The 54,017-nt window shown below is 70.3% G+C and carries 65 protein-coding genes, 1 tRNA gene and 1 riboswitch (2 of these 67 running past the window's edge); of the genes, 35 read left to right on the forward strand and 31 right to left on the reverse strand.

Annotated features, from left to right (window positions below; all coding sequences use genetic code 11):
- The 6 genes from KK483_RS15490 to KK483_RS15515 all read right to left on the reverse strand — a co-directional run.
- Positions 1 to 1,128, reverse strand: the 5' portion of a protein-coding gene (locus KK483_RS15490) for an ABC transporter permease (RefSeq protein WP_262005820.1). Its footprint begins 339 nt before the window's first position; only the first 1,128 of its 1,467 coding nucleotides appear in the window; its start codon is at positions 1,126 to 1,128; its stop codon lies beyond the left edge, outside the window.
- Positions 1,129 to 1,238: 110 nt separating this feature from the next.
- Positions 1,239 to 2,024, reverse strand: a complete 786-nt coding sequence (locus KK483_RS15495; protein ID WP_262005821.1) for a putative protein N(5)-glutamine methyltransferase — start codon at positions 2,022 to 2,024, stop codon at positions 1,239 to 1,241.
- A 195-nt stretch (positions 2,025 to 2,219) separates the two neighbouring features.
- The gene (locus tag KK483_RS15500; protein ID WP_262005822.1) at positions 2,220 to 2,636 is read right to left on the reverse strand and encodes a PIN domain-containing protein; all 417 of its coding nucleotides are present in this window, start codon (positions 2,634 to 2,636) and stop codon (positions 2,220 to 2,222) included.
- Positions 2,633 to 2,857 (reverse strand): type II toxin-antitoxin system VapB family antitoxin, encoded by a 225-nt coding sequence (locus KK483_RS15505; RefSeq protein ID WP_262005823.1) that lies wholly within the window; start codon positions 2,855 to 2,857, stop codon positions 2,633 to 2,635. Before KK483_RS15505 ends, KK483_RS15500 begins: the two co-directional genes overlap by 4 nt.
- An 86-nt stretch (positions 2,858 to 2,943) precedes the next feature.
- The gene (locus KK483_RS15510; protein WP_262009824.1) at positions 2,944 to 3,147 is read right to left on the reverse strand and encodes a hypothetical protein; all 204 of its coding nucleotides are present in this window, start codon (positions 3,145 to 3,147) and stop codon (positions 2,944 to 2,946) included.
- Positions 3,144 to 3,365, reverse strand: coding sequence for a hypothetical protein (locus KK483_RS15515; protein WP_262005824.1), 222 nt, complete (start codon positions 3,363 to 3,365; stop codon positions 3,144 to 3,146). Before KK483_RS15515 ends, KK483_RS15510 begins: the two co-directional genes overlap by 4 nt.
- A 113-nt stretch (positions 3,366 to 3,478) precedes the next feature.
- Here KK483_RS15515 and KK483_RS15520 point away from each other — a divergent pair, with 113 nt between their 5' ends.
- Together KK483_RS15520 and KK483_RS15525 are read left to right on the forward strand one after the other, a co-directional pair.
- Entirely contained in the window at positions 3,479 to 4,321 is an 843-nt protein-coding gene (locus KK483_RS15520) for a helix-turn-helix transcriptional regulator (RefSeq protein ID WP_262005825.1), read from the forward strand.
- Positions 4,302 to 4,550, forward strand: a complete 249-nt coding sequence (locus tag KK483_RS15525; RefSeq protein WP_262005826.1) for a DUF397 domain-containing protein — start codon at positions 4,302 to 4,304, stop codon at positions 4,548 to 4,550. The genes KK483_RS15520 and KK483_RS15525 overlap by 20 nt, the downstream gene beginning before the upstream one ends.
- A gap of 5 nt (positions 4,551 to 4,555) precedes the next feature.
- Here the strand turns inward: KK483_RS15525 and KK483_RS15530 are convergent, their stop codons facing one another.
- On the reverse strand, positions 4,556 to 5,107 hold the full coding sequence (locus tag KK483_RS15530; protein ID WP_262005827.1) for a hypothetical protein: 552 nt from the start codon (positions 5,105 to 5,107) through the stop codon (positions 4,556 to 4,558).
- A gap of 314 nt (positions 5,108 to 5,421) precedes the next feature.
- Between KK483_RS15530 and KK483_RS15535 the strand changes: the two genes are divergently transcribed.
- Together KK483_RS15535 and KK483_RS15540 are read left to right on the forward strand one after the other, a co-directional pair.
- A complete protein-coding gene (locus KK483_RS15535) occupies positions 5,422 to 6,285 on the forward strand; it encodes a hypothetical protein (RefSeq protein ID WP_262005828.1) in 864 nt (287 codons plus the stop codon).
- Complete coding sequence (locus KK483_RS15540; protein ID WP_262005829.1) at positions 6,282 to 6,848, forward strand: Uma2 family endonuclease; 567 nt, start codon at positions 6,282 to 6,284, stop codon at positions 6,846 to 6,848. Before KK483_RS15535 ends, KK483_RS15540 begins: the two co-directional genes overlap by 4 nt.
- Here KK483_RS15540 and KK483_RS15545 read toward each other — a convergent pair.
- Positions 6,836 to 7,801, reverse strand: a complete 966-nt coding sequence (locus KK483_RS15545) for an amidohydrolase family protein (RefSeq protein WP_262005830.1) — start codon at positions 7,799 to 7,801, stop codon at positions 6,836 to 6,838. The genes KK483_RS15540 and KK483_RS15545 overlap by 13 nt on opposite strands.
- A 124-nt stretch (positions 7,802 to 7,925) precedes the next feature.
- Between KK483_RS15545 and KK483_RS15550 the strand changes: the two genes are divergently transcribed.
- Both KK483_RS15550 and KK483_RS15555 read left to right on the forward strand, forming a co-directional pair.
- On the forward strand, positions 7,926 to 8,303 hold the full coding sequence (locus KK483_RS15550; protein WP_262005831.1) for a type II toxin-antitoxin system RelE/ParE family toxin: 378 nt from the start codon (positions 7,926 to 7,928) through the stop codon (positions 8,301 to 8,303).
- Entirely contained in the window at positions 8,300 to 8,635 is a 336-nt protein-coding gene (locus tag KK483_RS15555; protein WP_262005832.1) for a helix-turn-helix domain-containing protein, read from the forward strand. Before KK483_RS15550 ends, KK483_RS15555 begins: the two co-directional genes overlap by 4 nt.
- 166 nt (positions 8,636 to 8,801) lie before the next feature.
- On the opposite strand, the gene groL is transcribed toward KK483_RS15555, so the two are convergent.
- The 4 genes from groL to thrC form a co-directional block, all read right to left on the reverse strand.
- Complete coding sequence (gene groL / locus KK483_RS15560) at positions 8,802 to 10,424, reverse strand: chaperonin GroEL (protein ID WP_262005833.1); 1,623 nt, start codon at positions 10,422 to 10,424, stop codon at positions 8,802 to 8,804.
- 418 nt (positions 10,425 to 10,842) lie between these two features.
- Positions 10,843 to 11,046 carry a cold-shock protein gene (locus tag KK483_RS15565; RefSeq protein ID WP_009339379.1) on the reverse strand — a complete coding sequence of 68 codons (204 nt, stop codon included), beginning with the start codon at positions 11,044 to 11,046 and terminating at the stop codon, positions 10,843 to 10,845.
- 436 nt (positions 11,047 to 11,482) lie between these two features.
- The gene (locus KK483_RS15570; RefSeq protein WP_262005834.1) at positions 11,483 to 11,758 is read right to left on the reverse strand and encodes a MoaD/ThiS family protein; all 276 of its coding nucleotides are present in this window, start codon (positions 11,756 to 11,758) and stop codon (positions 11,483 to 11,485) included.
- Entirely contained in the window at positions 11,755 to 13,065 is a 1,311-nt protein-coding gene (thrC, locus tag KK483_RS15575; protein WP_262005835.1) for a threonine synthase, read from the reverse strand. The genes KK483_RS15570 and thrC overlap by 4 nt, the downstream gene beginning before the upstream one ends.
- Positions 13,059 to 13,234, reverse strand: a riboswitch (SAM riboswitch). It overlaps the preceding gene by 7 nt.
- Before the next feature lie 127 nt (positions 13,235 to 13,361).
- On the opposite strand from thrC, the gene KK483_RS15580 reads away from it, so the two are divergent.
- Positions 13,362 to 14,387, forward strand: a complete 1,026-nt coding sequence (locus KK483_RS15580) for a glucosyl-3-phosphoglycerate synthase (protein ID WP_262005836.1) — start codon at positions 13,362 to 13,364, stop codon at positions 14,385 to 14,387.
- A 43-nt stretch (positions 14,388 to 14,430) separates the two neighbouring features.
- Here the strand turns inward: KK483_RS15580 and KK483_RS15585 are convergent, their stop codons facing one another.
- Entirely contained in the window at positions 14,431 to 14,739 is a 309-nt protein-coding gene (locus tag KK483_RS15585; protein WP_262005837.1) for a hypothetical protein, read from the reverse strand.
- Here KK483_RS15585 and KK483_RS15590 point away from each other — a divergent pair.
- Positions 14,732 to 16,234, forward strand: a complete 1,503-nt coding sequence (locus KK483_RS15590) for a DUF11 domain-containing protein (RefSeq protein ID WP_262005838.1) — start codon at positions 14,732 to 14,734, stop codon at positions 16,232 to 16,234. The two genes, KK483_RS15585 and KK483_RS15590, sit on opposite strands and share 8 nt — an antisense overlap.
- Positions 16,235 to 16,316: 82 nt before the next feature.
- A complete protein-coding gene (locus tag KK483_RS15595; RefSeq protein WP_262005839.1) occupies positions 16,317 to 17,834 on the forward strand; it encodes a trehalose-6-phosphate synthase in 1,518 nt (505 codons plus the stop codon).
- Position 17,835: 1 nt separating this feature from the next.
- On the opposite strand, the gene otsB is transcribed toward KK483_RS15595, so the two are convergent.
- From otsB to KK483_RS15620, 5 genes are all read right to left on the reverse strand, one after another.
- On the reverse strand, positions 17,836 to 18,678 hold the full coding sequence (otsB, locus tag KK483_RS15600; protein WP_262005840.1) for a trehalose-phosphatase: 843 nt from the start codon (positions 18,676 to 18,678) through the stop codon (positions 17,836 to 17,838).
- Positions 18,679 to 18,687: 9 nt separating this feature from the next.
- Positions 18,688 to 18,924: a DUF3263 domain-containing protein gene (locus tag KK483_RS15605; protein WP_262005841.1), complete on the reverse strand. Its 237-nt coding sequence runs from the start codon at positions 18,922 to 18,924 to the stop codon at positions 18,688 to 18,690.
- 63 nt (positions 18,925 to 18,987) lie between these two features.
- A complete protein-coding gene (locus KK483_RS15610) occupies positions 18,988 to 19,914 on the reverse strand; it encodes a 1-phosphofructokinase family hexose kinase (protein WP_262009521.1) in 927 nt (308 codons plus the stop codon).
- Positions 19,915 to 20,046: 132 nt separating this feature from the next.
- Positions 20,047 to 21,192: an N-acetylglucosamine-6-phosphate deacetylase gene (gene nagA / locus KK483_RS15615; protein WP_262005842.1), complete on the reverse strand. Its 1,146-nt coding sequence runs from the start codon at positions 21,190 to 21,192 to the stop codon at positions 20,047 to 20,049.
- Positions 21,192 to 22,136 (reverse strand): ROK family protein, encoded by a 945-nt coding sequence (locus KK483_RS15620; protein ID WP_262005843.1) that lies wholly within the window; start codon positions 22,134 to 22,136, stop codon positions 21,192 to 21,194. Before KK483_RS15620 ends, nagA begins: the two co-directional genes overlap by 1 nt.
- A gap of 155 nt (positions 22,137 to 22,291) precedes the next feature.
- Here KK483_RS15620 and KK483_RS15625 point away from each other — a divergent pair, with 155 nt between their 5' ends.
- Positions 22,292 to 23,539 carry an ABC transporter substrate-binding protein gene (locus KK483_RS15625; protein WP_399016075.1) on the forward strand — a complete coding sequence of 416 codons (1,248 nt, stop codon included), beginning with the start codon at positions 22,292 to 22,294 and terminating at the stop codon, positions 23,537 to 23,539.
- A gap of 84 nt (positions 23,540 to 23,623) precedes the next feature.
- Here KK483_RS15625 and KK483_RS15630 read toward each other — a convergent pair whose 3' ends face one another.
- Both KK483_RS15630 and cdgB read right to left on the reverse strand, forming a co-directional pair.
- Complete coding sequence (locus KK483_RS15630) at positions 23,624 to 24,583, reverse strand: CBM35 domain-containing protein (RefSeq protein ID WP_262005845.1); 960 nt, start codon at positions 24,581 to 24,583, stop codon at positions 23,624 to 23,626.
- A 111-nt stretch (positions 24,584 to 24,694) separates the two neighbouring features.
- Positions 24,695 to 26,395, reverse strand: a complete 1,701-nt coding sequence (gene cdgB / locus KK483_RS15635) for a diguanylate cyclase CdgB (protein WP_262005846.1) — start codon at positions 26,393 to 26,395, stop codon at positions 24,695 to 24,697.
- 383 nt (positions 26,396 to 26,778) lie between these two features.
- On the opposite strand from cdgB, the gene KK483_RS15640 reads away from it, so the two are divergent.
- Complete coding sequence (locus KK483_RS15640; protein ID WP_399014154.1) at positions 26,779 to 27,288, forward strand: flavin reductase family protein; 510 nt, start codon at positions 26,779 to 26,781, stop codon at positions 27,286 to 27,288.
- Between the two features lie 196 nt (positions 27,289 to 27,484).
- Here the strand turns inward: KK483_RS15640 and arfB are convergent, their stop codons facing one another.
- On the reverse strand, positions 27,485 to 27,919 hold the full coding sequence (arfB, locus tag KK483_RS15645; protein WP_262009523.1) for an alternative ribosome rescue aminoacyl-tRNA hydrolase ArfB: 435 nt from the start codon (positions 27,917 to 27,919) through the stop codon (positions 27,485 to 27,487).
- Positions 27,920 to 28,031: 112 nt separating this feature from the next.
- On the opposite strand from arfB, the gene KK483_RS15650 reads away from it, so the two are divergent.
- A complete protein-coding gene (locus KK483_RS15650) occupies positions 28,032 to 28,607 on the forward strand; it encodes a TerD family protein (protein ID WP_262005848.1) in 576 nt (191 codons plus the stop codon).
- Positions 28,608 to 28,753: 146 nt separating this feature from the next.
- Here KK483_RS15650 and KK483_RS15655 read toward each other — a convergent pair whose 3' ends face one another.
- From KK483_RS15655 to KK483_RS15665, 3 genes are read right to left on the reverse strand one after another with little or no spacing between them, the layout of a single operon-like run.
- Positions 28,754 to 30,163 carry a M1 family metallopeptidase gene (locus KK483_RS15655; RefSeq protein WP_262005849.1) on the reverse strand — a complete coding sequence of 470 codons (1,410 nt, stop codon included), beginning with the start codon at positions 30,161 to 30,163 and terminating at the stop codon, positions 28,754 to 28,756.
- Positions 30,164 to 30,195: 32 nt separating this feature from the next.
- Positions 30,196 to 30,393, reverse strand: a complete 198-nt coding sequence (locus KK483_RS15660; protein ID WP_262005850.1) for a hypothetical protein — start codon at positions 30,391 to 30,393, stop codon at positions 30,196 to 30,198.
- Complete coding sequence (locus KK483_RS15665) at positions 30,390 to 30,794, reverse strand: nuclear transport factor 2 family protein (protein WP_262005851.1); 405 nt, start codon at positions 30,792 to 30,794, stop codon at positions 30,390 to 30,392. The genes KK483_RS15660 and KK483_RS15665 overlap by 4 nt, the downstream gene beginning before the upstream one ends.
- Before the next feature lie 123 nt (positions 30,795 to 30,917).
- Between KK483_RS15665 and KK483_RS15670 the strand changes: the two genes are divergently transcribed.
- Complete coding sequence (locus tag KK483_RS15670; protein ID WP_262005852.1) at positions 30,918 to 31,529, forward strand: PadR family transcriptional regulator; 612 nt, start codon at positions 30,918 to 30,920, stop codon at positions 31,527 to 31,529.
- Positions 31,530 to 31,577: 48 nt separating this feature from the next.
- Positions 31,578 to 32,078: a hypothetical protein gene (locus tag KK483_RS15675; protein WP_262005853.1), complete on the forward strand. Its 501-nt coding sequence runs from the start codon at positions 31,578 to 31,580 to the stop codon at positions 32,076 to 32,078.
- Between the two features lie 89 nt (positions 32,079 to 32,167).
- On the opposite strand, the gene KK483_RS15680 is transcribed toward KK483_RS15675, so the two are convergent.
- A complete protein-coding gene (locus KK483_RS15680; protein WP_262005854.1) occupies positions 32,168 to 32,827 on the reverse strand; it encodes a pentapeptide repeat-containing protein in 660 nt (219 codons plus the stop codon).
- Between the two features lie 192 nt (positions 32,828 to 33,019).
- On the opposite strand from KK483_RS15680, the gene KK483_RS15685 reads away from it, so the two are divergent.
- Positions 33,020 to 34,045, forward strand: a complete 1,026-nt coding sequence (locus tag KK483_RS15685; protein WP_262005855.1) for a zinc-binding dehydrogenase — start codon at positions 33,020 to 33,022, stop codon at positions 34,043 to 34,045.
- Between the two features lie 30 nt (positions 34,046 to 34,075).
- Here the strand turns inward: KK483_RS15685 and KK483_RS15690 are convergent, their stop codons facing one another.
- Genes KK483_RS15690 through KK483_RS15700 form a run of 3 tightly spaced genes read right to left on the reverse strand, consistent with a single transcriptional unit; the run spans position 34,076 to position 35,783 of the window.
- Positions 34,076 to 34,297, reverse strand: coding sequence for a hypothetical protein (locus KK483_RS15690; RefSeq protein WP_262005856.1), 222 nt, complete (start codon positions 34,295 to 34,297; stop codon positions 34,076 to 34,078).
- 48 nt (positions 34,298 to 34,345) lie between these two features.
- Positions 34,346 to 34,858: a GNAT family N-acetyltransferase gene (locus KK483_RS15695; RefSeq protein ID WP_262005858.1), complete on the reverse strand. Its 513-nt coding sequence runs from the start codon at positions 34,856 to 34,858 to the stop codon at positions 34,346 to 34,348.
- Between the two features lie 25 nt (positions 34,859 to 34,883).
- Positions 34,884 to 35,783 carry an aminoglycoside phosphotransferase family protein gene (locus KK483_RS15700; protein WP_399014158.1) on the reverse strand — a complete coding sequence of 300 codons (900 nt, stop codon included), beginning with the start codon at positions 35,781 to 35,783 and terminating at the stop codon, positions 34,884 to 34,886.
- A 149-nt stretch (positions 35,784 to 35,932) separates the two neighbouring features.
- Between KK483_RS15700 and KK483_RS15705 the strand changes: the two genes are divergently transcribed.
- From KK483_RS15705 to KK483_RS15715, 3 genes are all read left to right on the forward strand, one after another.
- Positions 35,933 to 37,336, forward strand: a complete 1,404-nt coding sequence (locus KK483_RS15705; protein ID WP_262005859.1) for an FAD-binding oxidoreductase — start codon at positions 35,933 to 35,935, stop codon at positions 37,334 to 37,336.
- 203 nt (positions 37,337 to 37,539) lie between these two features.
- On the forward strand, positions 37,540 to 37,824 hold the full coding sequence (locus KK483_RS15710) for a hypothetical protein (RefSeq protein WP_262005860.1): 285 nt from the start codon (positions 37,540 to 37,542) through the stop codon (positions 37,822 to 37,824).
- A gap of 132 nt (positions 37,825 to 37,956) precedes the next feature.
- Entirely contained in the window at positions 37,957 to 38,751 is a 795-nt protein-coding gene (locus KK483_RS15715; RefSeq protein WP_262005861.1) for a hypothetical protein, read from the forward strand.
- Between the two features lie 570 nt (positions 38,752 to 39,321).
- Here KK483_RS15715 and KK483_RS15720 read toward each other — a convergent pair.
- A tRNA-Ser gene (locus tag KK483_RS15720) sits at positions 39,322 to 39,388 on the reverse strand.
- A 732-nt stretch (positions 39,389 to 40,120) separates the two neighbouring features.
- On the opposite strand from KK483_RS15720, the gene KK483_RS15725 reads away from it, so the two are divergent.
- Together KK483_RS15725 and KK483_RS15730 are read left to right on the forward strand one after the other, a co-directional pair.
- Complete coding sequence (locus KK483_RS15725; protein WP_262005862.1) at positions 40,121 to 40,603, forward strand: DUF4365 domain-containing protein; 483 nt, start codon at positions 40,121 to 40,123, stop codon at positions 40,601 to 40,603.
- Positions 40,600 to 41,811 carry a hypothetical protein gene (locus tag KK483_RS15730; protein WP_262005863.1) on the forward strand — a complete coding sequence of 404 codons (1,212 nt, stop codon included), beginning with the start codon at positions 40,600 to 40,602 and terminating at the stop codon, positions 41,809 to 41,811. The genes KK483_RS15725 and KK483_RS15730 overlap by 4 nt, the downstream gene beginning before the upstream one ends.
- A gap of 11 nt (positions 41,812 to 41,822) precedes the next feature.
- Here the strand turns inward: KK483_RS15730 and KK483_RS15735 are convergent, their stop codons facing one another.
- A complete protein-coding gene (locus KK483_RS15735) occupies positions 41,823 to 43,070 on the reverse strand; it encodes an XRE family transcriptional regulator (RefSeq protein ID WP_262005864.1) in 1,248 nt (415 codons plus the stop codon).
- 158 nt (positions 43,071 to 43,228) lie between these two features.
- The gene (locus KK483_RS15740) at positions 43,229 to 43,564 is read right to left on the reverse strand and encodes a winged helix-turn-helix domain-containing protein (RefSeq protein ID WP_262005865.1); all 336 of its coding nucleotides are present in this window, start codon (positions 43,562 to 43,564) and stop codon (positions 43,229 to 43,231) included.
- Between the two features lie 459 nt (positions 43,565 to 44,023).
- Here KK483_RS15740 and KK483_RS15745 point away from each other — a divergent pair, with 459 nt between their 5' ends.
- The 15 genes from KK483_RS15745 to xerC form a co-directional block, all read left to right on the forward strand.
- A complete protein-coding gene (locus KK483_RS15745) occupies positions 44,024 to 44,323 on the forward strand; it encodes a hypothetical protein (protein WP_262005866.1) in 300 nt (99 codons plus the stop codon).
- A gap of 23 nt (positions 44,324 to 44,346) precedes the next feature.
- Positions 44,347 to 44,646, forward strand: a complete 300-nt coding sequence (locus KK483_RS15750) for a DUF6303 family protein (protein ID WP_262009526.1) — start codon at positions 44,347 to 44,349, stop codon at positions 44,644 to 44,646.
- On the forward strand, positions 44,643 to 45,608 hold the full coding sequence (locus tag KK483_RS15755) for a DUF2637 domain-containing protein (protein WP_262005867.1): 966 nt from the start codon (positions 44,643 to 44,645) through the stop codon (positions 45,606 to 45,608). Before KK483_RS15750 ends, KK483_RS15755 begins: the two co-directional genes overlap by 4 nt.
- On the forward strand, positions 45,605 to 46,258 hold the full coding sequence (locus KK483_RS15760; protein WP_262005868.1) for a GGDEF domain-containing protein: 654 nt from the start codon (positions 45,605 to 45,607) through the stop codon (positions 46,256 to 46,258). Before KK483_RS15755 ends, KK483_RS15760 begins: the two co-directional genes overlap by 4 nt.
- Complete coding sequence (locus KK483_RS15765; protein WP_262005869.1) at positions 46,258 to 46,644, forward strand: RRQRL motif-containing zinc-binding protein; 387 nt, start codon at positions 46,258 to 46,260, stop codon at positions 46,642 to 46,644. The genes KK483_RS15760 and KK483_RS15765 overlap by 1 nt, the downstream gene beginning before the upstream one ends.
- A gap of 79 nt (positions 46,645 to 46,723) precedes the next feature.
- Entirely contained in the window at positions 46,724 to 47,095 is a 372-nt protein-coding gene (locus KK483_RS15770; protein WP_262005870.1) for a hypothetical protein, read from the forward strand.
- Between the two features lie 87 nt (positions 47,096 to 47,182).
- Complete coding sequence (locus tag KK483_RS15775) at positions 47,183 to 49,429, forward strand: cell division protein FtsK (protein ID WP_262005871.1); 2,247 nt, start codon at positions 47,183 to 47,185, stop codon at positions 49,427 to 49,429.
- Between the two features lie 141 nt (positions 49,430 to 49,570).
- A complete protein-coding gene (locus KK483_RS15780) occupies positions 49,571 to 49,822 on the forward strand; it encodes a hypothetical protein (RefSeq protein WP_262005872.1) in 252 nt (83 codons plus the stop codon).
- A 158-nt stretch (positions 49,823 to 49,980) separates the two neighbouring features.
- Positions 49,981 to 50,169 (forward strand): hypothetical protein, encoded by a 189-nt coding sequence (locus KK483_RS15785; protein ID WP_262005873.1) that lies wholly within the window; start codon positions 49,981 to 49,983, stop codon positions 50,167 to 50,169.
- Between the two features lie 17 nt (positions 50,170 to 50,186).
- Positions 50,187 to 50,387 (forward strand): hypothetical protein, encoded by a 201-nt coding sequence (locus KK483_RS15790; protein WP_262005874.1) that lies wholly within the window; start codon positions 50,187 to 50,189, stop codon positions 50,385 to 50,387.
- Positions 50,384 to 50,641, forward strand: coding sequence for a hypothetical protein (locus KK483_RS15795; protein WP_262005875.1), 258 nt, complete (start codon positions 50,384 to 50,386; stop codon positions 50,639 to 50,641). Before KK483_RS15790 ends, KK483_RS15795 begins: the two co-directional genes overlap by 4 nt.
- A gap of 89 nt (positions 50,642 to 50,730) precedes the next feature.
- Positions 50,731 to 51,591 (forward strand): bifunctional DNA primase/polymerase, encoded by an 861-nt coding sequence (locus KK483_RS15800; protein WP_262005876.1) that lies wholly within the window; start codon positions 50,731 to 50,733, stop codon positions 51,589 to 51,591.
- A 2-nt stretch (positions 51,592 to 51,593) separates the two neighbouring features.
- Positions 51,594 to 53,075: a virulence-associated E family protein gene (locus tag KK483_RS15805; RefSeq protein WP_262005877.1), complete on the forward strand. Its 1,482-nt coding sequence runs from the start codon at positions 51,594 to 51,596 to the stop codon at positions 53,073 to 53,075.
- Between the two features lie 478 nt (positions 53,076 to 53,553).
- Complete coding sequence (locus KK483_RS15810; protein ID WP_262005878.1) at positions 53,554 to 53,754, forward strand: helix-turn-helix domain-containing protein; 201 nt, start codon at positions 53,554 to 53,556, stop codon at positions 53,752 to 53,754.
- Positions 53,754 to 54,017, forward strand: the 5' end (the start) of a protein-coding gene (gene xerC, locus KK483_RS15815) for a tyrosine recombinase XerC (RefSeq protein ID WP_262005879.1). 876 nt of this gene lie beyond the right edge of the window; the window shows 264 of its 1,140 coding nt (coding positions 1–264); its start codon is at positions 53,754 to 53,756; its stop codon lies beyond the right edge, outside the window. Before KK483_RS15810 ends, xerC begins: the two co-directional genes overlap by 1 nt.

Consider the following 54,017-nt stretch of genomic DNA (forward strand, 5'->3'; position numbering starts at 1 on the left):
GTTCACCAGTGCCTCACCGGCCACCTGCCCGGTGACCCGGCGGCTCTTCCACCCCAGCGCCTTCAGCGTGCCGAACTCCCGCACCCGCCGGCTCACCGCCGCCGACGTCAGCAGCCCTGCCACCAGGAATGCCGCCGCGAGCACCACGATCGACAGCCACTTGCCGACGCCGGAGGCGAGGTCCGACGCGGTCGACAGCGAGCCGGAGACCGTCTGCGCCAGATCGGAGGAGGTCGTCACCGTCGTGCCGGGGATGTTCTTCTGGATGGTGTCCTTCACCCCGTCGATGCGCTGCGAGTCGGCCGCCTGCACATAGACCGTGGTGACCTTGTCCTTCGCGTCGGCCAGCGTCTGCGCCTGCGCGAGCGGCAGATAGACGTTGGCGGCCGCGTCGCCGCTGTCCGCCGTCGCGATGCCGATGATGCTGTACTTCGTCCCGGAGATCGTCAGCGTCCCGCCGACCGAGAGCTTCTGCTCCTTCGCGTACGCGCTGTCGACGACGGCGACCTTCGCGTCGGTCTCCGACTCCTTGAACGTACGCCCGGACGTGATCTTCGACGAGGTCAGCGGCCCGAGCGTCTGACGCGCGACGTCGGTCCCGTACACGGAGTACGAGTTGACGTCGAAGTCGGCCCCACCACCGCGCACCTCCCCGGTCGGCGGACCGCCCCGCATGGTCTTCCCCCCGGAGTCCTGCTTGAACTCCCCGCGCCTGAACTCCCCGTCGACCTTCACGACCCGTACGTTCAGCCCTCCGACGGCGTCCGCGACCCCGTCCTGCTCGGCGACCTGCGCAACGGTCGACGCCGCGAGCGCCTCGAACCCCTCGACCATGACGAGGTCCTGGCTCTGCTCACCGTCGCCCTCTTCCTTCGCGTCGAACTGGAAGCGCGGCCGCCGCACCGTCTCCCCCTCCCCCTCCCCCGGCGGCGGCGCGGCCTTGGTGACCGTCATATCGGTCCCGAGCCCGTACAGCGACTCCAGCACTTTCCCCTGCGCCTGGTTCATCCCGGCGGAGACCGAGCTGACGACGATGACGAGGGCGATCCCGAGAGCAAGCCCCGAGGCGACGACGAGCGCCGCCTTCCTGCGGCGGCGCAGTTCGCGCCTGAGGTAGGTGAAGAACATGGCGCGAAAGCTAGGTACGCGGTGTGAGGGTGGGTTAAGTCCCGGATGAGAGGCGCATGAGTGTTGGCCGGACGGCCCGTCGACCGCACGGTCCGCTTCACCGCGGGCCCTTAGGACGCGCCTGGCCTCAGCCCGATGACGACGGTGGCGTACAGCTCGTCGCAGACGGCGACGTGTGGCACGAGACCGCTGCGGCCGACGGCCTCGACCGCGTCTGCCGCCTGCCGCTCGCTCGTCTCGAAGAGCAGCACCCCACCGGGCGCCAGCCACTCCCCCGCCTCCCCGGTCACCCGCCGCAGGACGTCCAGCCCGTCCGCGCCGCCGTCGAGCGCGACGAGCGGCTCGTGCACGCGGGCCTCGGCGGGCAGGAGGCCGACCTCCTCGGTGGGTACGTACGGCACGTTGGCGGCGAGGATGTCGACACGCCCGCGCAGGCCGTCGGGCAGCGCCGCGAACAGGTCCCCTTCGTACACGCGCCCGCGCCCGGACACATTCCGCCGCGCGCACCGCACGGCCACCGTGTCGACGTCGGCGGCGTGCAGCTCCACCCCCGGAAGCCCGGCGGCCAGCGCGGCCCCCACCGCCCCCGACCCGCAGCACAGGTCGACGACGACACCCGCGTCCGGCCGGGCGCCGACGGCCTGCCGTACCAGGAACTCCGTACGACGCCGCGGCACGAACACACCCCCGTCCACGGCGATCCGCAGCCCGCAGAACTCGGCCCAGCCGAGCACGTGTTCAAGGGGATGCCCGTCGACACGTCTGCCCACCATGGCGGCGAGTTCGGCGTCCGTACGGGCGGTGGCGAGGATCAGCCCGGCCTCGTCCTCGGCGAAGACGCACCCGGCGGTGCGAAGACGGGTGACGACGGCTGAAGGGTCAGAAAAGGAGAACAACGGGAGCCTCTCGGAAATCCGAACGGGGCTCCTCTCACGCGCTCTCTACGACGACGCGGAGGCGAGCACCCGGCCTGCAACAGCGGTAATGGGTCTCACCTCCTGTGTCCCTGGTCCGTGTACGGCTGAGGCCGCCACCTTACCCCGCGCCGGGGCCGCCGAGGCCCTGGTTCAGCGGCACTCTGTTGTCCGCTCTCAGCGCGGCCCATCGTGCACGTTGTGCTGCTGGAGTTCGACGGCGAAGCGGGCGGCGGTCACGAAATCCTTGTCGTCGTGAAGAACGATGAGGCCGTGATGAGCAGCGGTCGCACAGACCAGGAGATCGACAGCCGACAACGCCTGATGGGCTCCGCGCTCCGCAGCCCGGCGCTGGAGTCCGCCGACCCACTGCGCCGCTCCTTTGGGGAGGGATGCGTCCTCGTAGAGATCGTCGAACATCGAGCTGCGCTCCTCGTACTCCGTGAGGTCACGTGCCGACTTCAGGAACTCCGCCCGCTGCGGGTAGCAGGAACGAATGTCCCCGTCCATGGCTGTTTCCCGCCAGGCAGAACGGAGCCTCTCGTCACGCAGCAAGCGCCATAAGGCAGACGAGTCGAGCAGATAGACGCTCACCGAGGACCCTCACCCTTCTCAGCCTTATGTGCAGCCTCGGCTCCTTCGAGGTCCCAGCCCTGCGCGAGCTCGAAGTATCTGTCATACGCGGCAGCACGCAGCAGGCGCTTGTTGTACTCCTCCAGCGCCTTCGCAACGGCAGCCGTCTTGGTCCGGTGGCCGCCCAGCCGCTTGGCCGTCTCCAAGGCCTCGTCATCGATGTCGATGTGCGTCAGGGACATCTCGACCTCGCATTCTGTACATGAATAGGACCTTGCCGCCCCTCTGAGTGTACATACGAGGGATACCTTCGTCAGGACATGTCCATTCACGGCAGCCGTCCTTCCCGGTTCCGCTCCCTGACCCGCGCCCGCAGCACCTCGCCCGGTGGTGCCGGCCGCAGCGCGTCCGGCGGGCAGTCCCACTCCCGCCCGCCGCCCGGCGGCCGCAGCTGTACGTACGGACCTTCGCGCCCCATGACCCGCCCGATGCGCCCGTCGCGCGCGTCGACCACGAAGTCGCCCGCCTTCACCGCTTGCGCCCCTCGTGCAGGACGACGGCCAGCCGCAGCGCCGTGTCCAGGTTGCAGCGGCCGAGCTCGACGAGCGGACACGTCTCCGAGTCGCCCGCCAGCGACACGAGGTCGACCCGCAGGGACGGCAGGGTCACGCCCGCCCCGTCGAGCTCGCCCCGCAGGTGTGCCACGACTTCCTCCGCGGCCCGCAGCCGCTCCGCCGATCGCATCGCCATGACCTGGCACCTCCACGCTGAGTGTTCGCTTTCCGCACACAGCGTGGCGATGCGTCGCTACCGTGAACAGGGACACAGGCCCAACAACCCCACATGTGCGACCTGGAGTTGACATGCCCGGCCCGAAGGACCTAGATCCGTCCACCTCTCCCCGCGCCCTGCTCGGCGCGGAGCTCCGCCACGCCCGCGAGAAGGCGGGCCTGAGCCAGCGCGAGCTGGGCGAGCCGCTGTTCGTGAGCGCGTCGTTCATCGGCCAGCTGGAGGCGGGTACGCGCCGGATGCTGCCCGACATCGCGCACCGCATCGACGACATACTCGGCACGGACGGCTTCTTCGAGCGCAACTGCAAGGCAGCGAACAGGTCGAAGTACCCGGACCACTTCGCCGAGGCGGCGGAGGCGGAAGCGATCGCGACGGCGATCAGGGAGTACGCGCCGCTGCTGATCCCCGGCCTGTTGCAGACGGAGGCGTACGCGCGGGCGGTGTTCCGGGCGTACCAGCCGACGGCGCCGGAGGAGGTCATCGACGGGCTGGTGGAGAACCGGCTGGACCGGGCACGGCTGCTCGACGATCCAACAAAGCCTCAGTTGTGGGCGGTCCTTGACGAGGCGGTGCTGCGCAGGAAGGTGGGCAGCCCGGCGGCGATGGCGGAGGCGTTGCGCCATGTGACGGTGATGGCGCGACGGCACCGGATCATCGTGCAGGTGCTGCAGTTCGCGGCGGGCGCGCACGCAGCCATGACCGGCTCCTTGAAGCTGATGTCTTTCGAGGACGCACCACCGCTTACGTATCTCCAGGGGCCGGAGACAGGCCGCCTGGAGGACGACCCGGCCACTGTCACCCGGCACGAACTGACCTACGATTTGCTCGCGGCCAGCGCGCTCTCCCCAGCCGAATCCCTGGCCCTGATCGAATCGGTGGCGGAGGATTACGCACATGCAGATCAGCAGCCTTGATTGGCGCAAGTCCAGCTACAGCGGCGGCGACGGCGGCGACTGCGTGGAAGTCGGCCGGTGGCGCAAGTCGACCTACAGCGGTGGCGACGGTGCCGACTGCCTCGAAGTCTCCGACGCCCACCCCGGCCTCGTCCCCGTCCGCGACTCCAAGAACCCCGGCGGCCCGAAGCTCGCGTTCCAGGCCGCCGCCTGGTCCGTCTTCGTAACGGGGCTCAAGCAGCGCCGCTGAAAAGCTCAGTGACCCGCGAGGAGCTTCACGGCCACCACGCTCACGCCGATCGCGGTGTCGACGAGCCCTGAAATCAGCGCGCTCAGCCGCCCGTTGCCCATGCCAAGACCCGTTCGCCAGCCCCACACGAACAGGGTGGCGACCTCGACCCCGGCGCTGACCAGCAGGGCGGTCTCCAGCTCCAGGAAGCCGAGCGCCGAGGCGCCGATCAGCACCAGCGGGCCCACCGCGGTGAGCAGCAGGGGGCTGGAGACGTGCAGGGCGGTGCGGATCTCCGGCCAGGTCGCGTTGCGGCCGGTCAGCGCGCGGTGGGACTGCTCGTCGGCGACGAGTGTGGCCAGCCAGACCCCGAGCGCGGTCACGGCCACGGTGAGCGCCGATTCGGTGTGCTCGGGATGGTCCGTCTCGGCCAGCGCGACCACGACGGCGGTCAGGGTGATGGTCGCGTAGATCCGTTCCTTGAGCCGTGCGGCGACGGTCTCACCCGCGCGGGCGGCGGTGGCGGGAACGCCGTCCGGAGTCATCGCCGGGCCGCTCTGCTGTTCCGAATCCACCACGTATCACCCGAACCTTCCGATGACACACCGTAAGCGGCCTCCGGAGCTTTCACCGCCCTCACACGGCAGGCGTTGGGCCGGTCGAGGGACCCGCCGACCGTCGGTCGGAGCTTGAGCCTCGGGCTCCGAACGCCTTGTTCAAGGAATGGTTTCAGGGCCTCAACCCACCCGCCCACCCTTGCCAGTTGACTATGTGCGACGAACTTGCCACGCAGGGTGGCGACGCTCTAGCGTGTCCGGAAAACGAACAGCCCCCGTCAGGTGCGGGAACACCTGCGGGGGCTTGACCACCAAGATCGGTAAGGTCGATCCAGATGGCTGACAGCCAGCTTAGTGCTGCGTTCCTCCCCACGCACGCGACCCCGCACCCGATGGCCAATCCCGGCTACGGCAAGCGCACGGTCCTCGGGCAACAACCCCGTACCGCCGCCGACTTCGCGCACCTCCCGCCCCGCGAGGCCGCCATCGCCGCGTACATCGACCGGCTCAAGGACGGGGCCGACATCTCCGTGAAGACGCTGGCCAAGGTGCTGCCGTACGGCCAGTGCGCCCTGCGTACGGCCCTCAACCGCATCCAGGCCGCCGGTCACCTACGGCGCGGACGCGAGCACATGGCCGGTTCGGGGAGCGCGCGCTGGATCACCCGAACGTGGTGGTCCCGTACGGCACGCGACGACGCGTGGTGGGCGGCGTACCGGCGCGGCGACGTACCGGACGACCGGCCGCCGCCGACCCGCTCACGGGCGATGATCCTGCTCGCGGCACTGGGTCGGGAGGCGCCGGTCATGTCACTGTCCGCCGTCGAGTGCGCGCAGTTGGCACCCTTGGTGGAGGAGTGGTTCGTGCGCGGCGCCACGGAGCGGGACGTCCTGCGCGCCCTCACCGCCGGCCTCCCGGTCCCGGTCCACCACCCGGCGGCCCTCGCCCGCCGCCGCCTCACCGACAAACTCCCACCCGAGCCCGCTCCCCCGCCCCCGCCACCCCTCCGCCTCCTCGAATGCGGCAAGTGCGGTGCGCCGTATCGCGCGGAGTCCCTGCGCGGCGGCGACTGCGGATCCTGCCGGGGCGAGCCCGCCCCGGCGCCTCGTACCGGCGGCCTCTCCCCGGACCAGGTCCGCGCCCACATGGCTGATGTCCGCACGGCGGCAACCCGCCCGAGCGAAAGGAATCGCACATGACCGCGCGTGCCCACATGCTCGCGTCAGAATTCGAGGAGCTTGCCCAGCAGTCCCCGGAGACCGTGTGGTTGGAGTTCATCCGAGGCAGGTTGGAGGTCAAGCCGCCTTCGGACGGCTGCCACGGCTCGATCCTGGCGTATCTGACCCGCACGCTGCTCCTGCTCCGCCCAGAGCTGGCCCTGTATCCCTACGCGAGCCTCCGGACCGAATCCGAGCTCCGCGGCAGGTACATGCCGGATGGTGCCCTCGCCCATATCGGTCACTTTGCCGGGCAGAGTGCGTGGACCCACTGTGCCGGTGTCCTCATGGTCGTCGAGATCACGCCCCGCGACCTCGGTACCGACCGCCGAGACCTCCACGAGAAGTGTGCCGGCTATGCAGAGGCCGACATCCCGGTCTGCCTCCTCGTCAACCGCGAGGCGGGCAGCATCACCGTGAACAGTGAGCCGCGGCACGGCACGTACCAGCAGCACCCCACCTACAAGTACGGCGACACCGTCACCCTCCCCGACCCCGTCAACGTCACCCTGGCCACCGAGAGGCTCAAGGACTACACCCGCTGACCGCCCTCGCGGTCGCGCCCCTGCGGAAGCAGCCCCGCACCCGCCTCCAGGACCTCCTCCGCCGCCTCCGGCATCAGCGTCTCCTCGATGAAGGTGACGGCCCGGCGCAGCCCGGCGCCCGTCTGGTACGGGAAGTCCGTGCCGAGCATCAGCCGGTCCGGGCCGAACGACTCGGCCGCCGCGCGCAGGGCGGGCTCGTGGCCGTGGGCGACGGTGTCGTAGTACATACGGCGGGCCGCGACCGTCGGCAGTTCGGGGATGTCGGGGGCCTCCCAGGGGATGTGCTCGTCGGCCCGTGGCAGCAGCATGGGCAGCGCGCCGCCGAGATGGGAGTGGACGATGCGCAGGCGCGGGTAGCGGCTGGGGATGCCTTCGAGCATCAGGTGCATCGCACAGATGGTGTCCTCCATGGGCGCGCCGACCATCCACCGCATCCGGTTCTCGGCGATCAGCGGCGTCCCGGCGTCGCGGCCCGCCGGGTGCAGGCTCAGCACCGAGCCCCTGCGGTCCAACTCCTCGAGAACGGGGGCGAATAGGGGGTCCCCGAGGCTGCGCCCGAGCACCGACGTCGTCACCCCGGCCCCCGCCATCCCGAGCTCGTCGAGCGCCCGCGTCAACTCCTTCAGCGAGGCGTCCAGGTGTGGCAGCGGAAGCGCGGCGAAGGCGGAGAAGCGCTCGGGCCAGGCCCGTACGACCTCCGCGTAGTGGTCGTTGGCGAGGCGCGCGGCAGTGACGGCGTGCGTCTCGTCCGGGAAGTACGGGGTCTGCGGCGACACGGACAGGATCTGGTGCTCGATCCCGGCGGCGTCGTTCATCGCGAACCGCGTCCCGAGCTCCGCCTCACCGTCCCCGGCGCCCAGCCCTCGCGCGGTCCCGGTGTCGTCGCGCCCGTAGGAGTCGAGGAGCCGCAGATACTCCTCGCTCCACAGATGGGCGTGCACATCGGTCCGCACGCTTTCAGCTTCACTCCGCCCCGGCGGGCCCGCCACCCATGCGTTCGGCGCTGCGTCATCCGTAGTGGTGAGAGAATCGCCGCCCGCGGGTAGTATGTCGACGACGACATATATCGTGCGCGACATGGATGCCCTGCACGTGATCGAGGTCGAGCCCGAAGTGCGTTCCTGGCTCGACCTCATTCCCATCGGCCACCACCGAAAGGTGGAAGAGTACGCAGACCTGCTGGCCACCCTGGGCACTCGTACGCCCATGCCCTTCGCTCGCCCGCTGAGAGAGAGCGTTTATGAGCTTCGGCCCACGCTGGGTGGCGTGGCCACGCGGATCACGTACTGGTTCGCGGCGGGACATCGGATCGTGCTGCTCACGGTCTTCCGCAAGACCCGGATGCACGAAGGCGCTCAGATTGCCCGCGCAGTGGCCGCTCGTAAAGTGTGCGAGTCCGAGCACGGCCCGGCTCACACCACATACAGCCGGACGGAGAGAGGGGACGCGTCATGAACCATTCCCGCTGGAGACTGGCCCGCGAGAAGAAGCTCGACCAGGGGCACATCGAGTCCCCGGAGGCCGTGGCCCGGCGGTCGGAGATCCGGCTGGCGATGGCCTTTGCCAAGGCCGTCTATGACCGCCGACAGGAGCTCGGGCTCTCCCAGGCCGAGGTCGCCGAGCGCGCGGGGCTCACTCAGGCCAAGATCTCCCGTGTCGAAGGGGCCGACGCCGTGCCGACGCTCCCCCTGCTCCGTCGGCTGGCGCACGCACTCAACGCCTCGCTCAACATCGCTCTGGACGAGGACCACGAAGAGGTCAAGTTCGTCGCACACCCGGCGGCCTGACCCAGGGCCAGGCGGCCCGGCTGCCGACCCATGCGGTCGATCCACACGGCCGACCCAGACAGCAGCCGGGCGGCCCGCCCCGCCCGGACAACGCCCGAGGGCGGCACCCCCTGGGAGTAGGGGTGCCGCCCTCGGTCTTCAGGACGGTTGATCGACCAGAGGTCGATCAGAAGTCCATGTCACCGCCCGGCATGCCGCCCGGAGCGGCCGCGGCGGCCTTCTCCGGCTTGTCGGCGATGACGGCCTCGGTGGTGAGGAAGAGCGCGGCGATGGAGGCCGCGTTCTGCAGCGCGGAGCGCGTGACCTTCGCCGGGTCGATGATGCCCTCGGCGATCATGTCGACGTACTCGCCGGTCGCAGCGTTCAGGCCGTGGCCGACCTGGAGGTTGCGGACCTTCTCCACGACGACGCCACCCTCGAGACCACCGTTGACGGCGATCTGCTTGAGCGGGGCCTCCAGCGCGAGCTTCACGGCGTTGGCGCCGGTCGCCTCGTCGCCGTCGAGCTCGAGCTTCTCGAAGACCTGGGAGGCCTGGAGCAGGGCCACGCCACCACCGGCGACGATGCCCTCCTCGACGGCCGCCTTCGCGTTGCGGACGGCGTCCTCGATGCGGTGCTTGCGCTCCTTGAGCTCGACCTCGGTCGCGGCGCCGGCCTTGATGACGGCCACGCCGCCGGCCAGCTTCGCGAGGCGCTCCTGGAGCTTCTCGCGGTCGTAGTCCGAGTCGGAGTTCTCGATCTCGGCGCGGATCTGGTTGACGCGACCGGCAACCTGGTCGCTGTCACCGGCACCGTCGACGATCGTGGTCTCGTCCTTGGTGATGACGACCTTGCGGGCGCGGCCCAGCAGGTCCAGGCCCGCGTTCTCGAGCTTGAGGCCGACCTCCTCGGAGATGACCGTGCCACCGGTGAGGATGGCGATGTCGCCGAGCATGGCCTTGCGGCGGTCGCCGAAGCCCGGGGCCTTGACGGCGACGGACTTGAAGGTGCCACGGATCTTGTTGACGACCAGGGTCGACAGGGCCTCGCCCTCGACGTCCTCGGCGATGATCAGCAGCGGCTTGCCCGACTGCATGACCTTCTCGAGGAGCGGGAGCAGGTCCTTCACCGAGGAGACCTTGGAGTTGACGATCAGGATGTACGGGTCCTCCAGCGAGGCCTCCATACGCTCCATGTCGGTGGCGAAGTACGCCGAGATGTAGCCCTTGTCGAAGCGCATACCCTCGGTGAGCTCCAGCTCCAGACCGAAGGTCTGGGACTCCTCGACGGTGATGACGCCTTCCTTGCCGACCTTGTCCATCGCCTCGGCGATGAGCTCGCCGATCTGGGTGTCGGCGGCGGAGATGGAGGCGGTGGAGGCGATCTGCTCCTTGGTCTCGACCTCCTTGGCCTGGTCGAGCAGGGCGCCGGAGACGGCCTCGACGGCCTTCTCGATGCCGCGCTTCAGGGCCATGGGGTTGGCGCCGGCCGCCACGTTGCGCAGGCCCTCGCGGACGAGCGCCTGGGCGAGGACGGTCGCGGTGGTCGTACCGTCGCCGGCGACGTCGTCCGTCTTCTTGGCGACTTCCTTGACCAGCTCGGCGCCGATCTTCTCGTACGGGTCCTCGAGCTCGATCTCCTTGGCGATGGAGACACCATCGTTGGTGATCGTGGGGGCGCCCCACTTCTTCTCGAGGACGACGTTCCGGCCCTTGGGGCCAAGGGTGACCTTGACGGCGTCGGCGAGCTGGTTCATCCCGCGCTCGAGACCGCGCCGTGCCTCCTCGTCGAACGCGATGATCTTGGCCATGTGAAGTGGTCCTCCCGGACTGGGGTGGATTTCTCCGGACCGCGCTGGCGCCCGCGACGGACGGCCTGCATGCCTTGTGGTTCCTTGCCCCACCCGGCCTGCGGGCCTCACCGACCCGGTCCTTTGTTGTCACTCTCACTCGGAGAGTGCTAACGCCAATGATTAGCACTCGCCCCCCGAGAGTGCAAGCGGCTGAGACGGATCGCGGACACGCGCCACGCGGCAGCCCGGGATGCGTCACACAGATGCCCAGGACGCGTCACGTAGACGCCCAGGACACGTCACGCAGATGCCCGCAGATGCCCGGGACACGTCACGCCGCGGCCCGGGATGCGCGCGCGGCGGCCCGGACGTGACGGAGGGCCCGCACCCTCCCGGGTACGGGCCCTCCGTCGCGTTGCTGCAGTCGGTCGGCGCTTCAGCCGGCCAAACGGACCATGTCCGCCTGCGGCCCCTTCTGGCCCTGCGAGATCTCGAACTCGACCCGCTGGCCCTCCTCCAGGGTGCGGTAACCGTCCATCTGGATCGCGCTGTAGTGGACGAAAACATCCGCACCACCGTCGACCGCGATGAAGCCGTAACCCTTCTCCGCGTTGAACCACTTGACGGTGCCCTGAGCCATGCCTAACTCCCCTATTACTGGCCCTTGCACAGGACCGCACTTCGCGGACCCGGGTCAGACCTCACCTCCGGAACAGGCGGAGGCGTGCGCCGGAACGCGTCGACCGCGGCTGAATGTATCTGTCCAACTGCCCTCTGCAACAGGTCAGTCGGACGAGAAATCTGGGCAGCACTGAAAGGCAAATTAGGAAGAATTCCGAGCTTTACCGGGCAAGTCGGGCCGGACAAAGCGCACTTACTGCGCATCAAGCTCGAACACTTTGGCTGCTTCTTGACGCGTGCGAACGCATTCTCATATGCGTCTGGCACAGGCAGCGGAGGGGGCTTCCCCAACTCTACCGCGCTCAACCATGCAGAATTGCCCCCTCCGCTTAGCTTGCGGAGGGGGCAATTCTGTTCACGCGCAGTGAGGGTCGGCTGCGGCACCGCGCCCGCGGTCAGCCTCCGGCGACGGCCGGGATGATCGAGACGCCCGCGCCGTCCGGCGTCACCGTCTCCAGGCCCTGCTCGAAACGGACGTCGTCGTCGTTGACGTACACGTTCACGAAGCGGCGCAGCTTGCCCTGGTCGTCCAGGACGCGGGCGGCGATGCCCGTGTGGTTCTTCTCCAGGTCGGCGATGACCTCTGCGAGGGTCGCGCCCTCCGCCGGGACCTCGGCCCTGCCGCCCGTGTAGGTGCGCAGGATGGTGGGGATGCGGACGTTGACGCTCATGCGAGGCCAGCCTCTCGGAAAGAGTCCAGGTTGGGGCTGATGACGGCGGTCATGCCCGTGGTGGGGGCCACCGCGTCAAGGGTCTTCAGGCCGTCGCCGGTGTTGACGACGACCGTCGTGAGGGAGGGGTCGATGGCGCCGGCCTCGATCAGCTTCTTCGCGACGCCGAGGGTCGTCCCGCCCGCCGTCTCCGTGAAGACGCCCTCGGTGCGGGCCAGCAGCTTGATCGCGTCCACGATCTGCTCGTCGGTCACGTCCTCGACGGCGCCGCCCGTGCGGCGGCAGATGTCCAGGACGTAGGGGCCGTCGGCCGGGTTGCCGATGGCGAGCGACTTGGCGATCGTGTCGGGCTTCTGCGGGCGCACGACGTCGTGGCCGGCCTTGAAGGCGGCGGACACCGGGGAGCAGCCCTCCGCCTGGGCGCCGAAGATCTTGTACGGCTTGTCCTCGACGAGGCCGAGCGCGATCAGCTCCTGGAGCCCCTTGTCGATCTTGGTGAGCTGGGAGCCGGAGGCGATGGGGATGACGATCTGGTCGGGCAGTTGCCAGCCGAGCTGCTCGCAGATCTCGTACGCGAGCGTCTTGGAGCCCTCGCCGTAGTACGGGCGCAGGTTGACGTTGACGAAGCCCCAGCCCTCGCCCGCCGGATCGCCGATGAGCTCGGAGCAGAAGCGGTTGACGTCGTCGTAGGTGCCCTCGATGCCGACGAGCTCGCCGCCGTAGACGGCGGCCATGACGATCTTGCCCTGCTCCAGGTCGTGCGGGATGAAGACGCAGGAGCGGAAGCCGGCGCGGGCCGCGGCGGCGCCGACGGCGCCCGCCAGGTTGCCCGTGGACGAGCAGGACAGGGTGGTGAAGCCGAAGGCGCGGGCGGCCTCCAGGGCCTGGGCGACGACGCGGTCCTTGAAGGAGTGGGTCGGGTTTCCGGAGTCGTCCTTGACGAAGAGCCTGCCGGGCTCGACGCCCAGCTCGCGGGCGAGGTTGTCGGCCTGGACGAGCTTGGTCCAGCCCGGGTTCAGATTCGGCTTGGCGGCCACGTCGGCGGGGACGGGCAGCAGCGGCGCGTAGCGCCAGATGCTGGCGGGGCCGTTCTCGATCTGCTTGCGCAGGGCTTCCGGGTCGCCGCTCGGCAGGTCGTACTTGACTTCGAGCGGCCCGAAACACAGCTCGCAGGCGAAGATCGGCCCGAGCGCGAAGACCTCGCCGCATTCACGGCAGGAAAGTCCGGAGGCAGGCCCGAGATCGACGGTGCCGGTGGTGGATGCAACGGTTTCTACAGCCATGGAGGCGAGGCCCTTTCTCCTCATCTTCCTCATGGCGCATCTCGCCATGAGACGGATTTGGCACCTTCCCTAGCCGGGAGCCTCGCGCGCCGCTGACGACGGACAGCGTCGATATGCGGCTTCCGCCGCGTGGCCGACTGGAGGGTTGCCGGGGCTTCAACGGGCCGTATCCCTCTGCCCCTCTGGATGAGCGGTATGTGATTGTCGGCGTGACGGCCCCGACATGCCCCCGGCATGCGATGGTCGTCCGCGTTGTTCAAGACTGTAACCGAAGCCCCGGACGCTTGAGATGGTCGTCCGATCCGCGAGATGGAGATCACGTGCTGGAAGAGGTGGAGCGCTGGCTGGTCCGGCGGTCCTGGTCCGTGGCAGACCGCCCGCTCGACCAGCTCGTCGCCGCGAAGCGCGCCGCCGGGCGCGGTACGTCCGTCAGTGTGGTGCTGCCGGCGCTGAACGAGGAGGCGACGGTCGGCGAGATCGTCTCCGTGATCCGGCGCGAGCTGATGACGGAGGCCGTGCCGCTCGTGGACGAGCTGGTGGTCGTCGACTCGGGCTCGACGGACCGTACGTCCGAGGTCGCGGCCCGGGCGGGCGCCCGGGTGGTGCACCGGGACACGATCCTGCCGCGGATACCGGCCGTGCCGGGCAAGGGCGAGGTGCTGTGGCGCTCGCTGCTGGTGACCGGCGGGGACATCGTCTGCTTCGTGGACGCGGACCTGAAGGAGTTCTCCGCCGACTTCGTCTCCGGGATCGTCGGCCCGCTGCTGACCGATCCGGACGTGCAGTTCGTGAAGGCGATGTACGACCGGCCGCTGACCGGTGCGCCGGGCCAGAGCGGCCGTCCCGGCGGGGCCGAGCAGGGCGGCAGGGTGACCGAGCTGGTCGCACGGCCGCTGCTCAATCTGCACTGGCCGCAGCTGGCGGGGTTCGTCCAGCCGCTGGGCGGGGAGTACGCGGCGCGGCGCTCGCTGCTTGAGCGGCTGCCGTTCCCCGTCGGGTACGGAGTGGAGCTGGGCCTGCTGGTCGACGCGCTGCACACGGTCGGCCTGGACGCGCTGGCGCAGGTGGACGTGGGCGTACGGCTGCACCGCCACCAGGACGGGCAGGCGCTGGGGCGGATGGCCGCGGCGATCTACCGGACGGCCCAACTCCGGCTCTCCCGAGGCCACTTGGTGCGGCCCGCACTGACGCAGTTCGAGCGGGGCGAGGGCGGTTTCGTGCCGCGGACGCATGCGGTGGACACGGAGGAGCGGCCGCCGATGGCGGAGATCGCGGAGTACGCGGCGCGCCACCTGCGGAACGGGCACGGGGGCACCACCGGGCGGCGTAACACGGGCGCGGCGTAACCGCTTCAGCCCGATGAGATTGTCTAAATTTCGGACTTATGGGCTATGTCAGACGAATGGGCGCTCGGCGCCTTGATTCCAGGTTTCCCAGGTCCTCCGGGTCTTCCGGAACCTTCGGGTCCTCCGGGTCCTCCGGGTCCTCCGGGCCCTTCGGGTCCTCCGGGTCTTCCTTCAGGTCATCCGGGTCTTCCAGGACGTCCCGTTCCGTCGGGGCCCTGACCCTCCTCATCGCCGCCTCCGCCGCGTCGGCCCTCGCGATCGGGCTGCCCACCCCCGACCGGGCGGCCGCCGAGACCGCATCCGCGTTCGAAGAGCGGTACGGCGAATCGCTGTACGGCGACTTCATGACCACCGGCGGTACGGTCCCCGGCTGCCCGGACACCCCCGGCGACACGGCCGCTCCGTGCGCGGGCGGCGCGGCGGGCCGGGGCGGCGCCGGCCAGGTCGTGCTCCCGCCGGGCGCGCAGGTCGCGTACGCCCGCCTGTTCTGGGGCGGCAACGACGGCACGTACCGCGACCGGGACCCGGAGAGCTCGGTCCTCCAGCGCTGCGCCGCCACCGGGGCGGACGACGTGACCCGCTCCCCCGGCGCCCCGCTGGCCGCCGTCCCCGCGATCGGCGTCAACGGTGCCGCACCGACCGCAGTCGACGCCGAGAACCTGGTCAGGGACCAGGAATCGGCCACCGGGCCCCACTACTACACCGGCGAGGCCGATGTCACCGACGCCTTCGACGGGGTCACCGGCACCGGTTCCCCGATGCCGGTCGCGGTCGGCGGGGTATGGACGGCGGCGGGGCGCGGCTGCGTCGCGGGCTGGTCACTGACGGTCGTCTACGCCTACGACGGCCCGGACGCGACGTACGCCCCCGAGCGGCGCCACGTCTCCGTCCACGGCGGGCACGTCCTGCGGCGCCCCCCGTCCGCCACGTCCACGACGGCCGTGCCGGTCGGCGGCTTCCAGCGCGCCGGCGGGAAGGTCCGTACGTCCGTGACGGCCTTCCGCGGCGACCGGGAGAACCTGAGCGTCGACGACGAGGAGTTCGACCTCCCGAAGAGCGCGCTGGGGAGCGTCCCGTACACCGTCGAACCGGGCAGGGGCAGGAACGGGACGACCGGCGGCACGTACCTCGCCTCGGCGCTCGCCGTGTCCGCCCCGGTGGCCGACCTGGAGATCTCCAAGACGGCCTCGCAGACGTGGGTCAAGCCCGGCGACATGGTGACGTACACCATCACGGCGAAGAACACGGGCGCGAGCGACCTCCCCGAGGTGCGGTTCACCGACGACCTCGCCGAGAACCTCGACGACGCCGTGTACGACGACAACGCCAGGGCCTCGGCCGGGAGGGTCGCCTACAAGGAGCCCCGGCTCACCTACAGCGGCGCGCTGGCGGCCGGGGAGTCGGTGACCGTGACGTACTCGGTCACCATCGACGAGGAGGGCACCGGGGACGGCAGGCTCCGCAACACCGTGGTGGCGGACACGGCGCGGTCCAACTGCGAGGAGGGCAGCGAGGACGGGCCGTGCGCGGTGACCCCGGAGGTCGGCAGACGTGCGGACGCGGCGTCCGGCGAGGGCGCCGCGGCGACGGAGTGGGACACCGGGGCGGGCCCGGGCATCGGTGCCGTGCAGGGGCGGCCGGCCCTGCCCGCGCCGGGGCCGGGGGGCATGCCCGCCGACAGGTCGGCGCCCGCCGTCGGCCCCACGTACGGCAGCACCGGACAGCTCGCGGCCACCGGCGCCAGCGCCGAGCAGTTGTGGCTGCTCGGCGGCGTCGCCGTGGCCCTCACCGCGGCCGGCGCGATCGCACTCGCCGCGACCCGCGGCCGCCGTCGCGGCCACCACTGAACGAGTGAGCGTACGGCCGGACTCCACCGGCGAAGTCCGGCCGTACGTTTGAGCGGTTCCCGGAAGGGCTAGGTTTCGCGACATGGTCTCCGAGCACGCTGACTCCGAGAACACCGATCCCGGGCACCACGGGCGTCCCGAGCGCGCGGCGCAGGTGCTCGTCGCCTCCAACCGCGGTCCCGTCACCTACGCCCTCCGCGAGGACGGCACGCTCGACGCGCGCCGCGGCGGCGGCGGACTCGTCTCCGGCCTCTCGGCGATCGGTCCCGACGCGGGCGCCCTGTGGGTGTGCTCGGCGCTCGGCGACGGCGACCGGGAGGCGGTGCGGCGCGGAGTCGCCGAGCCGGGCGTGCGGATGCTCGCGATCGACGCGGCCGTGCACGCCGACGCGTACAACGGCATCGCGAACTCGGTGCTGTGGTTCGTCCACCACATGCTGTACCAGACGCCGCTCGAGCCGGTCTTCGACGCCGAGTTCCGGCGGCAGTGGGGCGCCTACCGCACGTACAACCGCGCCTTCGCGGAGACGCTGGCGGCGGAGGCGGCGCCCGGCGCGGCCGTGCTGATCCAGGACTACCATCTGGCGCTCGCGCCCGGCATGCTCCGCGAGCACCGCCCCGACCTGCGGATCGGGCACTTCTCGCACACGCCGTGGGCGCCACCCGAGTACTTCCGGATGCTGCCGGACGACGTCGCCGAGGAGCTGCTCCTCGGGATGCTGGGGGCGGACCGGCTGGGCTTCCTCACCGAGCGGTGGGCGAAGACCTTCATGCGGACCTGCCCGTCCGTGCTGGGGCCCTACGACGTCGTGCCGTCCTGGCCGAAGGACCAGGCGCCCAGCGTCACCGTCCGCGGCCCCGGGCCCGCCCACGGCCGCACCTGGATCGGGGTGCACGGGCTGGGCGCGGACGCGGAGTTCCTGCGCCGGCGCGCGCACGAGCCGGACGTGGAGCAGCGGATGGCCGCCCTGCGCGACGAGATCGGCGCGGGCCGCCGGGTCATCGTGCGGGTCGACAGGACGGAGCTGTCCAAGAACATCGTCCGCGGCCTCCTGGCGTACCGGACGCTGCTCGACGAGCACCCCGAGTGGCGCGAGCGGGTCGTGCACGTGGCCTTCGCCTATCCGTCCCGGCAGGATCTGGCCGTCTACCGCGACTACACCGCGGAGGTCTCACGGATCGCCGCCGAGATCAACGAGCGGTACGGGACGGCCGGCTGGACACCCGTCGTCCTGCACGTCAAGGACGACTTCGCACGGTCGCTGGCCGCGTACCGGCTGGCGGACGTGGCACTGGTCAACCCGATCCGGGACGGGATGAACCTGGTCGCCAAGGAGATCCCCGTCGTCTCGGACGCCGGCTGCACGCTGGTGCTGTCGCGGGAGGCGGGCGCGTACGAGGAGCTCCACGAGGAGGCGGTCGTCGTCAACCCGTACGACGTCAGCGGCACCGCCACGGCGCTCCACCAGGCCCTGTCCCTGCCGGACGGCGAGCGCGCGGAGCGCACCAAGCGGCTGGCCGCGGCGGCGACGGCGCTGCCGCCGCAGCAGTGGTTCCTGGACCAGCTGCACGCGCTGGAGGAGCTGGGCGAGGGCGACTGACCTACGGGCGGGGCAGGCGCTCGGCGAGGGCGGCGAGGTACGCGACGACCTCGGCCGGTCCCGGGAGCAGCACGTCGGCGCGCTCGGCGAGCTCCGGGATCTCGGCGCTGCCGCTGCACAGCAGCAGCCCGGGCACCCCGTCGGAGCGGAGCTTCTCGACGGCGGCGTAGGCGGCGAGATCGCCGAGGTCGTCGCCCGCGTACAGGACGGCTCCGGCCTGGTGCTCGCGCACGTACTCGAAGAGCGCGACGCCCTTGTCGACACCGGGCGGGCGCAGCTCCAGGACGAGCCGGCCCGGCTCGACGATCAGCCCGTGCCGGGCGGCCAGCTCGGCAACGGGCTCGCGCAGGGCATCGAAGGCGGCCTGCGGGTCGGCGGCGCGGCGGGTGTGGACGGCGACCGCGCGGCCCTTCTCCTCGATCCAGATGCCTTCCCAGGCGCCGAGCGAGTCGAGGAACCCGGGCAGCTCGGCCCGGACGGCGGCGACGCCGGGATGCGGGGCGGGCGCGTCGACCGTGCCGCTGACGGCGTCCCAGCGCTCGGCGCCGTAGTGCCCGAGCACGACGAGGTGCTCCAGTCCCGGGACCCCGGCGAAGCCGCCGTACCGCACGGCGACGCCGACCGGGCGGCCGGTCAGCACGGCCACGGACGCCACGCGCGGCGCGAGCGCGGCGATCGCGGGGACGGCGCCGGGATGGGCGCGGGCCTGCTCGGGGTCGGGCACGATCTCGGCGAGCGTGCCATCGAAGTCCAGGGCGACCACGGTGTCCCGCGGCCGTTCGAGAATCGCGGCGAGGCCGTCACGTCCGGCGGGCGTGATCGGCTCCGGCAGTTGGCTCCCCATGCCCCGACCCTATCGGCGCTCGCGCCGGGCGTCCCGTACTCGTCGCAGACGGTTGACGGTGACGGGGTCGTGGGCGAGGGCCCGGGGGTCGTCGAGGAGGGCGTTGAGCAGCTGGTAGTAGCGGGTGGGCGACATCCCCAGCTGCTCCCGTACGACGCGCTCCTTCGCACCGGGGCCGGGCCAGTCGGTGCGCTCCAGGCGCAGGACGGCGCGGTCGCGCTCGGAAAGCTCCTCGACATCGGTCATATGAGCAACATAGTGTGCGCGGCTCGTACGGTCCGGGCGGATACCGAGGCGTTCCGCCGGGCGTCACGCCGCCGGGGCGTTCTCCGTCACGGCGATCCTCGGCACCAGCTCCTCGTACGTCGCCCGGTCGAAGTCGCCCGCCGTCGGGGACAGGACCGTCGCCGTCGCCAGGGCCACCGCGCGGGTCAGGCGGTCCGGCCAGGGGAGGGACTCCACCAGGCCCGAGAGCAGGCCGGCGACGGCGGAGTCGCCGGCGCCCGTCGGGTTGCCGAGGACCTTCGAGGGCGGGGTGGCCTGCCAGGTGCCGTCGGCGGTGGCGGCGAGGATGCCGTCCGGGCCGAGGGACGCGACCACCGCGCGGGCACCGCGGCGGCGGGCGTCGCGGGCCGCGCGCAGGGGGTCGCGCGCGCCGGTGAGCTGGGCGAGCTCGTCGGCGTTCGGCTTGACCAGCTCGGGGCGGGCCGCGAGGCCGCGGCGCAGGGGCTCGCCGCTGGTGTCCAGCAGGGCGGGGACACCGGCCGCCCGGGCCCGGCGGACCAGTTCCGCGTACGCGCCGACGTGGACGCCCGGCGGCAGGCTGCCGCACAGGGCCACGGCGTCGGCGCCGCGCAGGAGCGTCTCGTACATGCCGAGGAAGGCGGCCCACTCGTCGGCCGTGACCGTCGGGCCGGGCTCATTGAGCTGGGTGGTGTCGCCGGTGGCCGCGTCGACGACGGCCAGCGTGCGGCGGGTGTTCCCCGCGACCGGCACGAGCGCGTCGCGCACCGGCACCCCGGCCAGCAGCTCCCGCAGCACCGCGCCCGTCGGGCCGCCGGCGAAGCCGGTGACGACCGCCTCGTGGCCGAGCGCCGCGAGCACACGGGCGACGTTGAGGCCCTTGCCGCCGGGGCGTTCAATCACCTCGGTGACGCGGTGGGAGCTGTGCGGGACGAGCGCGGGGACGGCGTACGTGAGGTCGAGGGCGGTGTTCAGCGTGACCGTCAGGATCACCCCCGACACCCCCCTGAGCATGCGCTTGCCATCGCTGTCCGACGGGTGCTGATCATGCCAAAAAGAAGGCGGTTGGCCCAGACCCCCTCCGCCCGGTCCGGCCAACCGCCCCCGCACGCCCGCGTGAGCGTCCTACGACAGGACCGGTTCGACCACCCACGCGCCCTTGCGCATCACGCCCTTGAGCGTGAAGTCCGCGTCCAGCACCACCATGTCGGCGTCCTTGCCCGGCTCCAGCGAGCCGACCCTGTCGTAGACGCCGAGCAGCCGCGCCGGATTGGCCGAGATCGCCCGCACGATGTCCTCGACCGGCAGCCGGTCGACGGTCGCCGCCCGCCGGAAGGCGGTGTCCAGCGTGAGCGTGGACCCGGCGATCGAGCCGCCCTCCACCAGCCGCGCGACCCCGTCCTTGACCTCGACCTCCAGCGGTCCGAGGTGGTAGATCCCGTCGCCGAAGCCCGCCGCGTCCATCGCGTCCGTGATGAACGCGACCCGCCGCGCGCCCGCGCGGTGGAACGCCAGCTCCAGCGCCGCCGGGTGCAGATGCGTGCCGTCGTTGATCAGTTCGACGGTGATCCGCTCGTCCTCCAGCAGCGCGGCGATCGGACCGGGCGCCCGGTGCCCGAGCGCCGGCATCGCGTTGAAGAGGTGGGTCGCGACGGTGGCGCCCGCCTCGATCGCCTCCACCGTCTGCTCGTACGTCGCGTCGGTGTGCCCGATCGCCGCGATCACGCCGTGCTCGGCGAGCAGGCGTACGGACTCGATGCCGCCCGGCAGCTCGGTCGCGAGGGTGACCATCTTCGCCGTGCCGCGCGCCGCGTCGAGCAGCTTGCGCACCTCCGCGGGGTCGGGGTCGCGCAGCAGCTTCTCGCTGTGCGCGCCCTTGCGGCAGGGGGAGATGAACGGCCCCTCGAAGTGGATGCCGGCCAGGTCGCCCTGCTCGACCAGCTCGGACAGGAACCCGGCCCGGTGGGTCAGGAAGTCCATGTCGCCGGTGACGGTGGAGGCGACGAGCGTCGTGGTGCCGTGCTCCAGGTGCGTCCGTACGCCGGTGAGCACGTCCTGCGCGCTGCCGGAGGTGAAGGACGCGCCACCGCCGCCGTGGTTGTGCATGTCCACGAAACCGGGGACCAGCCAGTGGCCGGAGAAGTCGGTGCCGGGTGCGTCGACGGGGGCGTGCCCGGCGATCCGGGTCCCGTCGACGATCACCCGCCCGTTCTCGACGACCCCGGTGGGCAGCACCACCCGGGCGCCTGTGAGAACCATCCGGTCGGCCATCAGGCGGTTACCTCCGAGTTGAGTTGATCGGTCAGCAGGTCCCAGGCGAGGAGCCCCGCGCCCAGGCAGCCCGCGGTGTCCCCGAGGGCCGCCGGGACGATGGCGGGCAGTTTCTGGAAGGTCACCCGCGCCTCCACCGCGGCCCGCAGCGGTGTGAACAAGGTTTCTCCTGCCTCGGCCAGCCCGCCACCGATGATCAGGGTGCGGGGATCCAGCAGGGTGAGCGCGGTGACCAGCCCGTCTGCGAGCGCGTCGACCGCGTCCTGCCATACGCGTACGGCGCCGGTGTCACCGGACTCGACGGCCTTGGCGCAGTCGGCCGCGTCCGCGCCGGGGTCGCCGCTCGCCGCCGCCCAGTTCCGCGACACGGCACCGGCCGACGCGAGGGTCTCCAGGCAGCCGTGCTGCCCGCAGCCGCACTCGGGCCCGCCGGGCCGGACGACGATGTGGCCGATCTCGCCCGCGTATCCGTGCGCCCCTGCCTCGATGGCGCCGCCGATGCCGATGGCGCCGGCGATCCCGGTGCCGAGCGGTACGAACAGGAACCGGTCGGCGCCGCGGCCCGCCCCGATCCGCCCCTCGGCGAGGCCGCCGGTGCGGACGTCGTGGCCGAGCGCGACGGGGATGCCGCCGAGCCGCTCGCCGAGGAGGCCGCGCAGCGGGACGTCGCGCCAGCCGAGGTTCGCCGCGTAGACGGCGATGCCGTGCTCCGCGTCGACGATGCCGGGGACGGCGACCCCTGCGGCGAGGGCGCTCTCGCCGTACCGCTCCTCGCCGTAGGCGCGCAGCTCGGCGGCGAAGCCGAGGATCGTCTCCACGACGGCGTCGGGGCCTCGCTCCCGGCCAGTCGCGCGCCGCGCCTCGTGGAGCAGTGCCCCGTCCGCCCCGACGAGGGCGGCCTTCATCCCGGTGCCGCCCACATCGAGGGCGATGACGTGTCTCACGCCTACAGTCTCGCTCGCCGACCACCGAGAGGTCTAGTCCACTGCCCCGAGGTTCCCGCGTTTTGTCGAAACACGGTCATGTGGTGTAGACCTCAAGGCTCGCAGCAGGAAGTTGACCAGTGGGGGAACGAGCAGTGCAGCGGCGCTACTTCGGCATGACGGCGATGGTTGCCACGGCGGCGATGGTGGCCGGACTCGCGGGATGCGGGAGCTCCGACGAGGGCGGGGACGTGACGCTCAAGCTCGTCGCCGCCGACTACGGGACCGGCGCGGCCGACTCCTCCCAGGACTACTGGGACAAGCTGGCGCGGGCCTTCGAGTCCAAGAACGCGGGCATCAAGGTCGATGTCGACGTGTACTCGTGGAAGGACGTCGACCGCAAGGTCGCCGAGATGGTGGAGGCCGGCAGCGCCCCCGACATCGCGCAGATCGGCGCCTACGCCGACTACGTCAAGCAGGACAAGCTCTACCGCACCGAGGAACTGGTCTCCGTCCCCACCCAGGCGAACTTCCTGCCGCTCCTGAGCGACGCCGGCCGGGTCGACCGCGTCCAGTACGGCGTGCCGTTCGCGGCCAGCACGCGGCTGCTCTTCTTCAACAAGGACCTCTTCGCCGCCGCCGGGCTGGAGGCGCCCACCACCTGGGCCGGGATCCGCACGGCGGCGGAGAAGCTGAAGGCGAGCGGGGTCGAGTACCCCTTCGCGCTGCCGCTCGGCTCCGAGGAGTCGCAGGCCGAGACCATGATCTGGCTGCTCAGCGGGGGCGGTGGCTACCAGAACCGCAGCTCCGGTGTCTACGAGATCGACTCGGCCGAGAACATCGACACCTTCAACTGGCTGCGGGACAACCTCGTCACCCCGAAGCTGACCGGCCCGGTCGCCCCTGCGCAGCTCGACCGCGCCCAGGCGTTCGCGGCGTTCACACGCGGCGAGGTCGGCATGCTCAACGGCCACCCGACCCTGATGCAGACCGCCGAGAAGGCGGGCATCGACGTCGGCACGGTGCCGATGCCGGGCGTCGAGGGCAAGGCGCCGGCGTCGATGGGCGTCGCCGACTGGATGATGGGCTTCAAGCAGCACGGCCACCGCAAGGAGATCGGCCGGTTCCTGGACTTCGCGTACAGCGACACGAACGTCCTGGAGTTCTCCGAGCGCTACGACATCCTGCCGGTCACGGTCACGGCGAGCCAGAAGATGGAGGCCGACGACGCTCACGAGGACCTCCAGCCGTTCCTGGAGGCGCTCCCGCACTCGGAGCTGTACCCCTTCGGTGAGACCTCCTGGGCGAGGGTGAGCGCGAGCGTCAAGAAGAACATCGGCTCCGCGGTGCAGCCGGAAGGCGACCCGGCGGCGATCCTGGGCCGTATCGCCTCCGAGGCGGCCGCGGCCGAGGCCAAGGAATAGCGGCCTGATCCGAGCGCGGGAAACGCGTCAGGGGCCGGATCTGCGGATCCGGCCCCTGACGCGTTCGACGTGCTACGGGAGTGGTCAGCCGTGCCGGACCTCGAGCCAGTCGAGGACCGCGTCGCACTGATTGCCTGCCTCGCAGGACAGCTTGAGCTCGTTCTTGCCCTTCTGGAGGGTGACCGGCGCCCACGTGGTCTGCCAGTTCTTCTCCAGGTTCGCGTCCGACGAACCGATGAAGTTCTTCAGGCCGATCGGGTTGGTGTTCGCCTTGCCGTTGACCGTCAGCGTCGCGTTGGCGTCCTTCGCGGGGATCGCGTACCGCACATAGAGCCGGTAGTCGCCTGCCTGCTCGATGGTGGCCTGCCAGGTGACCGAGGCGCCGACCTGGTTGAAGCCGGTCACATAGGCCCCGTCCGCGCCCTCCGCGCCCTTGACGTCCTTCGCCAGCGCCGCCGGCGCGCCCAGCTGGAGCGTCGCGGCGTCCTGCTTCGGGAGCTCGGCGGCGGGGCTCTCCTCGGTGTTCTTGGAGGGCTCGTCGCTCGGCTTCACCTGGTCCGCGGGGGCGGTGCCCTGGGCCTGGGGGTTTTCGTTGTCGTCGCCGCCGCTCGTGGCGAGCGCCGCGGCGATGCCGATCACGACGACCGCGACGACCGCGACAGCCGCGATGAGCAGGCCCTTGGTGTTGGGGCCGCGGCCCCGGCCGCTGCCGTGACCGCCGCCGCCGTGGCCGCCGCCGGGCGGCGGGACCGGGACCTGCCGGGTCGGGGCGCCGCCGGGGTATGTCTCGGGGGCCGCGTACTGCGGGGCCGGCTGGTGGGCGTACGGCGCCTGCTGCGGGACCTGCCCGTACTGGCGCTCGCCGACCGTTCTCACCTGGTTGTACGACGTCCTGGGCACGCCGGGCTGCGCCGCCGCCGGACCGGGGTAGCCGTAGCCGCCCTGGCGGGGAGGTGTGGCGCCCGCCTGCTGCCCGTCCGCGTACAGGTAGCCGAACGGATCCTCGTCCTCGGGCGTGCTCGCGCCGTTGTTCCCGGCCGTCATCCCTGGGTCACTCCTATCCATGCTCGCCAGCCGTCGCCGACCGGCCGAGCCTACCCCGTTTGAGCAACTCCAAGGACGGCGCTTGACGGCCGTCCGGTTCCCACGCGCACGTTATCCAGCGCGCCGGTGGACCTTGGCCCTGGATCGTTTCTCGATGTACATCCGCTGGTCAGCGGATTGAAGCACTTCCTCCACGGACATGCCGCAGACCGCCCAGCCGATGCCGAAGCTCGCGCCGACCCGGACCGCCCGTCCGTCGACCCTGATGGGCGGAATGATGGCGTTCCGCAGCCGTACGGCCAGATCGGCGGCGTCCGCCGCACCGAGCCCGTCGGCGAGGACGACGAATTCGTCACCCCCGAGGCGGGCGACGGTGTCCCCGTCGCGTACGCCGGTCGTGAGCCGGCGCGCGACCTCGATGAGGACGGCGTCGCCGGTGTTGTGCCCGAACCGGTCGTTGATCGACTTGAAGCCGTCGAGGTCGCAGAAGAGGACGGCCAGGCCCTTCGTGCCGTCGTCGTGCTCGCTGTCCGGCGCGACGGCGTGCACATGGTGGTCGAAGGGGCCGCCCGCGGGCACGGGAGGGTCGAAGTCGAAGCGGTCGGGCCGGTGGCCGTTCTCGTCCTGGCCTGCACCGCCGCCCTCGTCGTACCCGTAGGCCGGGCGTCCGGAGTACGCCGCGTCGAGCGCCTCCACCGCGGCCCCCGGCCCCTGCCTGAGCACCGCCTGCGGCCGCTCGCAGATGCGGGCGCTCAGCCGGGCACGCAGCTCCGCGCTGTTGGGCAGGCCGGTCAGCGAGTCATGGCTGGCCCGGTGCGCGAGCTGCAGCTCATGGCGCTTGCGCTCCTCGACGTCCTCGACGTGGGTGAGCAGGAAACGCGGCCCGTCGGCGGTGTCCGCGACGACGGAGTTGCGCAGCGAGACCCAGACGTACGTGCCGTCCCTGCGGCCGAGCCGCAGCTCGGCCCGTCCGCCCTCGGCGGAGGTCCGCAGGAGTGTGCCGATGTCCTCGGGGTGGACCAGATCGGCGAAGGAGTAGCGGCGCATCGCGGAGGCGGGCCGGCCGAGGAGGCGGCACAGGGCGTCATTGGTGCGCAGCAGCCGGCCGTGCTGGTCGCCGCCCATCTCGGCGATGGCCATACCGCTCGGGGCGTACTCGAACGCCTGCCGAAACGACTCCTCACTGGCGCGCAGGGCCTGCTGCTCGCGCTCCAGGCGGACCAGCGCGCGCTGCATGTTTGCTCGCAGCCGGGCGTTGCTGATCGCAATCGCGGACTGGGAGGCGTACATCTGGAGCGCCTCCTGGCCCCAGGGGCCGGGACGGCGTCCGTTGCGGGGTTTGTCGACCGAGATGACGCCGAGGAGCTCACGTCCGCCGCCCGACGCGTACATCGGCGCGTAGAGCCGGTCCTGGGGGTGCCACTCGTCCTCGAAGCGCGGCTCGGGGCCTTCGGTGTACCACTGCGGAACGTCGTCCTCCAGCAGCACCCAGCCCTCGGTGTGGGGGATGAAGCGGAGCTCGCCCCACGCCTCGCCCATCGACAGCCGCCGCTCCCAGGAGGTGCGGGAGCCGACGCGACCGGTGATCAGGGCCTCTGCCGCGCTGTTCCCCGCGAAGGCGGCGACGACGAGGTCCCCGTCGGGGCGCACGAGATTGACGCATGCCAGCTCGTAGCCGAGCCCGGCGACGATGCCGTCGGCGACGGTCTGCAGCGTGTCCGCCAGGCTCCGGGCCGTGTTGAGGTTCGCCACGACCTGATGCAGCTGCCGCAGGGTCGCAAGACGGACGTACGGCTCCGACTCGGTCTCCATTGCTCGCTCTCCCCGAGACCTCGACAGCTAACGTGACTCCAGGGTTCTCATCGGTCCTCTTGTGCACTGTCCCCGCCACTGAATCACAGCGCGCTGCCCACCCGGTACACAGGGTCAACAAATACCGCCCTCTGTGACTCAAGTCACATCAGGTGATGAAGGGTCAGCTGTGAGGGCGGACGCGCCCTCGCCGCTTCTTGAACGCAAATTTCCGGCGCCTGAGCGGGTGTGGTCCGAGGCGGTCCAAAGAGGCCCGAGCAGGGTCCTAGGACCTGCGTGGTCCTCTGGTCCGATGTGGCACGGGCGCGGCCGGCGTTAGCGTTCCTGTCGTGCTCCCGACGACACCAGCCCCCCGTGCCGAGGCCATCCCCCATCCTGAGGGGGTGAGCAACGACGAGTTCCGTGCCGCCCTGTCCCGCTTGGCGGCGGGCGTGGTGCTGGTGACGGCGCATGAGCCCGCACTGAGCGAGGACGGTCCGCTCGGAGACGATGTGGGCATGACGGCGACGGCGTTCATGTCGGTCTCGCTGGACCCGCCGCTGGTGCTCGTGAGCCTGCGCAACGGCTCCCGGATGGACGACCTGCTGGCGGAGCAGCCGCTGTGGGGCGTGTCGGTGCTCGCCGAGAGCCAGCGGCACATCGCGGGCCGCTTCGCGATGAAGGGCCGTATCAGCGACCGCCTCCTGTTCGAGGACATCGCCTACACCCGCGGCGAGGTGTGCGGGGCGCCCCTGGTGGGCGGCGCCCTGGCGGTCATGGAGTGCCGCACGGAGCGCCGGGTGGAGGCGGGGGACCACACCCTGGTGATCGGCCGCGTCCTGGCGGTGGGCCTGCCGAGCGCCGACGGCGGTCCGCTGACGTACTTCCGCGGCCGCTACCGCCACTTGGGGTGACGGGGACGAGCCCCCACCGCGCGGGGGCCGGAGCTGGAGCCGTTGTCTGAAGCCGGGGCCGGAGGCGGGCCGGGCCGGGGCCGGAGGCGGGCCGGGCCGGGGCTGAAGCCGGGCCAGGGCTGGAGGCGGGTCGGGGCTGGAGGCGGGTCGGGGCTGGAGGCGGGTCGGGGCTGGAGGGGGAGGCGGAACGTCCGCGTCACCAATCCCGCGCGCTGCGGCCGCGCTTGGTCTCCGCGCGGTGCTTCTTCTCGCGGAGACGGCGCTCGTTGATACCCCGGGGGATCTTCGTGGGGCGCCGCGGGCGCGGCGGCGGCGCCGTCGCCTCGGCGAGCAGAGCCGCCAGGCGGACCGCCGCCGTTTCGCGGTTGCGCCACTGGGAGCGGTGGTCCGACGCCCGTACGGAGATCACACCACCGACGAGCCGGGACGCCAGCCGCTCCAGAGCGCGGGCCTTCCACACCGGGGGCAGCGACTCCGTCGCGGCGAGGTCGAAGCGGAGCTCCACCTGGGAGTCGCTCGTGTTGACGTGCTGGCCGCCCGGGCCCGACGAGCGCGAGAAACGCCAGATGAGCTCGGCCTCCGGCAGGGAGACGGAGCCGCGGATGGGATAGGGCCCGGACATGTGTCCTATCGTCCCGGCCCCGGCGGCCCGCGTCACCTTCTTTTCACGCCGTGCGGAACCCTTCTGCGCCCTGTCCGCGTTAGGGAGGGTGACAGCACTCGACCAGGAAAGGGACCTCCCCATGGCTGTAAGCCTGTCCAAGGGTGGCAACGTCTCGCTCACCAAGGAGGCACCGGGCCTGACCGCCGTCACGGTGGGCCTCGGCTGGGACGTCCGTACGACCACCGGCACCGACTTCGACCTCGACGCCTCGGCCATCGCGGTCAACCCCGGCGGGAAGGTCGTCTCGGACGGCCACTTCGTCTTCTTCAACAACAAGTCGACGCCCGACCAGACCATCGTCCACACCGGTGACAACCGCTCGGGTGAGGGCGCAGGCGACGACGAGCAGATCAACGTCAACCTGGCGGGCCTGCCGGCCGACGTCGAGAAGATCGTCTTCCCGGTCTCCATCTACGAGGCGGAGAGCCGCTCGCAGAACTTCGGCCAGGTGCGCAACGCGTACATCCGCATCGTCAACCAGGCCGGCGGTGCCGAGATCGCCCGCTACGACCTGAGCGAGGACGCCGCCACCGAGACCGCCATGGTCTTCGGCGAGCTGTACCGCAACGGCGCCGAGTGGAAGTTCCGCGCGGTCGGCCAGGGGTACGCCTCGGGCCTGGTCGGCATCGCCCAGGACTTCGGCGTCAACGTCTGACACGCTGTCTGACACTCGTCTGACACGCCGTCTGGCGCGTGCGCCGCGTCCGCCGACACGCCCTTCCGGCGTTTCCGGCGTTTCCGGGCGCAGGGGCCCCGGCCGCTTTCCGGCCGGGGCCCTCGGCATGCCCGCGGGACACGCCCCTACGGCTCGTCCGGCCTGTCCTCGCCGTACAGCCAGACGTCCCACAGCCCGGTGAGGTCCTTGCCGGACGCCTTCTCCACGTACGCGACGAAGTCGTCGGTGGAGGCGTTGCCATGACGGTGGGCCTGCGGCCAGCCCTTCAGGATGGCGAAGAACTTCTCGTCGCCGACGGCCTGACGCAGTTTGTGGAGGACCATCGCACCGCGGTAGTACACAGGCGGGTCCGACACCTGCTCCGCGTTCGGCGGCTCGGCGGGCGGGAACTCCCAGAACCAGTCGATGTCGAACGCCTCCTCGAAGCTCTCCTGGGCCGGGGTGTCCTCGAAGTCCTCGGCGTACAGCCACTCCGCGTAGGTCGCGAAGCCCTCGTTGAGCCACATGTCCTGCCATGTCTCGGGGGTGACCGAGTCGCCGTACCACTGGTGGGCGAGTTCGTGGACGAGGATCGGAGGGGTGAAGGAATCCTCCGTGAGGACCGGCCGGTTCTGGGTCTCCAGGGCGTAACCGGCGTCGCCGGTGCGCTCGACGATCGCGCCGGTGGAGGAGAAGGGGTACGGGCCGAATTTCTCCTCGGCCCACTCCATGAGCTCGGGGATACGGGCCAGCAGCGGGCCGCTGCGCTCGGCGACGGTCCGGTCGGCGGCGGAGTGGACGGGCACGCCCTCGGCGTCCGGGCGGGACCTCGTGATCTCGTACGCGCCGATGGCGACGGTCGTGACGTAACTGGCCATGGGCTGCGCGGTGTGCCAGGCGAAGGTCGTGCCACGCCCGTCGGGGGTGGGGCGCTGGGACCGCAGTTCCCCGTTGGAGAGGGCGGTCAGGCCCTTGGGAACAGTGACCGTGATGTCGTACGACGCCTTGTCGCTGGGGTGGTGGTTGCCCGGGAACCACGCCATGGAGCCCGTCGGCTGGCCGAGCGCGAGCGCACCGTCCGCGGTTTTCAGCCAGCCCTCCTCCGCGCCGCCCCGGTTGGTGATGGTGCGCGGGGAGCCGGAGTAGCGGACGACGGCGCGGAACGTGTCGCCCCTGTGCAGGTCGTCGTGCGGCCGGAGGGTCAGTTCCTCGCCGGCGCGGTTGACGGCGGCGGGGGCTCCGTCGACCGTCGCGCCGGCGACGGTCAGCCCGTGGAGGTCGAGGTTGAAGGCGCTGAGGCCCTGGGTGGCGCGGGCCGTGATCTCGGCGGTGCCGTGGAGCCTGCCCGTCCTCGGGTCGTAGTCGAGGGTGAGGGCATAGTGCTGGACGTCGTAGCCGCCGTTGCCGAGCTTGGGGAAGTACGGATCGCGCAGGCCGGCGGCTCCGGGGGTGCCGTGGACCCCGTGGGCGGTCCCGGCCGTGCACCCCGCGCCCGCCACGAGCGTCAGCAGGGCCGCGGCGGGCGCCAGGGTGCGCAGAAAGGATCGCTGGTCCACACAGGTGATCCTATGCACGGAATGTCCGCTCTTCATCCGGGGCGGACCGGGCCTCCGCCCGCCGGACCGGTGCCAGCGGCGAGGAGGCGCCAGCGGCCGGGCGCGGTGACGCCCGCCCGCGCGTACTTCCCGTCGAGCTCGCCGCTGGGAGCGCCCGAGGAGCAGCGGCCGCTGCCGTGAGTACGGCCCTGCCCGGCCCGGTCGACGACGGAGGCGTCGAGGCCGGTCACGATTCGTCCGTCCGCCGCTCGGCCTCCGCGCTGATCCGTTCGAACTGGGCCGCCATGGCCTGGGAGAGCGCCTGGGCTGCGGAGAGGGGGCGGACCATGACCATGAAGTCGTCGATGAGGCCGTTCTCGTCGGTGTGGAGGAAGTCGCAGCCGTTGATCTCGCGGTCGCCGACGCGGGCGGTGAAGACGAGCGCGTGGTCGCGGCCGTCGGCTCCGGTGATCTCGCGCACGTAGCGGAAGTCCTCGAAGACGCGGACGACGGCGTCCAGGATCGCGGTGGTGATCGCCCTGCCGTGGTACGGGCGGAAGACGACGGGGCTGGTGAAGACGACGTTCTCGGCGAGAAGCGCGGGGATGGCGTCGTGGTCGCCGGCCTCGACGGCTTTGCGGAACGGGTGCATGACCGGTGCCTCCTACGGAGTGCGGGACACGGATGGCCGACCGACCGGCCGGGCCCTGACCTGATAGTCACTTTGTTGAGTAGGTGCGATGGAGATTAATCACTGCGGTGCTAGCGTGTCCAGGTGTCCCTCAAGTACGCGATCCTGGCGGCCCTCCTGGAGGGCGAGGCGTCGGGCTACGACCTGGCCAAGGTCTTCGACGTGTCGGTGGCGAACTTCTGGTCCGCGACACCGCAGCAGCTGTACCGGGAGCTCGACCGGCTGGCCGGCGAAGGTCTGGTCGCCGCGCGCGTGGTCCAGCAGGAGCGCCGCCCCAACAAGCGGATCTTCCGGCTCACCGAGGCGGGCCGGAAGGAGCTGCGCACCTTCACCGAGACTCCGCCCCGGCCCACCACGATCCGCGACGAGCTGCTGGTCAAGGTCCAGGCCGTCGACCAGGCCGACCCGGACACCGCCCGCACGCTCGTCGCGGAGCGCCTGGAATGGGCCCGCGCCAAGCTCGCCGGCTACGAGCGGCTGCGCGACGTGCTGCTGGACGGCCGCTCCGAGGAGCAGCACCTGGCCGACGCCGACCGGATCGGTCCCTATCTGACGCTGATGCGCGGCCGCATGTTCGAGCAGGAGAACGTGCGCTGGTGCGAGCGCGTTCTGGAGATCATGGAGCGGCGCGGGGCCGCGCGGGACGGCACGGGCAGCGGGGCCACCCGGGACAGCGGGGCCGGGCAGCTGCCCTGAGCCCCGAGGGCGGGCGGCGCGCACCGTACGACGTGACACCATCGACCCGTGCTCGACATCGGCTACTCCCTCTCCCGCCGCTTCCCGGACCCCCCGCAGACCGACTACCGCCACGCGGACGTCCACGCCCTGCGGCACGACCTCTTCTGCGGCGACGTCTACCTCGCGGACACCAAGGCGGACCGCGAGGTGTCCACAGCCTGGGGATGGGTGCCGGTGCTCGACTTCGCCTGGGCGCTGTGCGACATCGTGGAGCGGCTCGACCGCGACCCGCTCGGCAGCCGGGCCGCGCAGCCGCAGTACGCCGAGCTCGACTTCACGGAGTCGACCGACCGCATGCTCTTCGAGCGACGCTTCGGCTGGGTCGAGGTCGAGGCCGACTGGATGCCGGGAGACGAGCCGCCGCTCACCTTCGGCCACACCGAACTACGCCGCGAGGCCCGCGACTTCCTGCACGACCTGGTCGCCGACCTCACCGACATGCACGAGGGCCTGGCCGACAACCCCGTCGTCTGGGACCTCCAGGCCCGCTTCCCCCGCGTCCCCTAGGCCCCCGGACCCCGGATCTCGGCCCCCGGACCTCGCGCAGACCATGCAGACAATGCAGACCATGCGCCGACCGTGAGCGGTCCTCGCGGTCAGTCCTCGACGCGGACGCCGATCTGCGCCGCGAACACCGGGGCCAGATCCATCAGTTGGGCCGTGCTGATCACCGCCCCCGCAAGCCGCTCCACCCCCCGGGCGATGTCCAGCTCGCCGCCCGCCCGCCGCAGGTCCACGTCCCGCATCCGGGCGCCGCTGAAGTCCACCCGCCGCAGCGCGCAGTCCCGGAACTCCACCCGCACCAGCTCCGCCCCGCCGAAGTCGGGCTCGGACAGGACGCACCCCTCGAAGACCACGTCCGTCAGCCGGGCGCTGCGCAGATTCAAGTAGTCGATCTTCCCTCCCCGCACCACGACCCTCTCCAGCACCGCTCCGTGCAGCTGCACTCCGCCCATCCGCGCGTCCACGACCTCCACATCCCGCAACGACGCCCCCGCGAGGTCCGTCCCCACACCTCGCACCCCCGCCAGCACCGAGTCGATGAAGCGCGCTCCTGTCAACGACGTCTCGTCCAGGCCGCACTCGCGCAGCGCGCAGTCCAGGAACCGCGCCCCCGCCCCCGCCTGGCCGGCCAGATCCAGCCCGGACAGCTCAAGTCCGTCGTAGTCCCCGTCCGGCTCCAGGGCGCCCTCGTACGGCCGCAGGGGCGGCAGCCGCACCTCCGCCCGCCGCGCGCTTCTCGTCTTTCCCGCCATGCACCCATCGTGGCGCACACCACTGACAACGCCCCGAACTCCCGACCTTGACCTCAACCTTGGTCGAGGTTGAAGAGTGGGCTCACCACGCCGCCCGGCCGTACACCACCCGGCACACCCGGCACGCAACGCACGCGCCACGCGACACACCGGCCACCCGGCCGTACGCCGCCCAGCACAAGGGAGCACCCGATGCACGCCATCCGCCTGCACGCCTTCGGCCCCGCCGAGAACCTCACGTACGAGACCGTCGCCGACCCCGAACCCGGCCCCGGCCAGGTCCGTATCGCCGTCGCCGCGGCCGGCGTGCACCTCCTCGACGCTGCCCTGCGCGAAGGGGGTGCCTTCCACGCCGTAGGCCGTGGGGGAGCCTCAGGCCCCAACGCCGCCGCCGTCGAACTGCCCACCATCCCCGGCCGCGAGGTCGCCGGCACCGTGGACCGCCTCGGCGAGGGCAGTGACCCGGCCTGGCTCGGCAGGCGCGTCGTCGCCCACATCGGCATGGTCCCGGGCGGTTACGCCGAACTCACCGTCACCGACGCCGACCGGCTCCACGAACTCCCCGACACCCTCGACGAGTCCACCGCCGTCGCCATGATCGGCACGGGCCGCACCGCCCTGGGCATCCTCCAGTTCACCGACCTCGGCCCCGGCTCCGTCGCCGTCGTCCCCGCCGCGGCCGGCGGCATCGGCACCCTCCTCGTCCAGTACGCCAAGAACGCGGGCGCCACCGTCATCGGCCTCGCCGGCGGCCCCGCGAAGACCGCCCACGCGACCGCGAACGGCGCCGACCTCGCCGTCGACTACACGCTCCCCGACTGGCCCGAGCACGTCCGCGCGTACCTCGGCGACCGCCACGCCACCGTCGTCTTCGACTCGGTCGGCGGAGCCGCCGCCCGTGCCGCCGTCGACCTCCTCGGCAAGGGCGGGCAGCACATCGTCTTCGGCTGGTCCAGCGAGGGCATCAACGGCGGCTCCCCGCTCAGCTTCACCGACGAGGAGCTGACGGCCCGCGGCATCACCTCCGAGAGCGTCCTCGGCCCCGCCATGCTCGACAGGGCCGGCGGCCTGCGCGCCCTGGAACTCCGCGCGCTCGCCGAAGCCGCCGCAGGCCGCCTCCGCCCGGCCGTCCAGCGCTTCCCCCTCGCCGAGGCGGCCGCGGCCCACCGCGCACTGGAGACCCGCGGCACGGTCGGCAAGGTGGTCCTGGAGCCGTAGGCCCCCGGCCCCGGGGGGAGAGCCGGGCCGTCACCCTCGCTCCGGTTCCCCCCGGTACGTCTCGTTCCGGTACACGTCCCCCAAGTCCCCCAGCGACTCGTCCGAGGCGTCCTCGTAGGCCTCGTCCCCCGCCGCCTCCCGCGAGTCCCCGCGCGAGTCCCCGCGCGGCTCGCCGTGCTCCCCGGCGGCTTCGCGCTTCTCCTCCTCGAGCCGCTTGCGGATCCTCTCCGGCCTGTCTCCGAGCTGGTCCATGACCGTTCTCCCTCGTGAGCGCGGCACCCCCCGCTCCCGCGGCCAGGGTCACACAGCCCCGCCCGCCCCGCACCCGGAAGCCGCCCCGCCCCGGACGCCCAGCGCTGTGAGCGCCCCGTCCGTCAGCCGGTACACCGTCCACTCGTCCTGCGGACGCGCTCCCAGCGCCTCGTAGAAGGCGATCGACGGGGCGTTCCAGTCCAGGACGGACCACTCCAGCCGCTCGTAGCCGCGTGCCACGCAGATCCGCGCCAGCTCCGCCAGCAGCGCCTTCCCGTGCCCGCCGCCCCGCAGCCGCGGCCGTACGTACAGATCCTCCAGGTAGATCCCGTGCACCCCGCGCCACGTCGAGAAGTTCAGGAACCACAGCGCGAAACCGGCGATCTCGCCGTCGTCCGTCTCCGCGATGTGCGCAAAGGCCGCCGGCCGCTCCCCGAACAGCGCCTCACGCAACTGCTCCTCGGTCGCCCGCGCCTCGTGCGGGGCCTTCTCGTACGCGGCGAGCTCACGGACCATCGCGTGGATCACGGGGACATCGTCAATTGCGGCATCACGAATCATGAACGCACCCTGCCCCCACCCACGCTCAGCGCGCCAGCAGATTCCGGGCGATGGACACCTGCTCCTCCCGCAGCCGCACCGCTCCGCCCCGTACGTCCCACAGGGCGTTCTGCAGCACCCGCCCCAGCGTCCAGGCCCGCGCCCGCTCACGATCGGTCGCCACCAGCGCATCGGCCAGCGCATCGAAGCGCCACCGCACCGCGTCCGGGTCGAAGCGGTTCCACAGCGCGGGATACAGCTCGAACCCCGGATCGCCGGCCAGCGGCTTCGGGTCGATCGCGAGCCACGGCTCACGCTCGGCGGCCAGAACGTTGCCGTAGTGCAGATCCCAGTGCAGCAGCCGGTCCCCCGGCTCCTCCGCCACCTCACGCACCGCCGCCGCGCAGTCCCTCAGCAGCGCCCGCTCGTCCCCGTCCGCCAGCCGCCCCACCAGGCCCGGCGACGCGTCGAGCATCGCCGCCGCCGTGTCCCCGAGCCTTCGCAGCCCGCCCGCCGGCGCGGGCACCGCCGACAGCCGGGCCAGCAGCTCCGCAAGGATCCCGACCGCCGCACGGTCGTCCGCCACGGCCGACAGATGCCGCCCCTCGTCCAGCCGTTCCAGCAGCAGCGTCCCGGTGTCCGCGTCATGGTCCAGCAGCCGTACGGCCCCGTCGCCGGCCCAGGTCCGCAGCGCCAGCCACTCGCCCTCGGTCTCCGCGTCCACGAGCTGCAACTTCAGCACCGCGCGCGTCCCGTCCGCCGCCCGCACCACCGGCAGCACCAGCGACGCCACGCCGTACATCGACGGCCCGGTCACCCGCAGCCCCCACCGCCCCAGGAACTCCGCGGCCCGCCCGGGAAGCGCCTCGACGAACGCCCGGCCCGCCTCGCCGTTGTGCCGGAGCTGCGACGCCACCAACCCGTCCGGAATCTCGATCACCGTCACAGCCACAGCGTACGAGCACGGGCGTCCGAGCACGGGGCGTACGAGCACAGGCGCAGCGGCACAGGAGTAGCGCACGGACGCAGCGTCACGGGCGCAGCGGCACGGGCCCGCCTGGACAGCCCAACCGCCACCGGTGTACGAACACCCCCATGACGAGCACGATCAACGGCGGCATCTCCTTCTGGTACGCGGACGCCGGCATCCCCGCCCCCAGAGAGCCCCTGCCGGGCGACGCGTCCGCCGACGTCTGCATCGTCGGCGGCGGATACACCGGACTGTGGACGGCGTACTACCTCAAGAAGGCCGTCCCCTTCCTCAACATCACCGTCCTGGAAGCCGCGTTCTGCGGATACGGCGCCTCCGGCCGCAACGGCGGCTGGCTCTACAACGGCATCGCCGGCCGCGACCGCTACGCCCGGCTGCACGGCCACGACGCCGCCGTACGCCTCCAGAAGGCCATGAACGACACGGTCACCGAAGTCATCCGCGCCGCCGACGACGAGCACATCGACGCCGACATCCACCAGGGCGGCGTCCTCGAAGTCGCCCACACCCCGGCCCAGCTCAGCCGGCTCAGGAACTTCCACGCCGTCGAGATCGCCTTCGGCGAGAAGGACCGCGAACTCTACGGCGCCCGCGAGACCGCCGACCGCATCCGCATCGCCGGAGCCGTCGGCTCCAGCTGGACCCCGCACGGCGCGCGCCTCCACCCGGTCAAGCTGGTCAAGGGCCTCGCGGCAGCCGTCGAAGCGCTCGGCGTGACGATCCACGAGTCCACGCCGGTGACCGAGATCAGGCCCAAACACGCGGTCACCCCCTACGGCACCGTCCGCGCCCCCTACGTCCTGCGCTGCACCGAGGGCTTCACCGCATCCCTCGCACACCACCGCCGCACCTGGCTCCCCATGAACTCGTCCATGATCGCCACCGAGCCGCTCCCCGCGGACGCCTGGGACAGGATCGGCTGGCAAGGCCGCGAAACCCTCGGCGACATGGCCCACGCCTACATGTACGCCCAGCGCACCGCCGACGACCGCATCGCGCTCGGCGGCCGGGGCGTCCCCTACCGCTACGGCTCACGTGCCGCCACCACCGAGAACGCGGGACGCACCCAGCCCGCCACCATCGACGCCCTGCGCGCCGTCCTCACCCGTTTCTTCCCCCAACTCGCCGGCGTCCGCATCGACCACGCCTGGTCCGGCGTCCTCGGCGTCCCCCGCGACTGGTGTGCCACCGTCACCCTCGACCGCTCCACCGGCCTCGGCTGGGCCGGCGGCTACGTCGGCTCCGGCGTCGCCACCGCCAACCTCGCCGCCCGCACCCTGCGCGACCTCGTCCAGCAGGACTCCGGCCAGTCGGGCCCCACCGACCTCACCGCCCTGCCCTGGGTCAACCACAAGGTCCGCAAATGGGAACCCGAACCCCTCCGCTGGCTCGGCGTCCACACCCTCTACGCGGCCTACCGCACCGCCGACCGCCGCGAACTCACCGCCCGCACCACCCACACCGACCGCCTGGCGACCCTCGCGGACAAGATCTCCGGCCGCCACTGACAGGGCCCCGGCAACGCGGCACTGCCCTGGGCGGTGGAGTGTCCCCTGTCCCCTGTCAGCTGTCTGGGGGTCGTGAAGTGGCCACGGAGCCGGGCTTTCGGGAGGTACGGCGACCCCCCTCGCTGGTCCGACGACTACCGCCTTCAGGCACGCGCATACGTCGGCGGACTCCAGCAGAACAGAGCTGGGAGCCACACGCGCAGGTGGTGGCTCGCTTCGACGCGGCCGTATCCCACCACGCGCGCATCGCCGCCGCGCGGTGCCAGACCCTCGTCGTCGGCACACACGGTCTGGCCCCGACCGTCTGGCTGGCCAGTCGCCTATGCCTCCACCCCACGCCGGAAGCTTTCTGGGCCGGCGTCGCGTTCCCCGACCTCATCGACGTCGATCTTGGCGCCGGCCTCGAAGCGGTCATGCCGGGTCAGCAGACCCACAGCGGTGCTGAACTGCCGTCGGGTGCTTGCGCCGCCTTCCCGCGCCCCGACTGACCGTGAATGACCGCACGATCTGGAGTGCACCTGGCACATGGCTACGGTCGGTCGGTCCCTGGATACCCAAGTGGTAGGGTCACGCTCTTCGCCAGGCTCCCCCTGTGCGGAGTCCCCGCGGCAGGTCGTACTATGTCCGATCCTCTTGACCTCGATCCGTACGCAATGTGGCTGCACGCCCTCGGCGAAGCTGACCGGGTCTTCGCATCACCTCCCGACCTCGACCGCCCGGTGGGGGGTTGCACCTACTGCACCCCGGAGTCGGAGCTGCACATTCTCGGTGGCGATCCTGCTGCCGTACCAGACGATCTCCTCGGGCATTTCATGCGCGAAGTCGTCAACCACTGGGACGCGGACCAGTATCCCGTCCTGTGGCGCCGCCTCATGCCCCGTGCGCTGCGCTATTGGGGGCCCGAGGGCAATGACACCGATCGATCCCTGGAACTCGGTCATCTCGGCCAGTTCGGCGCCAGGTTTGTCGACTGGCCCGCGCCCGAACGGGCCGTGGTGGAGCAGGCTTTCCGAGCGCTACTGGCCCTCGCCCTGGTTGATGGCCGACCTGCTGGGGATATCACCGACCTCCTGGAAGGAATCGCCCACGCAACGGGTGATCTGGAACCGTGGCTGGAGCACATCGCCGGGCTCTCCGGCCCCGCGGCGGACGCCGGCCTCGTTCGCATCGCCTTCGGCTGGGCGACCGACCTTCTCTGGGAGGACCTCCAGCTCTCTTGGTGGTACGACGGCGACCCTCAGGCGATCGCTGCCTGGCTGCCCACCCAGCGCGCCCGCATCACCACCTTCGCCACGCACCACCCGCGCTGTAAGACCGCGGCGGACGCGTTGATCGCGATCGACCGTATCCAAGCCGGGGACCACAGCCCATGGTCGTACCCGTACAGCGGGAAGTTCCTCAGGCTTGCCCCATGACCAGACCTGTCGATGTCTCGCAGCTCAGACGACATCGGCCTCGTGTACCCCCGCTTCAGGAGCCTGGTGGGGCGAGTTGGGGCCTGGCCTGCGGGATGCCGACTTCGGCTTCTGCCGGCTGCGCCCCCGGTGGCAACCGCAGTTCCCCGTGAGCCCTCGCCCTATCTGGCGCGGTTGTGGCACGGGGAACCTTCTGATCCGTGGCTCCAGCCGGATCGGTCAGCGACGTCCATACCGGTCGAGGGCCCACAGGGACGCTAACGGATGGTGCGGTTGCCGGGGTTGCGGCTGGCGCTGGAGCTGCCATGGGGCGAGAGATCATGGCCCCTTACGCTGAGTAGCGAATCGGGCCGATCGAGCCCTGCAACGTCCACCGCTCCCTCGTCCGTGTCAGCGAGACGGTCGGCGTCCGGCCGATCCGGCTCCGCGACGCTCCTCACCGCTGCCGGAGACGCACGCCACGTAGGACCGGCCGCTGAAACGGCGGCCTGACCGTGAATGACCACTGTCGTTGATGTCACCCATAGATGCCGAAGACCCCCAACCACGATCGGTTGGGGGTCTTCGCCCTGGAGCCCCCTGTCGGGTTCGAACCGACGACCCCCGCTTTACAAGATCCGGCCGCCGACTCTCGGGCTAGGGCGTTGCCCGCCCGCACTAGCTAGCACAGTGTCGGGCTGTCCCTCCGAGTACCGCTAAGTGCACCCACGTTGCCGTCAGACGTTGCCGTCAGGCCCGCGCATTACGAGTTGTCCGATCTTGGTCCGGGAGTGTCCACGGGTGTCCAGCGTGGTACTTACGCGCCTGGTCAGATGGGTTGCCAGACTTCCGTAAACATCAGCGGATCACCCTGGAACGGGCGGTCAATGAGACCACCGTTGAGACCACGACCTCTTCGTCCCGAACGCGATTGGCAGGGTGCCTGACCTCTCCAACTGCGTTGCCCGCCGTGGTGCCGCTGGTGGTTACCGTCCATGGACGTCCGCGAACGTCACTGGTCGTTCGTGCCGTTTGGCCCCCCGGGGTCGAAGCTGCGGCAACCCCACACCACTGGGGCGCCGGGCCCTGAACTGGCTGTTCAGGTCTGGCAGGGGCAGCGACATCGCCACGGACGGGCCCGCTCGACGACGGAGAGCAGCGGCGCCGCACCGGGCGACGTGGTCGACCAGACGTGGCGCCATCCGGTCGTACACGATTAGTGATCCTTGCCGAACGAGGAGTCATGAGGGGAGGTCGTTGCCCTACCGCTCGACCTGCCTCCGCCTTAGCATGTGATCTACGCGATAGGGCATTTGGGGGATGCATGATCGATGTTGGCGGGGCGCTGCCGGCCGCGCCTCTGAGGGGGGACCTGCCCAAGCAGCAGCGCATGGAGATGCTCCAGGACAGTTACCTGAGAGCGGTGGCTGCGGCAGCAGGTTGCACCATGGCGAAGCCTGACCCTGATGACGGGATTGACTGGGTAATAACCCATGCGTCTGACCTGCATGAGGCGGACTGTCAGATTGATCTGAAGATACAGCTCAAGAGCACTTGGACCTCTGGGCCTAACCCGGCTAACGGATTTGTATCCGTCAACTTATCGAATGATCGGCTCAAGCTTCTCGCGCGTCAGAAGGTGATTGTCCATCGCATTTTGGTGGCGATGATCATACCCGAAGATATCGCGGCCTGGGTCGAGGCCACTCACGATATATTTAAGCTTCGTCACTGTGCTTACTGGCGCAGCGTTACTGGCGAGGAACCGTCAGGAGAAAAGTACACATCCGTCAGGGTGCCGACCGCTCGAATATTTGACGATAAGGCGCTTTGTGAGATTATGGAGCGCATAGGGAAGGGAGGTAGGCCGTGAACACTCCAGACTTTAAGGAAATCGCACGCCACCTCACTGACCAGCAATTAGCTCTCGCGCTCCAGAACAACGGGTGGCAGAAATACGGGGGGCAGGCGAATCTGTATAGCCGTTGGCGTCCCATCTCGGAAAGTGGCGAGCGGGTAAGAGGTGTTCTCCTTCCTCAAGATGCGGAGACAGATGACTATTTTGAGCTACTGAGTCAAGCAGTTGCACAAGCCTGGAAGATGGGTGGCGGAAGCATTCGTTCTCTTTTGGAACGTGCTGCCACGCTGCATTCTCTTGGCGACGAAGTGAAGTTCCACAAGGAGACGCAAAGTCGAAGGGGGACCATCCCTTGGACTGCTGGCGAAGACCTGCATGCTGGCGCGCAGAAGTCCATGGTGGTAGGAGCTAAGACGCGGAAGTCGAAGGTTGCCTATTTCGGTAACGCGAACTATTTTCTTGCTAAATCCTTCCTTGACTCCGTTCTCATGGGGCAGACTGAGGTGGGCAGCTACGTAATCACCGCCTATGTGCCCCCAGAAGAGGTGTATACGGAGCGGAAGGTGAATCCCGGAGAAACGATGCCTTTGATGGGGCGTCATACGGGTCGGGAAATCACGCTGGGCATGGTGGATGCCCTCTCGGCTGCCCGAGAATCTGTAGATCACTTCAACGCATCTGGGTCCACGCACGGTTTCGTTGAAAACGTCAGGCGCGGTTTCTGTTACGAACTAACGCAGGCGGTGCGTGCTCTCATTAGGGACTCTGAGGGGGCGGAGATCGAGGTAGAGCTTAACTCGGCCGAAGACCTACTCCGCGGAGAACCAGCACAACGGCACAGGTTGGAATTCTTCCCCTCCGACTACTCAGCCCTAGAGACCGCCGGTAACATTTTTGCGGCCACTGCGGCTGCCGAGTATGTCACAGTGCTCGGGGCAGTCACGCAACTGGAGCGTCCAAAGCCGGGGGAGCCTGGAGTGGTACGCCTTGATGTTTTCGGCGGGTCTAGAGCCAAGAAGATGCGCGTGCGACTCAAGGTTGAGGACTATGACCTGGCGGTTGATGCACACAGGAACAATCTGGCTCTCAGAATCCGCGGGCGCCAAGAAGTAGAGGGCCACTTTTTCTGGCTATATGACCCGGAGATTTTGGAGCTTGTGCAAATTAGGCCGGAAGGTCCCGGTGAAACGGTTGAGTCTGGGGAGCAAGAGGGCCTATTCTGAGAGGTTTTCGCTTATCGGGGAAGGAATCCAGGTTTCTGTTCCGCGAGCGCGTGAAGTCGCGCAAGGTAGTCCTGCGCCGCTGGCTCGGAGCTGTACCGGCGCCGCATCTCGGCAGCTAGTTCCCGGCTGGTCATGATCAGTGAGGGCACCGACTGCCGGTCCCCTTCGAGAGCGCGATCCCCCATGGTGAGTGCCTGCTCCAAGTCGCCCTCACGCGCCGCCGTGACTCCCAGCGTGACCCGCGCTTCCGCGTTGCGCATCGGCGAGCGCTCGGTGCCGTCGAAGTCTGTTCCCGCCCTCAGCACCTCTTCGGCGAGCGTGCGCGCAAGTTTGTCTTCGCCGACCAGGCGGTAGCAGTCCATCGCGTAGAAGTCGAACTTGGCAGGGTCCACCACGAAGTGGTTGTCCAGGTTCTCGGGGTACGGCATCCCTTCGAGCATTCGCCGCCCCTTGTCCAAGGCAACTTCGACTTGCCGGCGGTCCCCGAGCCGCGCCCATGCCTTGGCTTCCTGGGCAGCGAGCTGCACAGCCACGCCATGATGCGAAGCCCTATCAGCTCCGGCCTGCGCCGCTGCGATGACGCCGCGGTAGTCGCCGGTCGTGAGGGCGAACCATGCCCGCATCTCGTGCGCCCACCCCGCGACCTCTGCATGGTCAGCCTCGGTCGCGAGCGAGAGCGCCGCCTGGCGCGTCGACTCAGCCGCGTGACGGGCGCCCGTGTCGTACTCGACACAGCCGACCAGTAGCGCGAGCCAACCGGACAGCGCGAGAACCTCGCGATGCTGCGCGAGCGTGAGGCTCTTCTTGTGGAGGTCGACGACGCGGCGGAGCCACTGCCGCCCCTCGATGAGGAGCTGTTCGCTCGGCATGAACGGGTACTCCGAGGAGAGCCGGTCTGCTGTGATCCGCAGAGCATCGAGGGTGGAGTTGTCGACGTCGGACCGGTTGAGGCGGCTCACGATCTCCAGCGTCTCCATGCCGGACGCCGCGAGGATCTCCCTGTCTCCGTCCCGCCGTGAGGGCGCCGGGAAGAGCGCGTGCGTCACGGTGCCGAAGAGGGCCGCGATGATCGGTTGGTAGAAGTCGTTCGGCATTTGGCCTGACTCCCAGCGCTTCCACTGGCGAATCATGCTGTCTTCCGCGGGCAGCTCAGTGGGAGCGTGCGCCCGCAGTGCTCGGACCGCCTCCCGCTGGGACCAGTCGCGCGCCATCCGTTCGGCAGCGATGCGCCGCGCCCATGCGGGCCTGTCGTCGGTCATGCGCCCTCCTCCGAGTGCCTACTCCGAGTCTCCCTCGCGACCCGGGGGGACAGGGAAGGGGACAGCGGGGTGTCACCGGACATGTCCCTACCTCCGCTTCGCCGTCCCCTTGCTGTCACTTACGCATCAACTCCCGTTCCCCGCATGCTGGTTGCAGATCACGCACCACCTGGGGCGGAGCGCTCTTCGAGCACTGTGACCCGTTCAGCCAACGCCTGAATCTGGGAGCGGATTTCCTTGATGTCGTCACGCACGTCGCTGGTGGGGGTCGACCCGTCGCTGACGAAGTTGCCGAGGTTCCCGGCCGAGACGATCAATCCCTCGGCGCGGAGTGCTGCCAAGCCGTTTTGGATGGTCTGGCTCGCAAACCCGAACCGGTCCATCAACTCTCGCTGCGAGGGGAGTTTGTCCCCCGGCTTCATCTTCTTGATGTCGTCGCGGAGCGCGTCCGAGACCTGCGCCGCTTTCGGCTTGGGTCCACCTGTGACAGTCATGCTCTGAGCGTACCCACCACAGCGAACTAGAGCGCATCACCGCACAAGACTTGTGCACCACAGCAAACTAGTGCACGCTAGTCAATGAGCGGCCCGCCCGATTCCCGGGTTGGCAAGCGCTTGACCTGCACGAATGGCTTGGGATTGTCCGTATGACCGCCCTTTGCGGCGGTCGGAAGGCGGCTTCGGTCGCGCGCCGCGGGCCCCACGCCGATTGCTCCTTGAGAACTCAACAGCGTGACGAGGTGGCCGCCTCCTCCGAAAAGGCGGCCGGCGCGGGGAGAGCTCGCGCGCTTCCGACCACTTCGCGGCAGTCTGCCGCGGCCGGTTGCCTCCGCTGCTCGTCTCGTACGAGCAGCGCTGAGGGGAGCCGGATCCCGTCTCCAACGGCGCGCGGCCCCGGTGGGCAAACACCGGGGCCGCTGTTCGGGCCGTTCCTGTCTGAGAGGAGCACGACCCATGAAGGCCATCGTTGCTGGTCATGTGGCTGTTACGGCCACAGAGTTTGTTGAGCTCGCCCTGGGCACCCCGGTTGAGTTGTGGCTGGGTGTGGAGGGGGAGAGCGAGGAGGAGCGGGCCGCTCGTCTGGACGCGGCGCGGGACATCCTCGCCGACAACCCGAGCCTTCCGGACGACGTGTCCCGCGTCGCCGCGGAGGCGATCGAGGCGTTCGCGCCGGAGCTGTTCAACGTCACCCCGCTGGTCCGCCGCCCGGTGGTCCGGCGTCGTCCGCGCCGCGGCAAGGCGGTGGCGGCATGAGCGGGCGGGTACTGCGGGCACAGATGAGCTTGCGCTGCTGCGGGACGACAGCTCCGGCCCGGACGGCTGGCCCGTGCTGGCAGTTGTTCGTGGTCGTGCCCGGGTTGGTGAGTAAGTGGCCCGTATTCACCTGGTCCACGTCGGTTGAGATCCCGAGTATCGAGCAGCGGGCGGAAGCCCTGGCCTCGCTCGGCTACGTCGTCGCGGATGGTGCGGAGTGGGAGTGGACCGAGGACACCGGGCCGGAGTACCACCCGCACCCGGTCCGCGTGGCTGTGACCGCCGCCGCGCAGATTCGCCCCCTGGGCGGGGGTGCGTCATGACGACCGTGACGAGCACGGAGCGGCCGACGGTGCCGCCGCTCACGAATCCCGAGATGGGCCTTGCCGGTGTCGGCGCGCTCGCCGCGGCCGGTGTCGGCGCGCTCGGTCTGATCTCCTCCTTCGACGCTGTGTCGGAGGCTGCGGCACGGTGGGGGTTCAGCTCGCCGTGGATGCTGCCGGTCGGTATCGATGTAGCGATTCCGGTGTTCACGGTGGCCAATCTGCTGCTGATCCGGATGGACATGGCCCTTGCCTGGGTGCGGTTCGTGCCCTGGGCGCTGACGCTGGTGACCTGCGGGCTGAACGTCGCGGCCGGGCATGGTGTGTGGGCGAAGGTGGCTCACGGGACGATGCCGCTGCTGTGGGTGGTGTTCTCCGAGATCGGCGCCCACATCTACGCCGTCCGTATCGGCGCCGCGACCGGCCGACGCATGGACAAGATCCGTTTCACCCGGTGGCTGCTCGCCTTCCCCTCCACCTTCGCCCTCTGGCGGCGCATGACGCTGTGGGAGCTCACCTCCTACACCGAAGCCCTCGCCCGGGAGAAGGAACGGCAGCTTGCCCGCGCTGAGTTGCGCGAGGTGTACGGGCGCCGGTGGCGCAAGCACACGCCGCACCGCACCCGGGTACTGCTCAAGCTGGGGGACTTCGCACCTGCCGCGATCGAGGCTGACCCGGCCCCGGAACCCCAGCCCGAGCCCGAGGCACCGAAGGATGAGGCGCCCAAGCCGCGCCGCAACCGGAAGACAAGCCCGAAGGCGAAGGCCACACGGTCGGCGGCGGAGCTGCTGGCGGCGGCGCGGGAGGCCGCAACGGACTGGTCCGATGCCGAAATCAACGCGGAGAAGATCCGGACCACGCTGCGCTGCTCGGCAGCCAACTCCCGCACCGTGCGGGACACGCTGCTGGCGGAGCGGGCTCAGGCCGCGCGTCCTGTCGAGTTCGAGGGGGCGGCGGCATGAGCAGCACTCTCTTAACCGCTCTCGCTGTGGCCGGTCCGCTCGTGGCCGGATGGGCCACGCATGCCCGGTGGATGCGGCGGAATCTGCACACCGCCCGCCGTGACCCGCTCACCGGGCTGCGAACGCGCGAGGGCTTCACCCGCCGCGCCACAGTCCTGTTGAAGGATCCGCGGGCGGTGGTGGTCCTCGCGGACGTCGACAAGTTCAAGCACATCAACGACACTCACGGCCACGCAGCAGGGGACGCGCTCCTTCAGGCGACCGCGGCGCGCCTGGCTCACTACGTCGGCACCGATGGTGTGGTGGGGCGGCTCGGTGGTGATGAGTTCGCTGCCGTCGTCATCGACACCCAGGGCACTGTGGGCGATCTGCTCGCCGTACTCCATGGCGTCCTTGCCCGGCCCGTCGACGGACAGCCCCCGGCCGTGCGCACCACGGTCTCTTTGGGCTGGGTGCGGGCCGGGGACTTCCCCGGCGAGGATCTGTCCTCGCTGCTGGGTCGGGCAGATGAGGCCATGTACGCGGCCAAGCAGGGCCGTGCCGGCATCCGCCGGGCTGGGCTCGGCCGCCTGTTTGCCACCGTTGCCGGGCGACGCTCCGGACGACGGGGCGCCCGCACCGCCCCGCCGGACGTGGGGATGGTCGCCTGATGTCTCCTGTGTTCGGCAAGTGCTACGACCCGACCGGCGCGATGTATGGGATCCCCACCTACCCCTGGCGGCTCGCCCCCGACGGCTACGCCACCCGCCGCCAGCTCCGCGCCCGCGGCTTACGCCCTGGCGGTCAGCCGGTCGCCGCGCAGTTGATGCGCCGTTCATCCCGCCGCAAGGGCGGGGTCATGGTCGCCCACCTCTACTGCATCGATCGGGCCAAACCGGTCCGGCCGATGACCTCGCGCAAGTGGGGCGCACTCGCCCTTGCGATGCTCGCCCGCCGCACCTGCCCGGCCTGCCGGATGGATGCCGGATACGTCATCCCGCCCACGCTCGGCACCTGCGTCACCTGCGCCTACCCCGACGAACAGCGCGCTGCCTGACCAAGCGGGCCCGGACGCCCACCTTCCACAGCACACGGCCGGGCCCGTTCTCTCCCTCCCGTTCGAAAGGAGGCCCGTGATGGGCCTGTTCAGCCGGAAGTTCGACCGCATGCAGACCGAAGAGCAGAAGTACGCCGCCCGTCAGGCGCGCCCGCTCCCGCAGCACAACACTCCCGCTGCCTCAACGCGCGACAGCAGGGCTGAGCGGTGGGAGGCGAACCACCCCATCGCTGGCTCCGCACGGGTACAGCGACTCCGCTCGAAGGTCGAGAAGGTCGGCAAGATCGAGAAGCGCGGCGGCAAGTTCGTCGTTGACGGCTGGACCTTCAAAGAGGGAACCCCGGAGCAGGTCAGGCCCGGCTCCGCTCAGAGCCGTATCGGGTCCCTCACGTTCGCCGATCTCTGCGACATCTACGAGTACGAGACCGGCCGCAAGGTCCGCCGCAGGTGACTTCCACACACCGCAGGGCCCGACCGCCCACCTTCCACAGCACACGGTCGAGCCCCTCTCCAACCCGTTCCCAGGGAGGAACACTCAGTGAATCACGACGATGAACACGACTTCTTCAACCGACTCGAAGCCGACATGGCCGCCGACCCGTCGCCCGACTCGGGCGCCGACGTGGTCGACCTCGACAAGGCACGGTCGGCCCGTACCGGGTCGGCCGACCTCGCACCCGACCCAACCCCCGACGCGTCGGCCGACTCGATCCCGGAGCCGTCGGGCGATCCGTCGGTGACGGTGATGGTCGACCAGCCGACCCCGGCGGCTGCTGGTCCGGGGTACCTGGGTCGGCTGATGGGCGCCCGCCGCAGGGATGTGGTCCCGGTGTGGCTGCTGTCGACGGCAGAGCTGAAGACTGCCGCGTCCTGGGTGGCGCGGCACTACGCGCATGCGGTCGGGTATCACGTGCTGCGCTCCCCGGTGTATGCGGTGCGGCTCACGTTTCAGGCCCCGGCGGGGGCGGCGCGGTTCATCGGCGGGGCGATGCGGTGGGTCGCCGACCGCGAAGGCGAGCCCGTCCGGCTCGCCGCGGTGCGGCGCGAGGATGCTGCCGACTACCTGAAGCTGTCCCGGCAGCGCGATGGACGGGTCCGGCTGCGCACTCTGGTGACGGTGTTGTCCATGTTCGTCGGGCTGGGAGCGGCGCTCGCCATCTACGTGCTCGCCCCGGGCTGGCTTCAGGCTCTCTCCGTCGGGGCCGTGTTGATGGCGCTCGGGTTCAACGGCCGGCAGGCCGATGCTCCGGTGATTCACCGGGCGGTGGAGCTGCCGAAGGCGATGAAGCTGACCAGTGACATCGTGCTGCGGGCCCTCGGAGCGCTCGGCATTCCGGCGATCAATCAGGCGCAGTCCAAGGGGAAGGAGGGGTTCGAGTTCACGGCCCCGATCACCCGGGACGGGCCCGGCTGGCGGGCCGAGGGCAACCTCCCCTACGGCGTGACGGTGACCGACATCATCGAGCGCCGTGACCGCCTCGCCTCTGGATTGCGCCGCCCGCTGGGCTGTGTGTGGCCGGAGGCGGTGCCGGATGAGCACACCGGCCATCTGGTGCTGTGGGTCGGCGATCAGGACATGAACAAGGCCAAGCAGCCCGCATGGCCGCTGCTCAAGGCAGGCAGCGTGGACTTGTTCAAGCCGGTCGACTTCTCCACCGACCAGCGCGGACGGTGGGTGGGCCTGACGTTCATGTACATCGCGGGGATCATCGGCGCGATCCCGCGCATGGGCAAGACGTTCCTGCTGCGCCTGTTCGCCCTGATCGCCGCGCTCGACCCGCGAGCGGAGCTGCACACCTACGACCTCAAGGGCACCGGCGACCTCGACCCCGTCGGTGAAGCGGTCGCCCACCGCCACCGGGCCGGTGAGGAGGACGAGGACATCGAGTACGCCATCGCCGACATGCGGGAGATCCGCGAGGAACTCCGCCGCCGCGCAAAGGTGATCCGCTCCCTGCCCCGGGACATCTGCCCGGAGTCCAAGGTGACCAGCGAACTCGCCTCCAAGCCGAGCCTTGGCCTGCACCCCATCATCATCTGCGTGGACGAATGCCAGGTGTGGTTCGAGCACCCCGAGTACGGCAAGGAGTTCGAGGCGATCTGCACCGACCTGGTCAAGCGCGGACCGGCCACCGGCATCGTGCTCCTGCTCGCCACCCAGCGACCGGACGCGAAGTCGCTGCCCACCGGCATCAGCGCCAACGCCGGCGTGCGGCTGTGCATGAAGGTCATGGACCACACCGCCAACGACATGGTGCTGGGCACCGGCGCCCACAAGCGCGGCGTTCGCGCGACCATGTTCGCCTGGGCCGACAAGGGCATCGCCTACTTCGTCGGCGACGGCTCCGACGCCCGGATCATCCGCAGCGTCTACGTCGACGCCCCGACCGCCGAACGCATCGCCCTGCGCGCCCGTAGGACACGTGAAGCGGCCGGCACCCTCTCCGGCCACGCCCTGGGCGAGGTCTTCGAACCGGACACCACGGCGTCGTCCACGCTGCTGGCGGACGTTCTCGCGGTCATCCCCGAGAAGGAAGCCAAGGTGTGGAACGAGACCGTCGTCGAACGCCTCGCGGAGCTGCGGCCCGAGGTGTACGGGGAGTGGGCGCAGATGTCGGGTGAGGAGCAGACCGCGCACCTGACCGCCGTACTCAAGCCCTACGGCATCAGCGTCGGGCAGGTCGGGCGCCGCATCGACAGCAAGTTCACCAACAAGCGCGGAATCAAGCGCGCCGACATCGCCAACGCGGTAGCGGAGCGTAACCGCGATCGGGACGCGGGCTGAGCTAGATCGGCTGCTATCGATAGCGGGATGCCCTGCTATCGATAGCAGCCCCGATAGCGGCCCACACCCCATCTGATCAGGCCGCTAGCGCATAGCGGCCCACCTGCGAAAACCCCGGAAACCCGCCTGGGAGGGCCTCACGTGACCCCTGCCCTGTTCGCTATCGCCTGCCTGCTCGCCATCACGTTCTGTTACGGCGGGCTGTGTGTGGCCGTGCCGTTCGGCCCCTGCCGCAAGTGCCGCGGCTGGGGCTTCGCCATGAAGACCGACCGCAAGGGCCGCATGAAGCGCGGCAAGGACTGCCGCCGCTGCCGCGCGACCGGCAAGCGCATACGCGTCGGCCGCCACCTCTTCAACGTCGCCGCGCGCATCCACCGCGACGGCACTCGCTGAGCAATGTCGTGGGACCGGTGATCACCCGTCTCGTGACGGACTCACCTAGGGCAAGGGCTCGCCAGCGCAATCACCGGTCCATGTCCCCAAGCTTGCGAGCACCTGAGGCCCGAGCAGCATCCAGCCATCTCAACCTGCCGTCAAAGGAGTTTCCCGTCGTGGTCGTCACCGTCTCGCTCGTCGCCCTGTTCGGGCTCGTCCTGTTCTTCCTCCTGCGCTCCAACTCCCTCGGCTACGGCTCCGCGTTCACCGCCGCCGGGTTCGGGTTCTTCCTCGCCTCCACCGGCGCCTCCGGGCCCATCAACGAACTCGCCACCGCCGTCATCAACGCCATCGGCCAACTCTGACAAGGGAGGTTCCGACCATGGCCGAACACATCACGCTCATGGCCGCGGGCGAACTCCGCACCGCACTCGAAGCCACCGCCCAAGGTGACCTCCCCGCGGCCGCCGCCGCGCTCATGAGCATTGACCCCAGCTCGTGGCAGGCCATCGAACACCGCCTCACCGTGCTCGGTGGCTCGCTTCCGGAGCTGCTCGCCACCGTCCGGGACGGTGCCGCGTGAACGCCGAAATCATCACCGCCGCTGTCCTGTTCACCCCGGCCGCGGTCGTCGGCACGGTCTTCCTGGCCGGACACCGGCTCTCTCGCAGGGCCGATGACGCCCTGGCCGCCGCACTCGCCGACCACCGTGCCACCGAGCCCACTGGTACCCAGCCCCCGGACGGACGGGAGGCGGCACCGCAGCCCACGGCCGAACCCGTGCCGCGGCTGGCCACTGTCATCGACTTCCCCACCCGCCGCCGCGACGCGGCCTAGATACGCCCGGGGCGACCGCCTCTCTCGCCAAAGACACGCGGTCGCCCCGGCCAACCAGTCCGCAACAGACCTGTTGGAGGTCACCCAGCATGACCCACCCGACCGACATTCGGGGAGAGCACCTGCATACCGCTCTCTCCCTGGCCGCCTCCGGCGTGCCCGTGCTGCCGTTACGAGCCGGGAAGGTGCCGTTCGGCAACTGCCGTCGCTGCGCCGACAACGCGTGCGGCGGCCGCCCGAACATGAAGACCCCCGGGCCGTGCGCCTGCCCCGGGCCCTGCCACGCATGGGCCGCCGCCACCACCGACCCTCACGTCATCACCTCCGGCCCCTGGCGCCGCGCGTGGTTGCGCGCGGGCGCGGTCGCTTACCACCCGGGCGGGGCGGGGCTGACGGTCGTGGATCTCGACAACGTCGACGCGATCGCGTGGGCCCGCGAGAATCTGCCTGCCACGCAGACCGTGCCCACCACACGCGGCGAGCACTGGCTCTACCTCGGTCCCATGCAGTCCGCGAACAGGGTCCGGCCCGGCGTGGACATCAAGTCCACCATGGCTTACACCCGCTGGCTCGGATTCGGCTCCGGCACCATGGCCCACCTGCCGGACGCCGTACGCGCCCTCCTTGTCCAGAAGCCCACAGCACCTCGGTCCGCGCCGCAGCCCCTCACCGTGCCCACACTGTCCGGGGGCGGGGAGTGCCGCCACCGCGCACCCGCCTACCTGGAACGCGGCATCGCCATGGCCGAGCAGCGCATCACCGAGGCCACCAGCGGCGTGCACAACGCGGTCTACGGCACGTTCCTGGCCGTGCTCTCCACGCACGGCCGGTGCGGCTGCCTCACCGACGCCCACATCGCGCGCCTGTTCACCGCCGCTCAGGCGAAGGGCGAGAGCGCCCGGCACTGCACCGACGCCTGGAACAACGCCCGCACCAAGTTGGGACTCTGACCATGGAAGACGACGAGAAGAACCCTGCCCGGAAGGTCATCGCCGACTACGCGCAAGAGCGCTTCCGCTACTTCCGCACCGCGGACGGAACCGTCTACGCCCAGCGCAAAGGCCACCCCGTAGCCCGCCCCATCCGCTCCCAGGGCACCACCGGAAGCCACCGCCAGGAACTCATGGTCGGCCTGTTCCGCGACGGACTCGGCGTGTTCAACGGCACCGCGATGAAGGAGGCACTCGACTTGATCGAAGCACTCGCACTCACCGAGCAGGTCCAACCCATCCACATCCGCGTCGCCCCCGGCTTCGACGGAGCGACCTGGCTCGACCTGGGCCGCACCGACGGACAGTCCATCCGCATCCACCCCACCGGCTGGGACATCACCATCCCCGACCCGCAAGAAGTGTGCTGGCGACGCACCCAGCTCACCGGGGAACTCCCCCTGCCCGCCAAAGACACCAACGGCAAAGGCATCGACCTGCTGTTCAGGCTCTGCAACTTCGCCACCGCCGAGACCGAATGCCTGGCCATGGCCTGGCTCATCGGCTGCCTGGAACCCTCCGTGCCCGTCCCCGCCCCCTTCCTCACCGGCCCGCAAGGGGCCGGAAAGTCCACCGGCGGGCGGATGCTCATCCGGATCATCGAAGGCATGAGCAGCGACCTGCGCCGCGCCCCGAAAGACGAGGACAACCTGATCGCCGCGGTCGCCGCCGGGTGGGTCACCGCCCTGGACAACCTCTCCCACATGACCCCGGACCTGTCCGACGCCATGTGCTGCATCGTCACTGGCGCCGAAAGCGTCAAACGCGCCCTGTTCACCGACGGAGACGTCTTCCGCGCCCGCTACCGCCGCCCCCTGCTCCTCACAGGAATCGACGTCGGCGTCATCCGCCCCGACCTCGCCGAACGACTCCTACCCCTCCGCCTGGAACGGCCGAAGGTGCGCCGCACCGAAGCCGAGCTGTGGGCCGAGTACGCCGAAGTCCTGCCCGTCGTCCTCGGCTCCCTGCTGGACCTGACCGTCAAAGTCCGTGCCGCCACCGCCGAGACGCCCACAGACCTGCGCATGGCGGACTTCGCCCACCTGTGCGCGCAACTCGACGCAGCAACCGGTCTCGGCGCGCTGGCCGCCTACCGGGCCGGGCTCGACGACCTCAACGACGACGTGATCGAGGGCGACCTGCTCGCGCAGACCGTGCTGCAGTACGCGGCCGGCATGCAGGCCGGGGCACAGGAGCGGATGACGTCCGCGGAATGGCTGCACCGACTCACTGTCCTCTACAGCGGCGAGGACTGCCGTCCCCTGCCCAAGGGGTGGCCGACCACCGGCAAAGTGCTCTCCGACCGGCTCAAGCGCCTCCAACCCACCCTCGCCGCCCGCGGCCTGAACGTCGACTGGGGACGCACCAGCGAAGCCCGCTACATCGAACTGACCGACCCCGCCCCGGCATCGGCGCCCAAGCCGCAGCAGGAAGCCGCGTTCTGACCACGAAGGTCACCGCACAACAGCAAGAAGAGCACCCGTCCCAACGCGGTGAGCGTGCTCCTCTTGCTGTTCGGCGCAACGCGCCGCCCCAAGGACGTGCCGCGCAGCGGCTCCTTCTTCACGTCCTGAGCCACGCACGACAACAGACACCACCCCCTCTTTTTTCCTAAGTAGGGGAACGCTGCGTCACCTGCGTCACACGCGACGGAAACCGGCCTCTGACCTGCCGGAACAGGTGTGACGCAGAACCGGTCCGTCTGCGTCATCCTGCGTCACCTGCGTCACGCCGTGACACAGACCGCCACGCCGGTGACGCACACCCATCCCCTCTCCGTCACCGATAACCGCAGGTCAGAAGCGCGAATGACGCTGGTGACGCGGTGACGCAGAAATCCGAACCTCGGACAGATGCGGGCTCCTGAGAAGCCCCCGAATCCGAGTTCATTCGCAGGCCCCGCCCTCTCCCGGAGGTCTCAACGTGCTGACCGTCGTCGCGAACGACCCCCAAGCCTTCACCGTCCCGGAGGTCATGACCGCTCTGAGGCTCAGCCGCAGCAAGGTCTACGACCTGATCCGCTCCAAGCAGCTCCCGAGCTACACGTCCGGCCGCGCCCGCCGCATCCCGGTCGACGCCGTACGCCACTACATGCAAGACCGACTTGAGGAGAACGCAGCCTGATGGCCTCCCGCAAGAGAAACCCCAACGGCGCTGGCAGCATCTGGCAGCGCAAGGACGGGCGCTTCGAGGCACGCGTCTACGTCCCGCAGCCCGACGGCACCCGCAAGCGCAAGACCGTGTACGGGAGCACGTGGGAAGAGTGCGATGAGAAGCGGCAAGAGCTGGTACGCCGCGACCGCCAGGGCATCCCGACTCCGTCCCGGTCCGCAAAGCTCTCCGAGTGGCTGCCGTACTGGCTGGAGCAGTACGTCCGGCCGAACCGA

It is taken from the genome of Streptomyces sp. FIT100 (genome assembly GCF_024584805.1).
GTDB lineage: Bacteria > Actinomycetota > Actinomycetes > Streptomycetales > Streptomycetaceae > Streptomyces.

Excerpts from the sequence above, each read along its gene's own strand:
- otsB (WP_262005840.1), bottom strand. The coding sequence starts at position 18,678 with ATGGGGAGCCAACTGCCGGAGCCGATCACGCCCGCCGGACGTGACGGC.
- KK483_RS15765 (WP_262005869.1), top strand. The coding sequence starts at position 46,258 with ATGTCTCCTGTGTTCGGCAAGTGCTACGACCCGACCGGCGCGATGTAT.
- nagA (WP_262005842.1), bottom strand. The coding sequence starts at position 21,192 with ATGGCCGACCGGATGGTTCTCACAGGCGCCCGGGTGGTGCTGCCCACC.
- KK483_RS15505 (WP_262005823.1), bottom strand. The coding sequence starts at position 2,857 with ATGTCCCTGACGCACATCGACATCGATGACGAGGCCTTGGAGACGGCC.
- KK483_RS15770 (WP_262005870.1), top strand. The coding sequence starts at position 46,724 with ATGGGCCTGTTCAGCCGGAAGTTCGACCGCATGCAGACCGAAGAGCAG.
- KK483_RS15805 (WP_262005877.1), top strand. The coding sequence starts at position 51,594 with ATGGAAGACGACGAGAAGAACCCTGCCCGGAAGGTCATCGCCGACTAC.
- KK483_RS15540 (WP_262005829.1), top strand. The coding sequence starts at position 6,282 with ATGACCGCGCGTGCCCACATGCTCGCGTCAGAATTCGAGGAGCTTGCC.
- KK483_RS15750 (WP_262009526.1), top strand. The coding sequence starts at position 44,347 with ATGAGCTTGCGCTGCTGCGGGACGACAGCTCCGGCCCGGACGGCTGGC.
- groL (WP_262005833.1), bottom strand. The coding sequence starts at position 10,424 with ATGGCCAAGATCATCGCGTTCGACGAGGAGGCACGGCGCGGTCTCGAG.
- KK483_RS15755 (WP_262005867.1), top strand. The coding sequence starts at position 44,643 with ATGACGACCGTGACGAGCACGGAGCGGCCGACGGTGCCGCCGCTCACG.
- KK483_RS15630 (WP_262005845.1), bottom strand. The coding sequence starts at position 24,583 with ATGACGGCCGGGAACAACGGCGCGAGCACGCCCGAGGACGAGGATCCG.
- KK483_RS15595 (WP_262005839.1), top strand. The coding sequence starts at position 16,317 with ATGGTCTCCGAGCACGCTGACTCCGAGAACACCGATCCCGGGCACCAC.
- KK483_RS15605 (WP_262005841.1), bottom strand. The coding sequence starts at position 18,924 with ATGACCGATGTCGAGGAGCTTTCCGAGCGCGACCGCGCCGTCCTGCGC.
- thrC (WP_262005835.1), bottom strand. The coding sequence starts at position 13,065 with ATGAGGAGAAAGGGCCTCGCCTCCATGGCTGTAGAAACCGTTGCATCC.
- KK483_RS15570 (WP_262005834.1), bottom strand. The coding sequence starts at position 11,758 with ATGAGCGTCAACGTCCGCATCCCCACCATCCTGCGCACCTACACGGGC.
- KK483_RS15740 (WP_262005865.1), bottom strand. The coding sequence starts at position 43,564 with ATGACTGTCACAGGTGGACCCAAGCCGAAAGCGGCGCAGGTCTCGGAC.
- KK483_RS15705 (WP_262005859.1), top strand. The coding sequence starts at position 35,933 with ATGACGAGCACGATCAACGGCGGCATCTCCTTCTGGTACGCGGACGCC.
- KK483_RS15650 (WP_262005848.1), top strand. The coding sequence starts at position 28,032 with ATGGCTGTAAGCCTGTCCAAGGGTGGCAACGTCTCGCTCACCAAGGAG.
- KK483_RS15515 (WP_262005824.1), bottom strand. The coding sequence starts at position 3,365 with ATGGCGATGCGATCGGCGGAGCGGCTGCGGGCCGCGGAGGAAGTCGTG.
- KK483_RS15550 (WP_262005831.1), top strand. The coding sequence starts at position 7,926 with ATGGATGCCCTGCACGTGATCGAGGTCGAGCCCGAAGTGCGTTCCTGG.
- cdgB (WP_262005846.1), bottom strand. The coding sequence starts at position 26,395 with ATGGAGACCGAGTCGGAGCCGTACGTCCGTCTTGCGACCCTGCGGCAG.
- KK483_RS15760 (WP_262005868.1), top strand. The coding sequence starts at position 45,605 with ATGAGCAGCACTCTCTTAACCGCTCTCGCTGTGGCCGGTCCGCTCGTG.
- KK483_RS15535 (WP_262005828.1), top strand. The coding sequence starts at position 5,422 with ATGGCTGACAGCCAGCTTAGTGCTGCGTTCCTCCCCACGCACGCGACC.
- KK483_RS15690 (WP_262005856.1), bottom strand. The coding sequence starts at position 34,297 with ATGGACCAGCTCGGAGACAGGCCGGAGAGGATCCGCAAGCGGCTCGAG.
- KK483_RS15715 (WP_262005861.1), top strand. The coding sequence starts at position 37,957 with ATGTCCGATCCTCTTGACCTCGATCCGTACGCAATGTGGCTGCACGCC.
- KK483_RS15665 (WP_262005851.1), bottom strand. The coding sequence starts at position 30,794 with ATGCACCCGTTCCGCAAAGCCGTCGAGGCCGGCGACCACGACGCCATC.
- KK483_RS15800 (WP_262005876.1), top strand. The coding sequence starts at position 50,731 with ATGACCCACCCGACCGACATTCGGGGAGAGCACCTGCATACCGCTCTC.
- KK483_RS15590 (WP_262005838.1), top strand. The coding sequence starts at position 14,732 with ATGACCACCGGCGGTACGGTCCCCGGCTGCCCGGACACCCCCGGCGAC.
- KK483_RS15725 (WP_262005862.1), top strand. The coding sequence starts at position 40,121 with ATGGAGATGCTCCAGGACAGTTACCTGAGAGCGGTGGCTGCGGCAGCA.
- KK483_RS15520 (WP_262005825.1), top strand. The coding sequence starts at position 3,479 with ATGCCCGGCCCGAAGGACCTAGATCCGTCCACCTCTCCCCGCGCCCTG.
- KK483_RS15790 (WP_262005874.1), top strand. The coding sequence starts at position 50,187 with ATGGCCGAACACATCACGCTCATGGCCGCGGGCGAACTCCGCACCGCA.
- KK483_RS15525 (WP_262005826.1), top strand. The coding sequence starts at position 4,302 with ATGCAGATCAGCAGCCTTGATTGGCGCAAGTCCAGCTACAGCGGCGGC.
- KK483_RS15745 (WP_262005866.1), top strand. The coding sequence starts at position 44,024 with ATGAAGGCCATCGTTGCTGGTCATGTGGCTGTTACGGCCACAGAGTTT.
- KK483_RS15565 (WP_009339379.1), bottom strand. The coding sequence starts at position 11,046 with ATGGCTCAGGGCACCGTCAAGTGGTTCAACGCGGAGAAGGGTTACGGC.
- KK483_RS15555 (WP_262005832.1), top strand. The coding sequence starts at position 8,300 with ATGAACCATTCCCGCTGGAGACTGGCCCGCGAGAAGAAGCTCGACCAG.
- KK483_RS15685 (WP_262005855.1), top strand. The coding sequence starts at position 33,020 with ATGCACGCCATCCGCCTGCACGCCTTCGGCCCCGCCGAGAACCTCACG.
- KK483_RS15680 (WP_262005854.1), bottom strand. The coding sequence starts at position 32,827 with ATGGCGGGAAAGACGAGAAGCGCGCGGCGGGCGGAGGTGCGGCTGCCG.
- KK483_RS15695 (WP_262005858.1), bottom strand. The coding sequence starts at position 34,858 with ATGATTCGTGATGCCGCAATTGACGATGTCCCCGTGATCCACGCGATG.
- KK483_RS15735 (WP_262005864.1), bottom strand. The coding sequence starts at position 43,070 with ATGACCGACGACAGGCCCGCATGGGCGCGGCGCATCGCTGCCGAACGG.
- KK483_RS15625 (WP_399016075.1), top strand. The coding sequence starts at position 22,292 with ATGACGGCGATGGTTGCCACGGCGGCGATGGTGGCCGGACTCGCGGGA.